This window comes from Burkholderia sp. L-4 (assembly GCF_056856535.1).
Genome location: NZ_JBXEOX010000002.1, coordinates 1356023 through 1411854, shown reverse-complemented (window position 1 = coordinate 1411854; position 55832 = coordinate 1356023). Strand labels below are relative to the sequence as shown.

General features: G+C 68.6%; 52 protein-coding genes and 1 pseudogene (2 of these 53 running past the window's edge). 28 read left to right on the top strand and 25 right to left on the bottom strand.

Going from position 1 to position 55832, the window contains the following annotated elements:
• The 3 genes and pseudogenes from AC1VVG_RS23260 to AC1VVG_RS23250 form a co-directional block, all read left to right on the top strand.
• Positions 1-496 carry the 3' portion of a shikimate kinase gene (locus tag AC1VVG_RS23260; RefSeq protein ID WP_226226880.1) on the top strand. The gene continues 2 nt to the left of window position 1, outside the view, so 496 of the gene's 498 nt are visible here — the last part of the coding sequence; the start codon is cut by the window's left edge — 1 of its three bases falls inside, at position 1; its stop codon occupies positions 494-496.
• A 362-nt stretch (positions 497-858) separates the two neighbouring features.
• On the top strand, positions 859-1653 hold the full coding sequence (locus AC1VVG_RS23255) for a polysaccharide lyase family 7 protein (protein ID WP_343726490.1): 795 nt from the start codon (positions 859-861) through the stop codon (positions 1651-1653).
• A gap of 91 nt (positions 1654-1744) precedes the next feature.
• Positions 1745-2123 (top strand): annotated as a pseudogene (locus AC1VVG_RS23250) (LysR substrate-binding domain-containing protein); the annotation flags it as partial.
• Positions 2124-2199: 76 nt separating this feature from the next.
• Here AC1VVG_RS23250 and AC1VVG_RS23245 read toward each other — a convergent pair.
• From AC1VVG_RS23245 to AC1VVG_RS23235, 3 genes are all read right to left on the bottom strand, one after another.
• Entirely contained in the window at positions 2200-3246 is a 1047-nt protein-coding gene (locus tag AC1VVG_RS23245) for a LysR family transcriptional regulator (RefSeq protein ID WP_301741987.1), read from the bottom strand.
• Positions 3247-3345: 99 nt separating this feature from the next.
• Entirely contained in the window at positions 3346-3765 is a 420-nt protein-coding gene (locus tag AC1VVG_RS23240) for an ATP--cob(I)alamin adenosyltransferase (protein WP_034185607.1), read from the bottom strand.
• Between the two features lie 124 nt (positions 3766-3889).
• Positions 3890-4690 (bottom strand): AraC family transcriptional regulator, encoded by an 801-nt coding sequence (locus AC1VVG_RS23235; RefSeq protein WP_034185606.1) that lies wholly within the window; start codon positions 4688-4690, stop codon positions 3890-3892.
• A gap of 169 nt (positions 4691-4859) precedes the next feature.
• On the opposite strand from AC1VVG_RS23235, the gene AC1VVG_RS23230 reads away from it, so the two are divergent.
• On the top strand, positions 4860-5486 hold the full coding sequence (locus AC1VVG_RS23230) for a LysE family translocator (protein WP_034185605.1): 627 nt from the start codon (positions 4860-4862) through the stop codon (positions 5484-5486).
• Positions 5487-5499: 13 nt separating this feature from the next.
• Positions 5500-6252, top strand: a complete 753-nt coding sequence (locus tag AC1VVG_RS23225) for a class I SAM-dependent methyltransferase (protein WP_059558565.1) — start codon at positions 5500-5502, stop codon at positions 6250-6252.
• Between the two features lie 20 nt (positions 6253-6272).
• Here the strand turns inward: AC1VVG_RS23225 and AC1VVG_RS23220 are convergent, their stop codons facing one another.
• The 4 genes from AC1VVG_RS23220 to AC1VVG_RS23205 form a co-directional block, all read right to left on the bottom strand.
• Positions 6273-6962, bottom strand: a complete 690-nt coding sequence (locus AC1VVG_RS23220; protein WP_069245862.1) for a DUF2848 domain-containing protein — start codon at positions 6960-6962, stop codon at positions 6273-6275.
• 72 nt (positions 6963-7034) lie between these two features.
• Positions 7035-7421: a hypothetical protein gene (locus tag AC1VVG_RS23215; protein ID WP_059558570.1), complete on the bottom strand. Its 387-nt coding sequence runs from the start codon at positions 7419-7421 to the stop codon at positions 7035-7037.
• 45 nt (positions 7422-7466) lie between these two features.
• Positions 7467-8945, bottom strand: a complete 1479-nt coding sequence (locus AC1VVG_RS23210; protein WP_482836391.1) for a 4-hydroxyphenylacetate 3-hydroxylase family protein — start codon at positions 8943-8945, stop codon at positions 7467-7469.
• 36 nt (positions 8946-8981) lie between these two features.
• A complete protein-coding gene (locus tag AC1VVG_RS23205; RefSeq protein WP_051700891.1) occupies positions 8982-9509 on the bottom strand; it encodes a flavin reductase family protein in 528 nt (175 codons plus the stop codon).
• Positions 9510-9782: 273 nt separating this feature from the next.
• Here AC1VVG_RS23205 and AC1VVG_RS23200 point away from each other — a divergent pair, with 273 nt between their 5' ends.
• Complete coding sequence (locus tag AC1VVG_RS23200) at positions 9783-10994, top strand: IscS subfamily cysteine desulfurase (RefSeq protein WP_059558576.1); 1212 nt, start codon at positions 9783-9785, stop codon at positions 10992-10994.
• Between the two features lie 40 nt (positions 10995-11034).
• Here AC1VVG_RS23200 and AC1VVG_RS23195 read toward each other — a convergent pair whose 3' ends face one another.
• Positions 11035-11577, bottom strand: a complete 543-nt coding sequence (locus AC1VVG_RS23195) for a MarR family winged helix-turn-helix transcriptional regulator (RefSeq protein WP_034185598.1) — start codon at positions 11575-11577, stop codon at positions 11035-11037.
• 129 nt (positions 11578-11706) lie between these two features.
• Here AC1VVG_RS23195 and AC1VVG_RS23190 point away from each other — a divergent pair, with 129 nt between their 5' ends.
• Positions 11707-12300, top strand: a complete 594-nt coding sequence (locus tag AC1VVG_RS23190; protein ID WP_069704557.1) for a nuclear transport factor 2 family protein — start codon at positions 11707-11709, stop codon at positions 12298-12300.
• A 28-nt stretch (positions 12301-12328) separates the two neighbouring features.
• On the opposite strand, the gene rtcR is transcribed toward AC1VVG_RS23190, so the two are convergent.
• Positions 12329-13945, bottom strand: a complete 1617-nt coding sequence (rtcR, locus tag AC1VVG_RS23185) for an RNA repair transcriptional activator RtcR (protein ID WP_069704556.1) — start codon at positions 13943-13945, stop codon at positions 12329-12331.
• A 665-nt stretch (positions 13946-14610) separates the two neighbouring features.
• Between rtcR and AC1VVG_RS23180 the strand changes: the two genes are divergently transcribed.
• From AC1VVG_RS23180 to AC1VVG_RS23165, 4 genes are all read left to right on the top strand, one after another.
• Positions 14611-15750 carry a slipin family protein gene (locus tag AC1VVG_RS23180; RefSeq protein ID WP_034185957.1) on the top strand — a complete coding sequence of 380 codons (1140 nt, stop codon included), beginning with the start codon at positions 14611-14613 and terminating at the stop codon, positions 15748-15750.
• Positions 15751-15812: 62 nt separating this feature from the next.
• Positions 15813-17036, top strand: a complete 1224-nt coding sequence (locus AC1VVG_RS23175; RefSeq protein ID WP_069246040.1) for an RtcB family protein — start codon at positions 15813-15815, stop codon at positions 17034-17036.
• A gap of 55 nt (positions 17037-17091) precedes the next feature.
• Complete coding sequence (locus tag AC1VVG_RS23170; RefSeq protein ID WP_034185595.1) at positions 17092-17907, top strand: nucleotidyltransferase domain-containing protein; 816 nt, start codon at positions 17092-17094, stop codon at positions 17905-17907.
• 196 nt (positions 17908-18103) lie between these two features.
• A complete protein-coding gene (locus AC1VVG_RS23165; protein ID WP_482836389.1) occupies positions 18104-19255 on the top strand; it encodes a DUF1176 domain-containing protein in 1152 nt (383 codons plus the stop codon).
• A gap of 9 nt (positions 19256-19264) precedes the next feature.
• On the opposite strand, the gene AC1VVG_RS23160 is transcribed toward AC1VVG_RS23165, so the two are convergent.
• Positions 19265-19933: an O-methyltransferase gene (locus AC1VVG_RS23160; protein WP_124668772.1), complete on the bottom strand. Its 669-nt coding sequence runs from the start codon at positions 19931-19933 to the stop codon at positions 19265-19267.
• Between the two features lie 149 nt (positions 19934-20082).
• Here AC1VVG_RS23160 and AC1VVG_RS23155 point away from each other — a divergent pair, with 149 nt between their 5' ends.
• Both AC1VVG_RS23155 and AC1VVG_RS23150 read left to right on the top strand, forming a co-directional pair.
• Positions 20083-21378 carry an O-acetylhomoserine aminocarboxypropyltransferase/cysteine synthase family protein gene (locus AC1VVG_RS23155; RefSeq protein ID WP_049036769.1) on the top strand — a complete coding sequence of 432 codons (1296 nt, stop codon included), beginning with the start codon at positions 20083-20085 and terminating at the stop codon, positions 21376-21378.
• 163 nt (positions 21379-21541) lie between these two features.
• Entirely contained in the window at positions 21542-22267 is a 726-nt protein-coding gene (locus AC1VVG_RS23150) for a ZIP family metal transporter (protein WP_482836387.1), read from the top strand.
• Positions 22268-22281: 14 nt separating this feature from the next.
• Here AC1VVG_RS23150 and AC1VVG_RS23145 read toward each other — a convergent pair whose 3' ends face one another.
• Positions 22282-22785, bottom strand: a complete 504-nt coding sequence (locus tag AC1VVG_RS23145) for a hypothetical protein (protein ID WP_069245859.1) — start codon at positions 22783-22785, stop codon at positions 22282-22284.
• Between the two features lie 66 nt (positions 22786-22851).
• Positions 22852-23127 carry a DUF4148 domain-containing protein gene (locus AC1VVG_RS23140; RefSeq protein WP_034185589.1) on the bottom strand — a complete coding sequence of 92 codons (276 nt, stop codon included), beginning with the start codon at positions 23125-23127 and terminating at the stop codon, positions 22852-22854.
• A 316-nt stretch (positions 23128-23443) separates the two neighbouring features.
• On the opposite strand from AC1VVG_RS23140, the gene AC1VVG_RS23135 reads away from it, so the two are divergent.
• The gene (locus tag AC1VVG_RS23135) at positions 23444-24604 is read left to right on the top strand and encodes a porin (RefSeq protein ID WP_482836386.1); all 1161 of its coding nucleotides are present in this window, start codon (positions 23444-23446) and stop codon (positions 24602-24604) included.
• 202 nt (positions 24605-24806) lie between these two features.
• Here the strand turns inward: AC1VVG_RS23135 and AC1VVG_RS23130 are convergent, their stop codons facing one another.
• On the bottom strand, positions 24807-25202 hold the full coding sequence (locus AC1VVG_RS23130; protein WP_482836384.1) for a hypothetical protein: 396 nt from the start codon (positions 25200-25202) through the stop codon (positions 24807-24809).
• A 140-nt stretch (positions 25203-25342) separates the two neighbouring features.
• On the opposite strand from AC1VVG_RS23130, the gene AC1VVG_RS23125 reads away from it, so the two are divergent.
• Complete coding sequence (locus AC1VVG_RS23125; protein WP_034185587.1) at positions 25343-25630, top strand: DUF4148 domain-containing protein; 288 nt, start codon at positions 25343-25345, stop codon at positions 25628-25630.
• Positions 25631-25709: 79 nt separating this feature from the next.
• Here AC1VVG_RS23125 and AC1VVG_RS23120 read toward each other — a convergent pair whose 3' ends face one another.
• The 11 genes from AC1VVG_RS23120 to AC1VVG_RS23070 all read right to left on the bottom strand — a co-directional run bounded on the left by AC1VVG_RS23120 (position 25710) and on the right by AC1VVG_RS23070 (position 42021).
• The gene (locus AC1VVG_RS23120) at positions 25710-27140 is read right to left on the bottom strand and encodes a heavy metal sensor histidine kinase (RefSeq protein WP_482836382.1); all 1431 of its coding nucleotides are present in this window, start codon (positions 27138-27140) and stop codon (positions 25710-25712) included.
• Positions 27137-27820 carry a heavy metal response regulator transcription factor IrlR gene (gene irlR / locus AC1VVG_RS23115; protein WP_006490455.1) on the bottom strand — a complete coding sequence of 228 codons (684 nt, stop codon included), beginning with the start codon at positions 27818-27820 and terminating at the stop codon, positions 27137-27139. The genes AC1VVG_RS23120 and irlR overlap by 4 nt, the downstream gene beginning before the upstream one ends.
• Entirely contained in the window at positions 27820-31032 is a 3213-nt protein-coding gene (locus tag AC1VVG_RS23110; RefSeq protein ID WP_482836380.1) for an efflux RND transporter permease subunit, read from the bottom strand. Before AC1VVG_RS23110 ends, irlR begins: the two co-directional genes overlap by 1 nt.
• A gap of 125 nt (positions 31033-31157) precedes the next feature.
• Positions 31158-32627, bottom strand: a complete 1470-nt coding sequence (locus tag AC1VVG_RS23105) for an efflux RND transporter periplasmic adaptor subunit (RefSeq protein ID WP_482836379.1) — start codon at positions 32625-32627, stop codon at positions 31158-31160.
• 26 nt (positions 32628-32653) lie between these two features.
• The gene (locus AC1VVG_RS23100; protein ID WP_482836377.1) at positions 32654-33964 is read right to left on the bottom strand and encodes a TolC family protein; all 1311 of its coding nucleotides are present in this window, start codon (positions 33962-33964) and stop codon (positions 32654-32656) included.
• Between the two features lie 240 nt (positions 33965-34204).
• Positions 34205-35395, bottom strand: a complete 1191-nt coding sequence (locus tag AC1VVG_RS23095) for a phosphotransferase enzyme family protein (protein ID WP_482836375.1) — start codon at positions 35393-35395, stop codon at positions 34205-34207.
• Positions 35396-35431: 36 nt separating this feature from the next.
• Positions 35432-36067 (bottom strand): nicotinamide riboside transporter PnuC, encoded by a 636-nt coding sequence (pnuC, locus tag AC1VVG_RS23090; RefSeq protein WP_059558612.1) that lies wholly within the window; start codon positions 36065-36067, stop codon positions 35432-35434.
• Between the two features lie 59 nt (positions 36068-36126).
• On the bottom strand, positions 36127-38358 hold the full coding sequence (locus tag AC1VVG_RS23085) for a TonB-dependent siderophore receptor (RefSeq protein ID WP_034185580.1): 2232 nt from the start codon (positions 38356-38358) through the stop codon (positions 36127-36129).
• A gap of 599 nt (positions 38359-38957) precedes the next feature.
• Positions 38958-39161 (bottom strand): DUF2970 domain-containing protein, encoded by a 204-nt coding sequence (locus tag AC1VVG_RS23080; RefSeq protein ID WP_034185578.1) that lies wholly within the window; start codon positions 39159-39161, stop codon positions 38958-38960.
• A 122-nt stretch (positions 39162-39283) separates the two neighbouring features.
• Positions 39284-41341, bottom strand: a complete 2058-nt coding sequence (locus tag AC1VVG_RS23075) for a pyridoxamine 5'-phosphate oxidase family protein (protein ID WP_482836373.1) — start codon at positions 41339-41341, stop codon at positions 39284-39286.
• A 35-nt stretch (positions 41342-41376) separates the two neighbouring features.
• Positions 41377-42021: a glutathione S-transferase family protein gene (locus AC1VVG_RS23070; RefSeq protein ID WP_059558623.1), complete on the bottom strand. Its 645-nt coding sequence runs from the start codon at positions 42019-42021 to the stop codon at positions 41377-41379.
• 126 nt (positions 42022-42147) lie between these two features.
• On the opposite strand from AC1VVG_RS23070, the gene AC1VVG_RS23065 reads away from it, so the two are divergent.
• From AC1VVG_RS23065 to AC1VVG_RS23010, 12 genes are all read left to right on the top strand, one after another.
• Positions 42148-43083 (top strand): LysR family transcriptional regulator, encoded by a 936-nt coding sequence (locus tag AC1VVG_RS23065; protein WP_059558626.1) that lies wholly within the window; start codon positions 42148-42150, stop codon positions 43081-43083.
• A gap of 203 nt (positions 43084-43286) precedes the next feature.
• Positions 43287-44981, top strand: a complete 1695-nt coding sequence (locus tag AC1VVG_RS23060) for a 5-guanidino-2-oxopentanoate decarboxylase (RefSeq protein ID WP_482836371.1) — start codon at positions 43287-43289, stop codon at positions 44979-44981.
• Entirely contained in the window at positions 44978-46450 is a 1473-nt protein-coding gene (locus tag AC1VVG_RS23055) for an aldehyde dehydrogenase family protein (RefSeq protein WP_175028454.1), read from the top strand. The genes AC1VVG_RS23060 and AC1VVG_RS23055 overlap by 4 nt, the downstream gene beginning before the upstream one ends.
• Positions 46451-46600: 150 nt before the next feature.
• The gene (locus tag AC1VVG_RS23050; protein WP_034185574.1) at positions 46601-47698 is read left to right on the top strand and encodes an ABC transporter substrate-binding protein; all 1098 of its coding nucleotides are present in this window, start codon (positions 46601-46603) and stop codon (positions 47696-47698) included.
• A gap of 4 nt (positions 47699-47702) precedes the next feature.
• Positions 47703-48623, top strand: coding sequence for an ABC transporter permease (locus AC1VVG_RS23045; protein WP_069704541.1), 921 nt, complete (start codon positions 47703-47705; stop codon positions 48621-48623).
• Complete coding sequence (locus AC1VVG_RS23040) at positions 48620-49462, top strand: ABC transporter permease (protein WP_482836368.1); 843 nt, start codon at positions 48620-48622, stop codon at positions 49460-49462. The genes AC1VVG_RS23045 and AC1VVG_RS23040 overlap by 4 nt, the downstream gene beginning before the upstream one ends.
• Positions 49463-49502: 40 nt before the next feature.
• Entirely contained in the window at positions 49503-50576 is a 1074-nt protein-coding gene (locus AC1VVG_RS23035) for an ABC transporter ATP-binding protein (RefSeq protein WP_034185571.1), read from the top strand.
• A 41-nt stretch (positions 50577-50617) separates the two neighbouring features.
• On the top strand, positions 50618-51436 hold the full coding sequence (locus tag AC1VVG_RS23030) for a transporter substrate-binding domain-containing protein (protein ID WP_049035690.1): 819 nt from the start codon (positions 50618-50620) through the stop codon (positions 51434-51436).
• Between the two features lie 43 nt (positions 51437-51479).
• The gene (locus AC1VVG_RS23025) at positions 51480-52244 is read left to right on the top strand and encodes an amino acid ABC transporter permease (protein ID WP_124668991.1); all 765 of its coding nucleotides are present in this window, start codon (positions 51480-51482) and stop codon (positions 52242-52244) included.
• Positions 52241-52897: an amino acid ABC transporter permease gene (locus AC1VVG_RS23020; protein WP_049035687.1), complete on the top strand. Its 657-nt coding sequence runs from the start codon at positions 52241-52243 to the stop codon at positions 52895-52897. Before AC1VVG_RS23025 ends, AC1VVG_RS23020 begins: the two co-directional genes overlap by 4 nt.
• Positions 52898-52938: 41 nt before the next feature.
• Entirely contained in the window at positions 52939-53664 is a 726-nt protein-coding gene (locus AC1VVG_RS23015; RefSeq protein ID WP_069245851.1) for an amino acid ABC transporter ATP-binding protein, read from the top strand.
• A 79-nt stretch (positions 53665-53743) separates the two neighbouring features.
• A complete protein-coding gene (locus AC1VVG_RS23010; RefSeq protein ID WP_124671348.1) occupies positions 53744-54646 on the top strand; it encodes a LysR substrate-binding domain-containing protein in 903 nt (300 codons plus the stop codon).
• Positions 54647-54862: 216 nt separating this feature from the next.
• Here the strand turns inward: AC1VVG_RS23010 and AC1VVG_RS23005 are convergent, their stop codons facing one another.
• Positions 54863-55504: a TetR/AcrR family transcriptional regulator gene (locus AC1VVG_RS23005; RefSeq protein ID WP_226103882.1), complete on the bottom strand. Its 642-nt coding sequence runs from the start codon at positions 55502-55504 to the stop codon at positions 54863-54865.
• A gap of 103 nt (positions 55505-55607) precedes the next feature.
• On the opposite strand from AC1VVG_RS23005, the gene AC1VVG_RS23000 reads away from it, so the two are divergent.
• On the top strand, positions 55608-55832 hold the start of the coding sequence (locus AC1VVG_RS23000) for an SDR family NAD(P)-dependent oxidoreductase (RefSeq protein ID WP_482836365.1). It continues 678 nt past the right edge of the window; 225 of the gene's 903 nt are visible here — the first part of the coding sequence; it begins with the start codon at positions 55608-55610; its stop codon lies beyond the right edge, outside the window.

Below are 55832 nucleotides of genomic sequence, written 5' to 3'. Positions count from 1 at the left end.
GACCGCCCTTACCGTCATCCACCTGAACGGCCCGATCAACAGCGGCAAGACGACGATCGGCCTCGCGCTCGCACGCGTGCTGCCCGATGCGCGCTTCATCGACGGCGACGATCACGATGCGCCCGACGACGCGCCGTTGGACGTGCAGTGGGCACTCGCGCTCGAACGTCTCGTCGCGCAGATCGCGGCCGCGCGCGAACGCCATCTGGTCATCGCCTATCCGATCGACGAAGCGGAACACGCGCGGCTGCGCGCCGCCTGCGACGCGCGTGATGCAAGGTTGTTCGTCGTCACGCTAGCACCGCCCGAAGCGATCGCGGCGTCGAATCGCGGCACGCGCGCGCTGACGGACTGGGAGCGCAGCCGGATCGCCGAGATGTATCGCGAAGGCTATGCGTCGCGGCCGTTCAGCCAGATGGTGCTGGACACGGCCGGTACGACGCCCGATGCATGTGCGGCGCGCATCGCGCGGCACGTCGCTACCGTGGCGTCGTAACGCCCATGCCAGCACGCACGCCGCGGTACCGAAACCCGAATGATGCTCGCCGCGGCTCGACGTCACGTGGCGTTGCCATATCCGTATAGGAAAACGTTTACTCTTCCAGGGCTTCTTGCTAGCATCGTCTCCGATCGGCCGACAAGCGTCATCCGGAAAGCCGATCGCAAGCCTCGTGAATATCAGCATTCCCCGCTTTACAGTCTGGCTTCGGCAGTCGCTTTCGAACCGCACCTGCTTTCTGTGTTTTGGCGTGCTTTCTACAGGCTGTCGACCGCCTTTCCGGCGATCTCAAGCCTAAAAAAAGAAAACGTTATCCATGACGTGGCACCCTGCCACGGACCATCAGAGAGAGAGACATCATGAAGAACCGGATCATCCCGTGCGTCGCCGCCATGCTGTCCGTTGCGTTCCTTTCCGCCTGCGGCGGTGACGACCCGGCCAGCCCGGCCGCCGCCGCGCGCCAGCAGGCCACCGTCATGGCGCTCAGTCCGTCGAATCCGCCCGGCTCGAACTTCAACCTCGCACCGTTCACGCTGCAGTTGCCGACCGGCGCGCCCGGCAAGGTCGATACCGTGAGCGGTTCGTCGCTCGCGGGCGGCTACGTGAACCCGACGTATTTCTATACGGACGGCAGCGACGGCTCGATGGTGATGATGGACCCGACGCAGGGCTGGACGACGTCCGGCTCGCTGCATCCGCGCACCGAGCTGCGCGAGAACGCGATCTGGCCGACCTCCGGCACCAACCGGCTGAACGCGACAGTGACCGTCACGCAGGTGCCCGATCACACGACGATCGGTCAGATCTTCCAGGGCACCGGCCCGAGCAAGCCGCTGTGCGAGCTGCAGTTCACGTCCGGCGGGGTCGTCCAGTTGCTGCTCGAAAGCACCAACCAGGGCGGCAAGTCGACGACCACGCCGATCACGACGGTCGGCGTCGGCAAGAAGTTCAGTTATGCGCTGAGCCTGAGCGGCACGACGATCACCGTCACCACGAACGGCACGACCAGGACCTTCACGATGGATTCGAGCTTCGACGGCGAAAGCTTCTACTTCAAGGCCGGCGACTACGACCAGACGGCCGTGTCCGGTACGCCGCTGACGACGCCCGGCACCGTCGTGAAATTCCATGCGTTGACGCTCACGCACAGTTGAAGCCGGTCGCGCGTCACGACGCATGAAGCCGGACGGGTGCGCGATGCGCACCCGTCCGCCGTTTCGGCGCACCTCGCGCTTACGAGTGGTGCCGCTCACTGACGACTCATTCGACGTATGCATCCGCTTCGGCGAGCCGCCCGACACGCGCGTCGTCGCGCGACGGCTCGCATCGAACCGCCCGCTTCTGTGCGCATCTCGCGCGGCACGACGCCCGGCACGCCGCACGACCTCACGCGGCACACCTGCATCGGCATCCGGCAAGGCGACGAAGAATACGGCGCCTGACGAACGGACACGGCGCGACACGCCACACGGAAGCCGTTCGGATCAACGGCAACCGGACGACGAACAACGGCAAGATCGCGGTGAAGTGGGCGCTCGACGGACACGGAATTCTGATGCGCGCGGAACGGGACCTGCGCGACTACCTCGCGGACGGGCGTCTCGCCGTCGTGCTGCCCGATCACGTTCGTGGATTTTCTGGCGGAAGCGCTGGGGCGGTTGAGAGGCGGATAACGCGCCGGAAGCCGATCCGCCGGCCACTCAGCTCGCGGCGACCAGCGCGACGTGTTCAAGATCGATGCCGGTCGTTGCCGGCGCCGCGCGCACGCTGCTCGCAACAGACTCACGCGTCACAGCTGCCTCTCGCGCCCGCCACCCTGCCGCCCCCGCCGCCAGCCCTTCATGCTCGTGCGCGGCCTGCACGAAACGCTCGGCGATCCAGTCGACGAACGCGCGCACGCCGGGCGACACATGCGGGCGCTTCACGTAGACCGCCGACACGGCGGCCGGCTCGGGTTGCCAGCACGGCAGCACTTCCCGCAGCCGGCCCGCGTCGATCAGCGGCTGCGCGGCGATGCGCGTCGGCTGGATCAGCCCGAGGCCGTGCACGCCGCAGGCCAGGTACGCCTGCTCGTCGTCCACGCTGACGATGCTGTCGAGCCGGACCTTGCGCACGCCGTCGTCCGCGACGAAATCGAGTTCGGCCGAGCGCTGGCCGGGTACCCGCGCGCCGCTGACCGCGCGGTGCGCCGTGAGCGCGTCGAGCGTGCGCGGAACGCCGAAGCGGTCGAGATACGCCGGGCTCGCGCACGTCACGCGTTCGAGCGTGCCGAGCCGGCGCGCGACGAGCGACGAATCGGGCAGCGCGCCCAGCCGGATGCCGCAGTCGACCGTGTCGGCGTCGCGATCGCCCGCGCGCCCGGCCACGCCCAGCATCAGCACGAGATCGGGATGCCGGGCGTGAAACGCGTCGAGCGCCGGCAGCACGATCGCACCGGCCACCGACGCCGGCACCTCGACGCGCAGCGGCCCGCCCGGATGCCGCGCGGCGCCGCGCATGCTGGCTTCGAGCTCGTCGACGTCCGCCGTGATGCTCACGCAGCGCCGGTAATACGCGTCGCCTTCGGACGTCGTCCGCAGCGCGCGCGTCGTGCGCACCAGCAGCGGCGTGCCGAGCGCCGCCTCGAGCTCCTGCACGGTCCGCGTCGCGGTGGCACGCGAAATGCCGAGCGCCTGCGCCGCGCGTGTAAAGCTGTTCATTTCGACGATGCGCGTGAAGATGCGCATCGCGCGGATCGGATTGTCCACCGGTCACCCCTGCGTGGTTGCGACAGGCCGCGGCGCGCGTGCGCGCACCGTACACGGTTGTCGATGTCGACGAAAGCCGCGCGCCGCGCGGCGGCCGGGTCAGGCGTTCGCCGCGGCGATGCGGCGCGCGGGTTCGGCGAGCAGCCGTTGCGCGAGCGCCAGCGCGTCTTCGCGGCTCGCCGCCGCGTTCAGCGGATAGCCCCAGACCTTCTCGAACGTGCCCGAGAATGCATCGAGCGCGGCACGCCGGGCCGCATCGGGCTCGATCGCGATCATCGCCGGGATCCATTCGCGCGACTGCGCACGGTTGGCCTTGCTCCACTTCGCGAGCTGCTTGCGCATCTCGTGGTCGGTATCGCCGCGATCGTCGCCGGACGGCGCGTCGTCGGTCAGAAGAACGAAGCGTTCGCCGCGCGCCAGCAACGCGTCGAGCTCGGCGATCAACCGGGCCGGTTCGAAGTGCGTCGAACCGCGGTAACGCAGCCAGACGAACGGGAATTCAGTCGTGGTGATTTGCATGTCGACCTCCAGATGAGAACGATTCTCATTTTATGGATCGAGGCCAAACGCGTCATTTCTCATCCCGGCCAACTGCTTTTTCAATCTGGCCAAACCTGCGCATCCGCGGGCGCGGCCAGCGCGTTCAGCGTTGCCGGTCGGTCAGGAATTGCGTCGGCGACTTGCCGGTCGCCTTGCGGAACATCGTCACGAAACTGCTCGCGCTCTCGTAGCCGAGGTCGATCGCGATCTGGTGCACGCGGCGGCCGGTCGTCAGCATCCGCAGCGACAGCGCGACGTGCAGCCGCCGGCGCCAGTCGCCGAGGCTCATCCCGAGCTCCTTCGTCGCGAGCCGTGTGAGGCTGCGCTCGCTGATGCCCGCGCGCCGTGCGAGTTCGGCCAGCGGCGACTTGTCGGCCGGATCGTCGAGCAGATGGTCGATCAGCTTGCGCAGCCGGCGGTCGGTCGGCATCGGCAGGTACAGGTCCTCGACCGGCGCCGCGACGAGTTCGTCGAGCAGCGTCGCCATCAGCCGCCCCTGCGGCCCGTCGACGTCGTACAGGTTCGGAAAGCTCGCGGCCTTCAGCAGCAGTTCGCGCAGCAGCGGCGACACGGACAGCGTGCAGCAGCGCGCGGGCAGGTCGAGCGCGGCGTCGGGTTCGACCAGCACCGCGTAGAAGGTCGCGCCGGCCGAGCCGCGCGCCGCGTGCGGAACATCGCCGGGAATCCACACCGTGCATTGCGGGGGCGCGCTCCACACGCCGCCGTCGATCTCGCAATAGACGACGCCGCTCAGCGTGTAGAGCAGCTGCGCCTGGCGATGGCTGTGGCGCTCCAGCCGCCATTCCGGCTCGACGACCGAACCGCCGAACACGACGAGCGGACGCGGCACGTGATAGACGTCGGCGTCCGCGGCGGGATGGGTGGTCGGTGGAAGCTCGCGCATGAAACGATAGGCGGTGGAAGAAGCCGGACGCCGTGCCGCACGTCGTTTCGTGCTTATACCAGAAAGGCGCCGGCACGGCCGGGCCGTTCAAGCGCGCGTCAGCGGCCGCCCGCCGAACCGAATACAATGCCCCGATCCCCCGCCGCCGCGCCAACCTGCCGGAGCCGCCATGTTCGACCTGACCACGCTGACCACTTTCACCGCCGTCGTCCTGGGCCTGTTCCTGATCCCCGGCCCGGCCGTGCTGCTCGTGCTGAGCCGCACCGTGCAGGGCGGGCGCAAGACCGGCATCCTGACCGGCCTCGGCGTCGCGAGCGGCGACTTCGTGCATACGCTGTTCGCGGCCGTCGGGTTGTCCGCGCTGCTGATGACGTCGGCGCTCGCATTCAACGTCGTGAAGCTGGTCGGCGCCGCGTACCTGCTCTATCTCGGCGCGCGTGCGCTGCTGGAAAAACCGTCGGATCCGTCGCTGCCGCAGGTGGCGCCCGTCACGCCGCTCGTCGCGTACCTGCAGGCCATTCCCGCCGAAGTGCTGAATCCGAAGACCGCGCTGTTCTTCCTCGCGTTCATGCCGCAATTCGTGCACCCGGAGCGCGGCTCGACGTTCGTGCAGTTCGCGGTGCTCGGGCTGATCTTCGTCGTGCTCAGCTCGCTCTATACGACGCTGATCGCGTGCTCGATCCGCCCGCTCGGCCGCGTCGTGAAGCGGCTGACGTGGCTCACGCGCTGGCAGGGGAAGATCATCGGGTCGATCTTCATCGCGCTCGGGCTGCGCGTGGCCGTGCAGCAGCGCTGATACGCACGGTCGCATGACGCCTGCCGACGCGGACCGCCTCTACACCGACCCGCGCCTCGTCGCGGTCTACGACCTGTTCAACGCGGGCGATCGCGACTTCGCGTTCTATGCAGCCGTGATCGGCCCCGCGCCGCAGCGCATCCTCGATCTCGGCTGCGGCACCGGCACGTTCGCACGCCGGCTCGCGGCGGCCGGGCACGAGGTCGTCGCGATCGATCCGGCGCCGGCAATGATCGATTACGCACGACGCCAGCCGCGCGCCGACACCGTGCGCTGGCACGCATGCGAACTCGGCAGCCTGCCGCCCGCCGCACCGTTCGATGCGGTCGTGATGACCGGGCATGCGTTCCAGTGCCTGCTGTCCGATGATGAAATCGACGCGACGCTGCGCGGCGTGCGACGCGTGCTCGCCGACGGCGGCCGCTTCCTGTTCGACACCCGCAACCCGCACGTCGCACCGTGGCGCGCGTGGACGCCCGCGCGTTCGGCATGCAGCGTCGAATCGCGCGACTTCGGCCGCGTCGATCTCCATCACGCGGTGCGTGCGGTCGACGACGCGATCGTGACGTTCGACACGCACTACCGCTTCCGCCGCGACGACACGGTGCTGACGAACACGAGCCGGCTGCGTTTCATCGCGCAGCCCGCCCTGCAGGCGCGCGTGTCGGCAGCCGGTTTCGCATCGGCCGAGTGGTGCGGCGACTGGCAACGCGCGCCTTTCGACGAAACGATCAGCGCGGAGATCATCGCGATCTGCCGCGCATGAGCGCGCGTGCGCCGATGGCGTCAGCCCGCGACCGGTAGCGTGTCCACCGCATACGCATGCCGGATCGTGCGGCCCAGCACCGGATCCTCCAGCTCGATCTCGAACCGCTCGGCCGGCCGGATGCCGCCGATAGCGGCCAGCGTTCCGCACAGCATCGCGGTGCCGTTCTCGAAACGGCCGCCGTGGCGCGCGAACTGCGCGAGCAGATCGTCCGGCGCGCGCATCGCCGTCACCCGGCCTTCCTGATACAACACGCGCTCGCCGTCGATCGTCGCGTACGCGCGCAGCACGAGCTGATCCCAGTGACCGGCCACGTCGTCGAACTTCCACAGCGTGCTCGCGCACGGCTTGCCGCACATCTGCTTCGACACGGTGATCCCGTATGTCTCGACTTCGCGGTCGGTGTGGTCGGATGCGATGCCGACGAAGGTCTCGCCGCCGGCGCGCACCAGCACGAATTCCGCTTCGCCGCTGCTCTGCCCGCCCGATACCTGGATCGCGGGCGACGGGTCGAGGCGGTCGGCCGCAACGCGGTAGAAGACCGGCGTCGTCGCCGGGCGCCTGACGCCGAGCGCCTCCAGCTCGCGGATGTGCCGCTCCATGGCCGCCGTGTCACGGCCGGTCCAGCCCGCGATCACGAGCGTGTCGATCGCGATCGCGCGCTCGGTGCGGCCGTCGCGACCGTCGATCGCGAACGTAATGGTTTTCATCGAATGCTCCTTGTGGCGGGGCGCGCACGCATCGCGCGGCGCCGCTCGCCGTGTGTCGTCGACCGGCCGCGCTCAGGCCGGGTCGTAGTAGTGGATCTCGAGCAGCACGCAGCCGCCGTTCGACTTGAACGGGCCGTGCCATGCGCCGGGCGGCCGCACCGCATACGTGTAGCCCTTGAACGGCGTGCCGCCGTTGCCGTGCTCGTCGTTGCCGACGGTCAGGTCGCCCTCGACCAGGAACACCTCTTCCCAGTAGTCGTGCACGAACGGCTTCTTCGTATGCAGCCCCGCCGGCAGGCGCAGCAGGCGCGTGCGGCTGCCGCGCTTGCGCTCGGTATCGAGCCCGCCGGACAGAATCAGCTCCTGTGCGCCGGATGCCGGGTCATACCCTTCCGGCAGCCGCCAGTCGCGCTGCATGTCCAGCGTATGGAATTCGTCGTGAAGCTTGTTGATGGCCATCTGTCTCTCCTGAATGCGATAGCGGGTGAAATCGGGCACGACGCGTCAAGCGGCGTGCGGCGTCGACCGTTCCTGGTTCAGCGAATAGCTGCCGAGCATCGAATCGACGAGATGCGACACGCGCTGCCAGTCGTACGTGCGGTATGCGTGGCCCTTCGTGACGAACGACGCGCCGGCGTAGAACAGCTCGTACTGGTTGTGGCGCGACGCGAATTCGGAGCCGACCGCGTCCCATGCGAGCTTGAAGAACTTCACGCGCTCCTCGGACGAACACACCGGCGACTTCTGCGTCTTCTCGATGATGCGCAGCAGGTCGGGGTTCTCGAAATCGCGCACGCTGGACGGCAGCATGATCATTCCGCCGCCCGCGAGCTCGCGCAGCGTGTTGAGCACCTTCGAATACAGCTGCTGCGTGACGACCTGCGAGCCGTACAGCATGTTGCGGTCGGGCACGTAGAAGCCGTTGACGACCGTGCCCTTCGCTTCCATCCCGTAGACCCACGCCTCGACCATCGACGCTTCGGCCGCGAGCTGGCCCAGCGTCTCGCGTACCTGCGGGAACGTGTTCGTGCCGTTGACCTCGGAAATCTTCAGGCCGAGCCCGACGAGAAAGCGCAGCTTCGTCATCAGGCGCACCTGGCACTGATAGTTCTGGTACACGTGCGCGGGCGTCGCATGAAACTGCTTCGCGCACATCGCCGTGTTGCCGGCGACGAAGATCCGTTCCCACGGCACCTTCACGTCGTCGAAGTACAGCACCGCGTCGTTCTCGTCGAAGCGGCTGGACAGCGGGTTGTCGAACACCGACGTCGCGTGCTCCTCGTACGACTTGCGCGACAGGATCTTCATGCCCTTCGCGTTCATCGGCACCGCGAACGACAGCGCGTACATCTCGTCGCCTTCGCGCAGCGGCTGGATGCAGCTGCAGAACACCTCGTTCGCCATGATCCCGCTCGTCGCGAGCATCTTCGCGCCGCGCACCGTGATGCCTTCGGCATCCTGATCGACGATGCCGACCGCGAGGTACTTGTCCTCCTGCTCGTGTGCGGCCTTCGACTGGTTCGCCTGCGGATTCACGATCACGTAGGTCAGGAACAGGTCGTTGTCGCGTGCATAACGGTAGTAGTCGCGCAGTGCGCCGGCGCGCGCCGGGTCGTATTGTTCGAACACGTCGGCGCCCATATACATGCCGGCGAGACACGACGCGACGTGGTCGGGCGAGCGGCCCATGAAGCCGTAATGCAGCTCCGACCACGCTTCCAGCGCGGCACGGCGCTCGACGAGTTCGTCATAGGACGTCGGCAGCTGCCAGATCCGGCTCACGCGGTTGCCCGTGCCGGGCGACACGAACGTCATCTTCTCGACGTTCTCGTCGCGCGCCTGGTAGTCGTACAGGCTCGCGTAGCTGCGAATCGAATTGCGGAATGCCGCATGCGCGGTCACGTCGCCGGCCGGCTGGCCGTTCAGGTAGACCTGCCGCCCGTCGCGCAGCGACGCGATGTGCTGAGTCCCGTTCTTGATCATGATGTCCTCCTGGGTGGAATGAATCGTGGGTTGCGTTCACAAGGACGGCGCATGCGCGCCGTCGAGCGCGCGGTAGCGACCGCCAAAGAAGATCAGCGGGCGCCCTTCCGAGCGCGCGCGGTGCCGCGTCACGCGGCCGACGAAGATCACGTGGTCGCCGCCGTCGTATTGCGCATAGGGCTCGCATTCGAACGTCGCGAGTGCGTCGGGCAGCAGCACCGCGCCGTCGGCGGGCGCCGCGCCGGCGCGCCAGCCCCACTTGTCGCCGTTCGCCTTCGCGAAACAGTTCGACAGGTGCTGCTGCGTCTCGTCGAGCACGTTGACCGCGTAGCCGTCCGCGCCGGCCAGGTCGCCGAGGCTCAGGCTGCGGCGGTCGACCGAGAACAGGATCAGCGGCGGATCCAGCGAAACCGAATTGAATGACGCGACCGTGATGCCGACCGGCATCCCCTCTTTGCGCGGGGCGGTAATCACCGCGACGCCCGTCGCGAACATCGACAACGCGGTACGAAAGCGTCGCTGCTCGTCGGCGCCCGCGCCGGTTCCGGCATGGTTCTCGCTCATCTCGTTCTCCTGGGGTTGCATCGCCGGATTCCGCGGCGGAATCCGACCAACGAATCACTTCAATTTAGCTTTGTGATTTAGCTTTTATTGAATGTAAACACAAAAGCCGGTTCAAGCTGTCGTAAACCCTGATCTTGAAAGCTTTGTTTGAAAGACAACCCTACTGGCGTGATGGATGTTGCGCGACGCCCGCGAATGTCCACGTACACTGCGGCAACCGTATCCCGCGGCTTTCGCGACCCGCGAGAGATCCCGCTTCCCGGAGCCCATTCGATGCCATCCCGCCCGATCTACATGGACTACAGCGCGACGACGCCCGTCGATCCGCGCGTGGTCGACAAAATGGTGCCGTTCCTGCACGAGCAGTTCGGCAACCCCGCTTCGCGCAGCCACAGCCACGGCTGGGACGCCGAGCAAGCGGTCGAGGAAGCGCGCGCGCACGTCGCCGCGCTGCTCGGCGCGGACCCGCGCGAAATCGTGTGGACATCGGGTGCCACCGAAGGCAACAACCTCGCGATCAAGGGCGCCGCGCACTTCTATCAAGGCACGGGCAAGCACCTCGTCACGGTGAAGACCGAACACAAGGCCGTGCTCGATACGTGCCGCGAACTCGAACGCCAGGGCTTCGACGTCACCTACCTCGACGTGGAGGAAAACGGTCTGCTCGATCTCGATGCGCTGCGGCGGGCGCTGCGCGCCGACACGATCCTGGTGTCGGTGATGCTCGCGAACAACGAAACGGGCGTGATCCAGCCGATCGCCGAGATCGGCGCGCTGTGCCGCGCCCGCGGCATCGTGTTCCACTGCGACGCCGTACAGGCGGCCGGCAAGATTCCGGTGGACGTGAATGCACTGAACGTCGACCTGCTGACGGTGACCGCGCACAAGGTGTACGGCCCGAAGGGAATCGGCGCGCTGTACGTGCGCCGCAAGCCGCGCGTGCGCATCGAAGCGCAGATGCACGGCGGCGGCCACGAGCGCGGGATGCGCTCGGGCACCCTGCCGACGCACCAGATCGTCGGGATGGGCGAAGCGTTTCGGCTTGCGAAGGAAGAGATGGAGGAAGAAAGCCGCCGCGTCGGCGCGTTGCGCGACCGGCTGCTGGCCGGCCTGTCGACGCTCGACGAGGTTTACGTGAACGGCGACCTGGCGCGCCGGATTCCGCACAACCTGAACGTGAGCTTCAACTTCGTCGAGGGCGAATCGCTGATCATGGGGATCAAGGGCGTCGCGGTATCGTCAGGCTCCGCGTGCACGTCGGCGTCGCTGGAACCGTCTTACGTGCTGCGTGCGCTCGGCCGAAGCGACGAACTCGCACACAGCTCGATCCGCTTCACGCTCGGCCGCTTCACGACCGAAGCCGAAGTGGACAGCGTGATCGCGCAGGTGCGCGACACGGTCGACAAGCTGCGCGCGCTGAGCCCGCTATGGGACATGCATCTGGAAGGGGTCGACCTCGATACGATCGAGTGGGCCGCGCACTGAGCATGACCGACGCGTCGCGCCGGCCCGCGGCCGGCGTGCGTCAGCTTTTTTCCTGGCGCGCGATCATGTGCGCGAGATCGAGCGTTGCGCGATCGCCGTTGGTGACGAGGCGGTCGATCACCGAGCACAGCACCTTGAACTCGGTCTTGGTCACGCCCTCGAACAGCACGTTGTTGATCCGCTGCTGGGTGGGCGCCAGCGCTTTCAGCAGCTTCGTGCCGGCCGGCGTGACCGTGACGCGCATCTTGCGCTTGTCATCCGGGTCCGCCCGCTTGTCGATCAGGCCGAGCTTCTTGAGCTTGCCGGTTTCGATCGTCACGAACGCGCCGCTCAGGTGCAGGTGATCGGCCAGGCGGTTGACGGTCACGACGTCGTCGTGGGACAGGTGCGCGACCGACACGAGCAACGAGTACTGGATGCCGGTCAGCCCGGCGATCGAGCCGAAACCGTCGCGGACCGACAGCAGGCGCGCCGCGAACGGCAGCAACCCGTTGATCAGGTGACGAAATTCCGTGTCCGTGCCGTCGATCAGGCAGGCCGGGTTGGTAATGGTCAGAACGGACTCCTCTTGCTGCTTGGCCATGACGTCGACGCTCCGTGCAGTCATGCGAATTTAGCTTTGAAACGAAATTATACGGTAAAGGCACATGCGCTCCCGGCCGGGTCCGGCGCCCCGCATGCTGCCCGATTGTCCGGCACCGGAGACTCGATCATGTCCTTTCCGCTTCATCCCGCGACGGTCCGCGCGCTGCTCGAATGTTATCTGCGCGCGAAAGACCTGAACCGTCCGTCACTGATCGCCGACTGCTTCGCAGCCGATGCCGAGCTGAGCTTTTCGCTCGCCAGCGACGATATCGATTTTCCGCCGCGCGTGACGGGCGCGGCCGCCATCGCGCGCACGCTGGTCGAGGAATTCGGCGAGCGGTTCGAGCGGTGCCGGACCTGTTACGTCTGCGCGGAGCCGGACGTCGACGCGCATGGCGTCGCCAACATGCCGTGGCTCGTCGTGATGCGGCAGAGGAACACCGGCGCGCTGCGGATCGGGCATGGCACGTACCGCTGGCAGTTCGCGGGCGACGACACCCGCGACGACGCGGCCCGGATCGCCGCGCTGCACATCCACATCGCGCGAATGGACACGATCGACGATCCGCGGTCGTCGAAGCTCGACGGGCTGCATGCGGCGTTCGGGTATCCGTGGCTGCCGGCGCATGCGTTCGCGCGCGGGCTGGCGGATATCGCGGCGGCACACCCGGATTGGGGATTCCTGGCACCGTTTCACGACGCGGCGGCGGCGGCGGCCTGACCGATCGCGCCGGCCGCGCCGCCGCGCGTCATGCCGCGTCAAGCGCCTGCCGCACCGCCTCCCAATCGAGCCCGAACCGCGCGAGATACTTGCGCAGCCGGTCCGCATCGTTCGGTTGCTTCTTGCTCTGCCGCGACACCGCGAACAGCGTGCGCCCCGCCTCCGACAGGCTCGCCGACGCGCGGCACACGTCGAGCACGCGTTCGAGCTGCGCACGGTCGAACAGGTCGAGATCCGCGGCGCGCGCACCGAACACCGCGTCGACGCACGGGTCGGCCGCGCCCGCGTCGCGCGGCGACGACCAGGTGCGCGTCAACCGCTCGACTTCCTGCTCGGCGAGTGCCTCGGTAATCCGCCCCGCATCGGCCAGCGTCGCCATCCGCGTGACCGAGGCCGACAGTTCGCGGAAGTTGCCGGCCCACACCGCGCGCGGGGACGCCGCGAACGCGAGATAGCGCCGCTTCGCCTCCACGTTGAATCGCACCTGCTCGCCCTGCTCGCGGCCGAAACGGTCGAGTTCGAATTCGAGGTTCGGCTCGATGTCCTCGCGGCGCTCGGCCAGTCCCGGCAATTCGTACGTCCACAGATTGATCCGCGCATAGAGATCCTCGCGGAACGTGCCGGCCGCCACCATCTGCCGCAGGTCGCGATGCGTGCCCGCGATCAACTCGAAATCGCTGCTCGCCTCGACGTCCGCGCCGACCGGCAGGAAGCGCTTCTCCTCGATCGCCTTCAGCAGCATCGCCTGCTCGTCGAGCCCGAGTTCGCCGATTTCGTCGAGGAACAGCAGCCCGCCGTCGGCCGCGCGCAGCAGCCCCGCCCGTGCCGACTGCGCGCCCGTGAACGCGCCCTTCACGTGACCGAACAGCGTCGACATCGCCGCGTCGCCGCGCAGCGTCGCGCAGTTGATCTCGATGAACGCCCCCGCGAGCCGATGGCGGCCGCGCTTCAGCTCGTACACGCGCTTCGCGAGAAACGATTTGCCGGCGCCCGTCGGCCCGACCAGCAGCATCGGTGCGCGCGACCGCACGGCGACGCGCTCCAGTTGCTCGATCAGCGCATTGAAGCGCGCGTTGCGCGTTGCGATGCCGGCCTTCAGGAACGACACCGTTTCGTCGCGCTCGCGCGTGAAGCGCTGCGCGATGCGGTTGTAGCGCGACAGGTCGAGGTCGATCACCGATATCGTGCCCGGCCCGCTCGGCCCTTCGTCGGTCCGCTGCGGCGGCCCCGTCTGCACGAGGCGCGCGGGCAGGTAGCGCGCCTCCGCCAGCAGGAACCAGCAGATCTGCGCGACGTGCGTGCCGGTCGTGATGTGGATCAGGTAGTCCTCATGCTCGAGGTCGAACGGATACGCGCGTGCGTAGTCGTGCAGCGTCGCGTAGACCTCCTCGAAATCCCACGGATCGTGGATCGTGACCGGCACGAGCCGCACATCGGTATGCGGCGACAGGCGCGCGAGATCGTCCCGCACCTGGTGGGCGAGACGCGTGTAGCCCGGCGCATGCAGCAGTTCGAGCCGGTCGATCGGCAGGTCGGGCTGCTCGCACAGCGAAATCGTCGGCCGCCATTTGCGGTAACGGCGCGGCGCGCGGCCGCCCTGGTCCAGCACGGTGCCGAGAAAACCGATCGCGACGGTCTTGCGCATTTTTTATCTCATGGGATAAGAAGCGATCCGATTGTATCGGATTTCCATGATGAATCCGCACGCCCGGCATCACCGAAAATCGGTTAATGAAATAAATTCCCATTTGTTTTCAAGCATTTGAAAAATTATTCGAGCATCAAGGCAGCCACTGGCACGCTCCTCGCTCAATAGAAGACGCCGGATGTCCCGCTGGCCCGCGAGCCAGGGTTCACACGCCCTGCTGGTGCGCCGCCGCCGAACCTCGTTCGTCGCGGCAGCGCATGCCGCCATGGACAGATGAAGGCAAAGGGGCGCGCGCCAGGATGCCTCGTCCGGGTTCGAATCCCGGAGCGCCCGTCGTTCGGAAGCTCAGTCAGGTGGAGCAGCCGGCGAAAGCCGGCCGGTGGCGGGTTCGAATCCCGCTCGAACCCTGTCCGCAAGGACAGTCTCGTGATGAAAGCAGTACCCGCCGGTGCGGGCCGACAGGCCCGCCGCGCGTCGGACCGGTTGCGGTTCCGCGCGATCGGCCGGGCGGCCGCACGGCCCGCGCGAATGCGCACGACGACGCGATGCAGGATGCGTCACCGTGTGCGTCGGCGCCGGCCAGCGCGCCGTCCGCCCGGTTGCGTCGCACCGCGATCCGCACGATGCGCGATCCGGCGGTCGTTGAAAAAAAGGACAAAAATATGTGGAAGCGTCATGTAGTGAAAAAGAACGAACGCGCGCTGCTGATGAGCGAAGGCGATTTCGTGAAGGTGCTGGAACCGGGCGTGTTCAAGGCCTTCGATCCGTTCAAGCGTCTGTCGGTGCAGACCGCGCGTCTCGACGCGCCGCTCGCCGACACCGCGCTGGCCGACTATCTGCGCCACGACGCGCCCGACGTGCTCGCGCGATACTTCGTCGCGATGGATCTCGCCGACGACGAAGCGGGCCTGCGCTATGAAGACGACGTGCTCGTCGAGATCCTGGCACCGGGCACGCGCCGGCTGTACTGGCGCGGCCTGGCCGCGCATCGTCTCGAACGCGTCGATCTCACGCAGGACAGCATGCTGCCGGCCGCGCTCGTCAAACGCATCGCGCAACCGGCGCTGCGGGCGCGCGGCGTGGCGGGCCTGACGGGCGTGCTGGTGGCGCAGGTGCCGGCGTACCACGTCGGCGTGCTGAAGATCGACGGCAAGATCGAGCGGTTGCTGGACGCGGGTACGTCGGCGTTCTGGCGCTTCAACCGCGACGTCGCGGTCGAACTCGTCGACCTGCGCCTGCAGGCGATCGAAGTCGGCGGGCAGGAAATCCTGACGCGCGACAAGGTTGCGCTGCGGCTGAACCTGTCGGCGACGTGGTGTTACGCGGACGTGCTGCATGCGTTCGGCCAGCTGCAAAAACCGGTCGAGCACTTGTATCGCGAGCTGCAGTTCGCGCTGCGCTCGGCGGTCGGCACACGCTCGCTCGACGAGCTGCTGGAGGACAAGCAGTCGATCGACGCGGTCGTGATCGCGCAGGTGCGCGCCCGTCTCGGCGATTCGGGCGTGGACGTGCGCAGCGTCGGCGTGAAGGACATCGTGCTGCCGGGCGACATGAAGACGATCCTCGCGCAGGTGGTCGAAGCGGAGAAATCCGCCCAGGCGAACGTGATTCGCCGCCGCGAGGAAACGGCGGCCACGCGTTCGCTGCTGAACACCGCGAAGGTGATGGAGGAAAACCCGACCGCGCTGCGGCTCAAGGAGCTGGAAACGCTCGAGCGCGTCGCGGAACGGATCGACCGCATCTCGGTGTTCGGCGGTCTCGACCAGGTGCTGAACGGACTCGTCAGCATCAAGGGCACGTAATGCAGGACACGGCGCGGCACGCGTGTGTCGCGCCGGACAATCGAATGAATCAGGTGAAGCAAATGAGCAACATGGACTATCAGGTGATGGAACTGGCCAACGGCAAGCCGGTGAAGATGTGGACGCAAGGCGTCGCCATCGAGGACGAAGCGCGCGCGCAGTTGCGCAACACCGCGCAGATGCCGTTCGTCTTCCGCCACATCGCGGTGATGCCGGACGTCCACCTCGGCAAGGGGTCGACGATCGGCAGCGTGATTCCGACGAAGGGCGCGATCATCCCGGCCGCGGTCGGCGTCGACATCGGCTGCGGGATGATGGCCGCGCGCACGACGCTGACGGCGTCGGATCTGCCGGATTCGCTCGCGGGGCTGCGCGGCGCGATCGAACGCGCGGTACCGCACGGCCGCGCGCCCGGGCGCCGCGATCCGGGCGCGTGGGGCGATCGCACGCCGGCCGCCGTGACCGACTCGTGGAAGTCGCTGCAGCCGGGCTTCCAGCGGATCGTCGACAAGTATCCGAAGCTGGAAAAGACGAACCACTACGCGCATCTCGGCACGCTCGGCACCGGCAATCACTTCATCGAAGTGTGCGTCGACGAAGCGGACCACGTGTGGTTCATGCTGCACAGCGGCTCGCGCGGCGTCGGCAATGCGATCGGCAGCCTGTTCATCGAACTCGCGCAGGCCGACATGCGCCAGCACATCGCGAACCTGCCGGACCGCAACCTCGCGTATTTCACCGAAGGCAGCCGGCACTTCGACGATTACGTCGAGGCCGTCGGCTGGGCGCAGGACTACGCGCGGCGCAACCGGCAGGCGATGATGGACGCGGTGATCGCGGCAGCACGCGGCGTGATCGCGAAGCCGTTCGCGCTCGAAGAACACGCGGTGAACTGTCACCACAACTACGTGCAGCGCGAACGCCACTTCGGCGAAGACGTGCTCGTGACGCGCAAGGGGGCGGTGTCCGCGCAGAAGGGGCAACTGGGGATCATCCCGGGCTCGATGGGCGCGAAAAGCTTCATCGTGCGCGGGCTCGGCAACCCGGAAAGCTTCTGCTCGTGCAGCCACGGCGCGGGCCGGACGATGAGCCGCACCGAAGCGAAGCGCCGCTTCACGGCCGACGACCAGGTCAAGGCCACCCAGGGCGTCGAATGCCGGAAGGACGCGGGCGTCGTCGACGAAATCCCGATGGCCTACAAGGACATCGACGCGGTGATGGCGGCCCAGCGCAGCCTCGTCGAAGTGGTGCACACGCTGCGCCAGGTGGTGTGCGTGAAAGGATAGCGCGGTGCGCGGCCGATGGCCGGCGGCCGCGCGCAACGAAACGGAAACGACAATCATGAAAACGGAAAAAAACCTGACGCCCGTGCGCAGCGCGCATCCGGTCGCCCCGGCGGTGCGGGCGCGCGTGATGGCGGAACTCGCGGAAGTCGAGCGTCGCCACGATGTGAGCGTCCTGTTCGCGTGCGAATCGGGCAGCCGCGGCTGGGGGTTCGCGTCGCCGGACAGCGACTACGACGTCCGCTTCGTGTATGTGCACCGGCGCGACTGGTACCTGAGCGTCGAAGCGCGACGCGACGTGATCGAACGGCCGCTCGACGACGAACTCGACGTGAGCGGCTGGGAGCTGCGCAAGGCATTGCAACTGCTGCGCCGCTCGAATCCCACGCTGCTCGAATGGCTCGACTCGCCGGTCGTGTATCGCGAAGACGCGCGCTGGGCGCCGCGACTGCGGTCGCTGGCGGCGGCGTTCTTCTCTCCGGTGCGCGGACGCCACCACTACCTTGCGATGGCGAAGAAGAACTTTCGCGGCTATCTGCAAGGCGACACGGTGCGTTACAAGAAGTACCTGTACGTACTGCGGCCGCTGCTCGCGGTGCGCTGGATCGACATGGGGCTCGGCATGCCGCCGATGCGCTTCGCGGATCTCGTCGAAGGCACCGTGCACGAGCCGGCGGTGCGCGCGGAGCTCGATGCATTGCTCGCACTGAAGATGCGCGCGAACGAAAGCGAGTACGGGCCGCGCCGCCCCGCGATCCACGCGCTCGTCGAGTCGATGCTCGCCGATGCGGAACACGATCGCGCATACAAGCGGCCGTGGGGCGACGTGGCGACGCTCGATACGTTCCTGCGCGACGTGGTCGACAGCCGATGACAAACGAACGGCGCGGTGCCGGCGGGCATCGCGCCGTTTGTCCATCCGCCTGACGCGTCGCCGCGTCAAGCGCCGCCCGTTGCAGCGGTATACTGGATACCGTTCGCGCCACTGCACTCGACCTGCACCGCTTGCTGACGATGCGCTTGCAGTCCGGCATCTTCCGCCCGCCCTTTCGCAGTCGATACGAACCGTCATGTCGCACCGTTTTCCGCTTGCCCTCGCCGTGCTCCTCGCCGTTTCCCCGATCGTCACGCAGGCTCGTCCGCTCGCGCGGCCGCCGGTCGAGCGTGACTTCAAGAGCTGGTCGGTCGTCTGCGACAACGGCAATCGCTGTGTCGCGGAGAGTCACGCCGACGATACCGACGATGCACGCCCCAGCCTGATCCTGCGCGTGACGCGCGATGCCGGCCCCGATGCGCAACCGTCGCTCGACCTCTACGCGTCGGCACCGCTGGACTTGCGTACCGCACGCGTCGACGGCCGCCCGTTCGATGCGGTGCCGGCCCAATGGCATGCCTTCGGCGACCCGAACGACGACCAGGCACACCCGTTCCGGATCCGCACGAACGATCCGGCAACGGTCGACGCGTGGCTGTCTGCATCGCGCAATGCACAGGCGCTGAGCTTCGGTGATCCGGCTTCCGCGCACGCCGCGCGCACGCCGTTGTCGGGGTTGAATGCCGCGCTGCTGCTGATCGACGATACGCAGGGCCGCGTCGGCACCGTCACCGCGCTGCTGCGCCCGGGCAGCCGGCCCGCGTCGTCGGTCCCGCCCGCGCCGGCGCTCCCGCCCGCCGTCACGCCGGCGCCGCCGCCCGTCGCGAACCTGTCGGCCGCCGAACAGCGCCCGCTCGTCGACGCGGTGCTCGCGAAATTCGGCGCCGACGTGAAGCAGTGCGCGGCCGATGTCGAAGACGAAATGTCGGCGAGCGATCGCAGGAAGGCGTCGACCGCCGTCGCGATCTCGGCCGACGAGGCGCTCGTCGCGATCCCGTGCCAGACCAGCAGCATGTATAACCACACCGACCTGTGGTATCGCATTCGCCGCACCGCACCGTACACGCCGACGGCCATGAACTTCGGCGAGAACGCGAATGCGGGGCTCGATTCGGCGTCTTTCCCGAACGAACTGACCGACGCCGGCTACGATCCGGCCAGCGCGATGCTGTCGAGCAAGGTCCGGTTGCGCAGTGCCGGCGATTGCGGGTCGACCGCGTCGTGGATCTTCGACGGCCGGCGCTTCCAGCTCGCCGACATCGCGACGCACGGCACCTGCAACGGCCTGTTCCAGGACCAGTGGCCGCGCCTGTATCGGCGCGCCGACGCGACCGCAAGCGCGCACTGACGCATCCGGTCACGCGCCGACGATCGAGATCGAGAAGCCGTCCCAGCCCTTCTGCCCGACCGTCTGCACGGCCGTCGTCGTGAGCGCCGGCTCGGCCACGAGGCGCGCGAACCCGTCGCGCACGCCGATCACGTCGGGCTCGCGATTGTCCGGATCGGCCACGCGCCCGCCCCGCACCACGTTGTCGACGACGATCACCGTGCCGGGCCGCGACAGCTTCAGCACCGCGTCGAGATAGACCGCGTTGTTGTCCTTGTCCGCATCGATGAAGACGAAATCGAACGGCGCCTCGCCGGCGTCGACGAGCCGCGCGAGGCTGTCCTTCGCGTTGCCGACCACCACCGACACGACCGACGCGAACCCGGCGCGCGCGATGTTCTGCGTCGCGACCTTCGCATGCGCGGGGTTCAGTTCGAGCGTCACGAGCGTGCCGCCGGGCGGCAACGCGCGCGCGAGCCAGATCGTGCTGTAGCCGCCGAGCGTACCGACTTCGAGAATCCGCCGCGCGCCGCGGATCGTCGCCAGCAACTGCAGCAGCTTGCCCTGGTTCGGCGCGACGTTGATCGCCGGCAGCCCGGCCGCGTCGCTCGCCGCGAGCGCGGCGTCGAGCGCGTCGTCCGACGGCACGAGCGTCGCGGAGAAATACGCATCCACCTGGTTCCACCGATCCTGATCCATCGCGCACCTTTCGTCTGCGGAAAAAGGCATTCTATGCGCGACGCTCGCATAAGCAACCCACCATTCGTTCTAAGAACCGCAGCGCACGTGCTCCTATAATCGCCGGACGGCAGGCCCCCTCGACCTTCACAACAACAAGCGGAGCACCCATGACCGATCAGACCAAGCCGAACTGGCGCCTCGAAACGATCGCCGTGCACGGCGGTTATCGCCCCGACCCGACCACGCGCGCGGTCGCCGTCCCGATCTACCAGACCGTTGCGTACGCATTCGACGACACGCAGCACGGTGCCGACCTGTTCGACCTGAAGGTCCAGGGCAACATCTACACGCGCATCATGAACCCGACGACGGACGTGCTCGAGCAGCGGATCGCCGCGCTCGAGGGCGGCATCGGCGCGCTGGCGCTTGCATCGGGGCAATCCGCCGTCACGTACGCGATCCAGACGATCGCGGAAGCCGGCGACAACATCGTGTCCGCGAGTTCGCTGTACGGCGGCACCTACAACCTGTTCGCGCATACGCTGCCGCAATACGGGATCACCACGCGCTTCGCCGACCCGCGCGACCCCGCGTCGTTCGAACCGCTGATCGACGCGCGCACGAAGGCGATCTTCGCGGAATCGGTCGGCAACCCGCTCGGCAACGTCACCGACATCGCCGCGCTCGCGGACGTCGCGCATCGGCACGGCATTCCGCTGATCGTCGACAACACGGTGCCGTCGCCGTACCTGCTGCGCCCGTTCGAGCACGGCGCGGACATCGTCGTGCACTCGCTGACGAAGTATCTCGGCGGGCACGGCACGAGCCTCGGCGGCGCGATCGTGGATGCGGGCAAGTTCCCGTGGGCCGAACACGCCGACCGCTTCAAGCGGCTGAACGAGCCGGACGTCAGCTACCACGGCGTCGTCTATACGGAAGCGTTCGGGCCGGCCGCGTACATCGGCCGCGCGCGCGTCGTGCCGCTGCGCAACATGGGCGCGGCGATCTCGCCGTTCAACGCGTTCCAGATCCTGCAGGGCATCGAGACGCTGGCGCTGCGCATCGAGCGGATCAGCGACAACGCGCTGAAGATCGCGCGGCATCTCGCGCGCCACGAACACGTCGAATGGGTGAACCACGCGGGCCTGCCCGATCACCCCGACCACGCACTCGTCGCCCGCTACCTGTCGGGCCGCGCGCCGGGCATCCTGACGTTCGGCGTGAAGGGCGGCCGCGACGGCGGCGCGAAGTTCCAGGACGCGCTGAAGCTGTTCACGCGACTCGTCAACATCGGCGACACGAAGTCGCTCGCGACGCACCCGGCCTCGACGACGCACCGGCAACTGTCGCCCGCCGAACTCGCGAAGGCCGGTGTGAAGGAAGAAACGGTGCGACTGTCGATCGGTATCGAGCATATCGACGACCTGCTCGCCGACCTCGACCAGGCGCTCGCGCAGCTTTGACGCGAACGGGCGTGCCGGCTGGCCGGTGCGCCCTGCATCAAGCCGCTTGACTCTGAAGCGGCTTCAAGGTGTTCAATCCCCGGTTGATGCCGCGGCACAGCCCGGCGCGTACGATCCGTGCAATGCCGCTCCCGCGCGGCACGCCGACCGACCGAGAGGCCCCATGACACCGACCGCGAAGCTTGCGCTGCTCACCTTACCGCCCGTGCTGGCGGCCTGTTTCGGCGCGCTTGCGGCCGCATGGCGGGCGCCCGGCCCGAAAACGTCGAGCGTCATCCAGCATTTCACCGGCGGCATCGTGTTCGCGGCCGCGGCGCTCGAACTGCTGCCGCAGGACCGCGCGCATGCGCTGTTTCCGGTCGTCGTCGGGTTCGTGCTCGGCCTCGCGCTGATGCTCGCGATCCGCGCGCTGTCGGGCACGATCGAGGCACGCTTCGAGGACGCGCGGCTGCCTGTGAGCCTGATCATCGTTACCGCGATCGACCTCGTCGTCGACGGCCTCGTGCTCGGCATCGCGTTCTCCGCCAGCGACGAAAGCGGCATCATCCTGACCGTCGCGCTGACGCTCGAAGTGTTGTTCCTCGCGCTGTCGGTCAGCGCGGCGCTTGCCGCGGCAGGCATCGGCCGGACGCTGTCGATCGTCGTGCCGGTCGGGCTGGCCGCACTGCTGAGCCTCTCGGCCGTGGCCGGCAATGCGGCATTCTCCGGCCTGCCGGCGAACATCTACGCGGCCCTGCTGGGGCTCGGCACCGTCGCGCTGCTGTACCTCGTGACCGAGGAACTGCTCGTCGAAGCGCACGAGGTGCCCGAAACGCCGTTCGCGACGGCCGCGTTCTTCATCGGCTTCATCGTGTTCTTCCTGATCGAAGGGTCGGTCAAGGCGGGATAAGCCACACGCGGCGGCTACCACGTCGTCGCGCCGGCCGGATACGTATCGACGACGCGCGTGCCATTCACGGGCGTGACGCCCTCGTTGCGCAACGCAGTCCACAGGTCGATCGCATGTTCGCGCGACTTGCGGCTGCCGTCGTCGGTCAGCACGTTCAGCGCGATGACCGTGTCGCGCGTCGTCAACTGCAGTTGTTCCTTCAACTTGCGCGACTGATGCGACGCGGTACGGACCTCGCCGAGCACGATACGCCTCTCCGTCGCAGCCGCCCCGCTCCCCGCTTCGGCCGGCACGAACGTCAGCCGCCCGTTGTCGACCTCGCATTGCCCCTGCGTGAACGTTGCCGTCCACGCGCCGGCAGGCACGGCCGCGAATTCGCACCGCATCCGCTCGTTCGCCCGCGGGCCGACGTCGTGGGCGGGCGCGTGCGACAGCGCACGCTCGGGCCAGCCGGCCGCCATCGCAGCCGTCGTCATCAGGCACCCCGCCAGCACGATTCCTTTCGCGATATGACGCATGACTCGCTCCTCTGCATGGATGAAGCCGGCCGACGGATACGGCCCCGGCCGGCCGTGAATCGTTGATCAAAGCACCGCGAAACCGTTGTCGTGCGCATCGACCATCGGCGCTTTCTCGCCGCGATGCACCGTCGAACGATGGATTTCCCGATTGCGCGCGACAACGGCCGGGCTCGCCGGATAGTCGTGATTCGGGCTCGGGATCACGCCGTCGTGACGCGCGCGCACCAGTTCCCGAACCACTTCCTGACGACTCTTCGGCTGTGCCGACACGGTCTGCGAGAGGGCTGCGGCCGACAGTGCGGCAACGACGGCGACGATCATCGGGCGCGGAATGTTCATGGGGTGTGCTCCTTGCTGAAAAGGCGTGACAGGTGCCTTCACTTTGATCCCGCGCTGGTGCGGATGCGTGATCGCCGCATGACGGTTTCGTCACCATGCGAACGACTTCTGCATCGCAGTGCACATTAAATAATTCGAATGTCCGGGCGTGCATGACACCGCGATGACATTTTTCTCATTTGTCCCTCACCTCCACGATCCGAACGCTTTCCAGAATCGCCAGCGCGATCGCGATATTCCGGGCCGCCGCCGCAAGCCCGGGCACCGGAGTCGAACGATGCGCGAAACGATCATCTTGAACTTCAGGGGAAGCACCATGAAATATCCAGTTCGGCTCGCCATGCTCTCGGGGGCGCTGCTCGCGACCGCCCAACCGGCCCATGCCGCGGAAGTCAGCCTCTACGGCCTGTTCGATACGTCGCTGACCTATGTGTGGAACGCCAATGCCGACGGCAGGAACCTCGTCGGCCTCGGCAACGGCAACCTGCTCGGCAACCGTTTCGGGCTGAAAGGCGCCGAGGATCTGGGCGGCGGCGTGAAAGCGATCTTCACGCTGGAAAACGGCTTCAATCCGAACACGGGCGCGCTCGGGCAAGGCAACCGGATGTTCGGCCGGCAGGCGTTCGTCGGCCTGGAAAGCGCACGCTGGGGCACCTTGACGCTCGGCCGCCAGTACGACGCGCTCGCGGACGTCGCCTGGCCCGTGACCGGCGATTTCTATTTCGGCAGCGTGTACGCGACGCCCGGCGACGTCGACAACTACGACACGTCGTCGCGCACCGACAACGCCGTGAAATACACGTCGCCCGTGATCGGCGGTTTCCAGTTCGTCGGCATGTATGCGCTCGGCGGCGTGGCCGGCAAGAGCGGCGCGGGCCAGACCTGGTCGGCCGGCCTGTCGTACAGCTACGGCCCGCTCGACGTCGCGGGCGGCTACTACTCCGCAGCCAACCGCTCGTCGCTCGAGAACGGCATCCGGACCGGCTGGAACGGCACGTCGGACGGCACGTTCGACGGATCGCTGGTCAACGGCGGCTACCTCTCCGCGAAATCGATCGACATCGCGCGCGGCGCGTTGCGCTACAACTTCGCGCCGTTCGCGGTCGGCATCGATTACAGCAATGCGCAGTACAAGGCCGATGCGATGTCCGCGTTCCGCAGCACGCAGAAATACGACACCGCGCGCGGTTTCTTCAACTACCAGGCGACGCCCGGCCTGCTCGTCGGCGTCGGTTACAGCTACACGCGCGCCCGCGGCGATACGAGCGCCACCTACCACCAGGTGTCCGCCGGCGCCGACTACATGCTGTCGAAGCGCACCGATCTCTATGCGGTCGGCGCCTGGCAGCGTGCGAACGGCGAACAGCGCACGCTCGACGGCGGCACGCAAACGGCGCAGGCATCGATCGGCTCGTACGGCTATGGCGGCACGCGCACGCAGGGCATCGTCAATCTCGGGTTGCGGCACCGGTTCTGATCGCGGCCGCCATCCATGCGCGCAACGTGACGGAAATTTCATGTTGCGATCAGGTTCGCGACGCATCGCGCCGCTACGATCGAAGACGTGACGGGCCGCGCCCGTTACCACCCACGCAGCGGGTCGCTGCCGCACGGCACGATCACGCATTAGGCCCGGCACTCGCTGAGTGCCGGGCCTTTTTTTGTCGCCAGCCGGACGATCACGGTGCGGGATCGGGTCGCGGGAACAGGCACGGATGCGTTTTCACGTACAGATTCGGATTGCCGCAGCGGTGGCCCGCATAGTCGATCTGCTCGCCCGGCATGAGGTCGGCCGGCACCGCCTTGCGCGCAGCGGTGGGCCTGGCCTCGGTCGTGCCGGAACGTGTCGACACGCAGCCCGCGAACAGCGGGACGATCAGGACTGCGATCAAGGCTAGACGGATGGCGGGACGATGCACTTTTCGGTCCGGAATGAATGTCTGAACAGGACCGCCCGCTTTCCATGCTGCTGTCGCGAACGGCACGCATGCCGCCGGCCACGTCGGCCATCGGCAGGCTTCATGTTCCGCTTCCCGCTCGTCGCGCCCATGACGCGAACATGACGGTTGCATCATGCCGGCCGGATCCCGACGGCACGCTGCCTGCTCGCGCAATCTGACGTTTTTTTCATCTCGCGATCACGATGACGCACGGCCGCTTTCGCATACTGGGTCCATGGTTCGCCACCCGGCGACCTGATCAAGGAGAACACTCGATGAAAACGGCAAAACTCGCAGCACTGTTCGTCACCGCCACGCTGTCGCTCGGCATGGCCACGCAGGCCGCGTTCGCGCAAACACAACCGCAGGGCAAGAGCCGCACGCAGGTCGTCAACGAACTGAAGCAGGCGCAGCACGACGGTGTCGTGCCGACGGGCAAGACGCAATACCCGCCGACCGGCGAGATCGTCGCGCGCAACAAGGAGCTTCACGGGATTTCGGTGCACGGCGGCGAGAAAAAGCCGCAGACCGACAACCACGACAACCTGACCGCACGGCAATGACGCTCGGCCACACGCGTGCGGGCAGCACGCCGCGCGCGGCCGCCACCGGGCGAACGCGCGAACGTGCCCGCCCGCGCTGTCAGGTGCCGATGGCCGCCGGCCGGTTCGGCTCGGCCGGCCGGCGCGGAAAGCGCAGCCAGAACGTCGTGCGGCGGCCGGGATCGCTGTCGACGCCGCATTCGCCGCCGTGATTGTCCATGATCGACCGGACGATCGCGAGGCCGAGCCCGGTGCCCGACGCGGAATTGTGCCGTGACGGATCGACACGATAGAAGCGCTCGAAGATCCGCCCGACATGCTCGGCCGCGATGCCGGGCCCCGTATCCGACACGGCGATCGTCGTCGCGCCGCCCTGCTCGACGCAATCGATCGTCACGACGCTGCCGCGCGGCGCATAGGTCAGCGCATTGGACAGCAGGTTGCTCAGCGCACGCTGGTACAGCGTGAGGTCCGCGTCGACCCACGCGTGGCCATCGACCTTCACCGTCACCCCCTCGTCTTCCGCAAGCGACTCGTAGTAGCCGGCCACCCGCTCCGCCTCCTCGGCCGCATTCAGGCGCCGCACGCCGATCGACGTGCCGGCCTGTTCCGAGCGCGCGAGAAACAGCATGTCCTCGATCATCCGCGACAGCCGCTGGTATTCGTCGATACTCGACTCGATCACGCTCCGGTATTCGTCCGCGCCGCGCGGCTGCGACAGCACGACCTGCGCGGCCGCCTGCAGGTTCGTGAGCGGCGTGCGCATGTCGTGCGCGAGATTCGACGAGAACTGGCTCAGCCGCGTGAACGACTCGTTCAGGCGTTCGAGCATCCCGTTGAACGCATGCTCGAGTTCCTTCAGCTCGCCGGACGTATCGAGTTCCGGCAGCGGATGCGCGAGCCGGCTCGTCGACATCTGCTCGGCCCGCGCCGCGAACCGCCGCAGCGGGCTCAAGCCGAGCGCGGCGATACCGTAGGCCATCGCGGCGGCGAGCACCACGCCGAACACCTCGATCACGACGATCGTATAGGCATGCGTGCGCAGCAGCAGCAGGTCGGCGCTGCGGTCGTACTGCACCGCGACGCGCACCACCGGGCCACCGGCCCCCGCGCCGGCGAGCGGCACGTTCGTCACGAGGTACTGGTGCCGCGCGCCGGGCGGCGCGATGCCGACCGGCACGCGCCCGGCCTCCAGCGACATCAGCGGTGCATACGGGCGGAAACCGGGCGTGCCGACCAGGCGCGTGCCCGTGGCGTCGAAGATCGCGAGATCCATGTTCGGATGGCCGTGCAACTGGTCGATCCAGATGTCGGCGTTGCGCGCGACGTCGGCCGGCATGCGCACCCCGGCCAGGTGGGCGCCCAGCGCGGCGGACGTGCCGGCCATCTGCTCGGCCGCCGTCGTTTCGACGCGATTGCTCAGCGCCTCGTAGAGCGCAACACCGCTCGACGCGAGGATCACCGACGTCGACAGGATGATCAGCGCGGTCAGGCGTCCGCGCAGCGTACGCGGCAGCAGATGCGCGATCATGCGGCCGCGCCGCCGCGCGCTTCGAGCACGTAGCCCATGCCGCGCACCGTGTGGATCAGTTTCGGCTCGTACGCGTCGTCGATCTTCGAGCGCAGCCGCCTGATCGCCGAATCGACGACGTTCGTGTCGCTGTTGAAGTTCATGTCCCACACTTGCGACGCGATCGTCGCGCGCGGCAGGATTTCGCCTTCGCGGCGCATCAGCAGCCACAGCAGCGCGAACTCCTTCGCGGTCAGCAGGATCGTGTCGCCCTGCCGCGTGGCCTTGCGGCGCGTCAGGTCGAGTTCGAGATCGGCCACGCGCAGCGTGTTCGAGTCGCGCGGCTGGCCGCGCCGCAGGATCGACTTGATGCGCGCGGTCAGCTCGACGAAGTCGAACGGCTTCGCGAGATAGTCGTCGGCGCCAAGCTCGAGCCCCTTCACGCGATCGCCGACATCGTCGCGCGCGGTGAGGAACAGCACCGGCGTCGACTTGCTGCGCCGCAGGTTCTGCAGCAGCGTCCAGCCATCCTGGCCGGGCAGCATCACGTCGAGCACGAGCAGGTCGTACTCCTCGGTCTCGGCCTGATGCTGGCCCGTGATGCCGTCCTCGACCCAGTCGACGACATAGCCGGCCTCGGTGAGGCCCTTGCGCAGATACGCGCCCGTCTTCGGTTCATCCTCGACAATCAGAATTCGCATCACGCATGACCCTTGAAGAAACCCAGCCGGCGCAGCACGCCCGCACCGAGGCCGCCGCGAAACGCGGCGCGCCAAGACACCGCATGGCTGACGCGGTACAGCACGGGCAGCACCAGCAGCGTCAGCGCCGTGGACGACAGGATACCGCCGATCACGACCGTCGCGAGCGGCCGCTGCACCTCGGCGCCGGTGCCGGTCGCGAACGCCATCGGCAGGAAGCCGAGCGACGCGACGAGCGCGGTCATCAGCACCGGCCGCAGCCGCGTCAGCGCGCCGTCGCGCACCGCGGCGTCGAGCGGCATCCCCTCGTCGCGCAGGTTGCGGATGAACGAGATCATCACGAGACCGTTGAGCACGGCGACGCCCGACAGCGCGATGAAGCCGACCGCCGCCGTGATCGACAGCGGAATCCCGCGCAGCCACAGCGACACCACGCCGCCGCTCAGCGCGAACGGAATGCCGGTGAACACGAGCAGCCCGTCCTTCACGTTGTTGAACATCACGAACAGCAGCACGAACACCATGAACAGCGCGAGCGGCACGACGAGCTTCAGGCGCTCGCTCGCGCTCTGCAGCTGCTCGAACTGGCCGCCCCACGACACCCAGTAACCGGCCGGCACGCGCACGTCCTGCTGCAGCTGCTCGCGCGCATCGGCGACGAACGAGCCGACGTCGCGGCCGCGTACGTTCGCGCTGACGACGACGCGCCGCTTGCCGTCCTCGCGGCTGATCTGGTTCGGGCCCGGCGCGACGTCGATCGTCGCGAGCTCCGCGAGCGGCACGTACGGCGCCGCCGCAATCGGCCCGCTGGCGCCCGCCGCCGGCGCGGGCAGCGCGATCGGCAGCCGCTTGATCGCCTCGATGTCGGAACGCAGCTCGTCGGGCAGCCGCACGACGATGTCGAAGCGGCGGTCGCCCTGGAACAGCGTGCCGGCCTTCTGCCCGCCGACGGCCGCGGCCACCGAGTCCTGCAGGTCGGCGACGCTCACGCCGTAGCGCGCGAGCTTGTCGCGGTCGAGGTTGACGGTCAGCACCGGCAGCCCGGTCGTCTGCTCGACCTTCACCTCCGACGCGCCCGGCACCTTCCGCAGCGCGGCCGCGATCTGCTCGCCGGTCTGGTTCAGCACGGCCATGTCGTCGCCGAAGATCTTCACCGCGACGTCGCTGCGCACGCCCGAGATCAGTTCGTTGAAGCGCAGCTGGATCGGCTGCGAGAACTCGTACGCATTGCCCGGCAGCGCGGCGAGCGCGGCCTCGATCTCGCGCACCAGTTGGTCGCTCGGCTTCTTCGGGTCGGGCCACCGGTCGGCCGGCTTCAGCATGATGTAGCCGTCCGACAGGTTCGGCGGCATCGGGTCGGCCGCGATCTCGGCCGTGCCGGTGCGCGCGAACACGCGCTCGATCTCGGGGAAGCGCGCCTTCAGCGTCTTCTCGATCGATTTCTGCATCTCCACCGACTGCGACAGGCTCGTGCCGGGAATCCGCAGCGCGGAGACGGCCAGGTCGCCTTCGTTGAGGCTCGGGATGAACTCGCTGCCGAGCCGCGTGGCCAGCCCGAGCGTGACCAGCACGATCGCGCCGGCGCCGATCATCACGCGCGCCGGGCGCATCATGAACGCGGCAAGCACCGGTTCGTACGCGCGCCGCGCCCAGCCCATTAGCCGGTTCTCCTTCTCCTCGACCCGCTCGCCGATGAACAGCGCGACGGCCGCCGGGATGAACGTGACGGTGAGCACCATCGCGGCGGCGAGCGCCATCACGACGGTGATCGCCATCGGGTGGAACATCTTGCCTTCGACGCCGGTCAGCGCAAAGATCGGCAGGTACACGACCATGATGATCAGTTGCCCGAAGATCAGCGCGCGGCGCGCTTCCTGCGATGCACCGAACACCTCGGCGAACCGCTCCTCGCGCGTGAGCGGCCGCCCGGCCGCCGCCTGCGCATGCGCGAGCCGCCGCACGCAGTTCTCGACGATCACGACCGCGCCGTCGACGATGATCCCGAAGTCGAGCGCGCCCAGGCTCATCAGGTTCGCGCTCACCTTCGCGTTGACCATGCCGGTGAAGGTCATCAGCATCGACAGGGGAATCACGAGCGCGGTGATCAGCGCGGCGCGGATATTGCCGAGGAACAGGAACAGCACGGCGATCACGAGGATCGCGCCTTCGAGCAGGTTCTTCTTCACCGTCGCGACGGCCTTCTCGACGAGCACGGTGCGGTCGTACACGGGAATCGCCTTCACGCCGGCCGGCAGCGTGCGGTTCACGTCCGCCATCTTCGCGGCGACGGCCTTCGACACCGTCCGGCTGTTCTCGCCCATCAGCATGAAGACCGTGCCGAGCACGACCTCCTCGCCGTTCGACGTCGCGGCGCCGGTACGCAGCTCGCGGCCGATGTCGACCGCGCCGACGTCCTTCATCCGCACCGGCACGCCGCCGACGTTGGTCAGCACGATGTTCGCGATGTCGTCGACGGTGCGCGCCTGGCCCGGCACGCGCACCAGGTACTGCTCGCCGCGTTTTTCGATGTAGCCGGCGCCGACGTTGTCGTTGTTGCGTTCCAGCGCGCGCACGACGTCGGCGAGCGTCAGCCCGTACGACATCAGCTTCGCCGGATTCGGCGCGACGCGGTACTCCTTCACGTAGCCGCCGATCGAGTTGACCTCGGTCACGCCGCGCACGTTGCGCAACTGCGGCCGGACCACCCAGTCCTGCAATTCGCGCAGGTCGGCCGCCGTATAACGCGTGCCGTCGGGTTTGCGCGCGCCGGCGTCGGCCTCGACGGTCCACAGGTAGATCTCGCCGAGGCCCGTCGACGTCGGCCCCATCGCGGGCGCGATGCCGGCCGGCAGCTTGTCCTTCGCCTCCTGGATGCGCTCGTTGACGAGCTGCCGCGCAAAGTAGATGTCGGTGCCGTCCTTGAAGATCACGGTGACCTGCGACAGCCCGTAGCGCGAGATCGAGCGCGTCTGCTCGAGGCCCGGCAGCCCGGCCATCACGGTCTCGACCGGATAGGTGATGCGCTGCTCGGCCTCGAGCGGCGAATAGCCGGGCGCGGACGTGTTGATCTGGACCTGCACGTTCGTGATGTCGGGCACCGCGTCGATCGGCAGCTTCTGGTAGCTGAACACGCCCAGTGCGGCCACGGCCGCGATCGCCAGCATCACGAGCCAGCGGTGCGCAATCGCAAAGCGGATCAGGCGCTCAAACATGTCGAAATTCCTTGAAACGGGGAACGGTCGCCCGCACCGGACGAGCCGCCCGGCCGGTCACGCGGCGCGCCGGAAAGCGGGCCGCCAGTCGGGCCGCCATCCGCGCAATGGCGCACACATATCGCTCATTCATGTTCGGCGCTCCCCTTGCCGAGTTCGGCCTTCAGCACGAAGCTGTTCGACGCCGCGTATTCCTGGCCCGGCTTCAACCCCTTCAGCACCTCGGTCGCGCGCTCGTCGCGCCGCCCCGTCTCGACGGCCTGCGCGACGAACCCCTTCGGCGAGCGCACGAACACCGACGGCGCGCCGTCGACATCCTGCAGCGCCTCGCTCGCGACCGCGAGCGGCACGCCCTGCTTGCCCGCGTCGACCGACACGTTCACGAACATCCCCGGGCGCCACACGCCGTCCGGGTTCGGCAGCATGACACGCGCGGGCGCGGTACGCGTCTGTTCGCCGAGCAGCGAGCCGACGTATGCGATCGGGCCGCTCGAACGCGATTCGAACGCGGTCGCGCTGACGGTCGCGTCGCGGCCGACGCGCACGTCGTTCAGCCGCTGCGCCGGCACGGCCATCTCGGCCCAGACGGTCGACAGGTCGGAAATCACGAACAGGCTCGCATCGGCGGCGATCGCCTCGCCGGGCGTCGCGTGTTTCTCGACGATCGTGCCCGCGAACGGCGCACGCAGTTCGTAGCGGTTCAATGCCCCCGCGCCGGCCGGCGCATTCAGCGCGGCGAGCTTCTGCCGCGCGTTCTGCACGGCGATCTCGGCCTCGCGCAACTGCACCTGCGCCTGCTGGTAGTCCTGCTCGGCCGAGATGCGCTCCTGCCACAGCGTCCGTTCGCGCGCGTAGGTCGCACGCGCGCCCGACAGCCGGCGCTCGGCCGTCAGCAGTTCGCTGCGGCGGTCGGCCAGGTCGGTGCTGGCGATCACCGCGAGCACCTGCCCCTTCGCGATGTTCTGCCCGAGCGATACCGACACCTGCTCGACGATGCCGGCCACGCGCGGCACGACATGCGCGGTGCGGTCCTCGTTGAACTTGATCTCGCCCGGCAGCTGGAATGGCGTCGCGATCTGCGCGGGGCCGGCCTTCGCGAGTGCGATCCTCGACGCCGTCAGTTGCGCGTCGGTCAGCGCGATCGCGCCGTCGGCGCGCGCGAACGGGAACGATGCGGCGTCGCTGCCGGCCTTCACGTCGATCGTCGCGTCGAACACGTGCGGCTTCGCGATCGACTGGGCGGACACGAACTTCGGGCCCGACGCGTCGAAACGCAACGGCTCGCGCGTGCGGTCGTACCGCACCAGCGTGCCGGACACGGTGACGCCCTGGTCGGCCGGTTTGCCGTCGACGAACGGATAGACGACGAGCCGCGCGTCGCCGGGCTTTTCCGTCATCACGATCTCGACGGACAGCTTGCCGCGCTTCAGCACGACACCGCCGTGCGCGCCGGCGCCATCGGCCGGCTGCGCGGCTTCGGCGCCCGCGGGCGCCGAAGGGTTGCTCCCGCCGCGTGTAACGGCGAGCGCGCCGATCACGATCCCTGCGCCGCCGAGCACGGCCGCCGCGATAACGAAGATTCTGCTGCGTGACATGATGATCCTTCCGGTAAGAGTGCCGCTTATTGCGCGACGGCCGCGAGCGGCGTGCCGACGAGGCGGCCGATATCGGCGCGGGCCGAATGGGCGTCGGCGAGCGCGCGCACGTATTGCGACTGCCCCTGGAACAGCGTGCGCTGTGCATCGAGCACGTCGAGGAAGCTGAACTTCCCGAGTTCGTAGCCGCGCGACATCGCGTCGAGCGCGACGCGCGCGGCCGGCAGGATGTCGGACTTCAGCCGCTGCGCTTCCTGCTCGGCGGCCTCGAAATTCGCGTAGGCTTGCGTGAGCGCCAGCCGCAGGCGCATGCGTTCGCAATCGAGATCGGCATTCGCGCGCTCGGCCTTGTGCGTCGCCTCGAGCAGCGCGCCCTTGTTCGTGTTGAACAGCGGAATCGGGATCGATACGCCGACCACGGCCTGGTTGTCGGGCACGCCGCCCGTCGTCACGCGCTTCACGCCCGCGCTGACCGTCACGTCCGGAATGCGCCTCGCACGTTCGAGCGACACGGCCGCGTTCGAGCGCAGCATCTCGGCGCGCGCGATCCGCGCGAGCGGCGCATCGTCGAGCTGCGCGGTCAGCGCGGGCAGCGGCTCGACCGGCGGCACGGTTTCGAGGTCGCCGAGCACGGCGAGCCGGTCGCCGCGCGCTTCGCCCATCACCGCGTTCAGCTTCTCGCGCGCGACGTCCACCTTGCCGCGCGCCGTCACGACTTCGATCCGCACGCCGGCCGCCGCCACCCGCGCCTTCGTCGCCTCGACCGGCGACACCTTGCCGGCCTGCGCGCGGCGCCCCGCGAGATCCGCGGAGCGCGCGGCGATCGCGGCCGATTCCTCGGTGACCTGGAGCTGCCGCTGCGCGGCGAGCAGCCCGTAGAACGCGGCGATCACGTCGGCGCGCACGACCGCACCCTGCTCGTCGAGCGACGCGCCGGCCGACTCGCGGCCGTACGACGCGACGTCGAGCCGCGCGCGGCGCTTGCCGCCCAGTTCGATGGTCTGGTTGATCAGCGCGGTCGACGTACGTTCGTTGCTGCGGAAGCTCTCCTGCAGGAACGACACTTCGGGATTGGGGCGCGCGCCGGCCTGCAGCAGCGCGCCGGCCGACGCATCGACGTCCGCGCGCGCGCCGCGCAGCGCCGGATTGTTCCGGGCCGCGACGGCGAGTGCATCGGAAAGCGTCAACGACGGGGCGGGACGTGCGTCGGACGGCGGTGCGCCGATCGGTGCGGCGCTGCCGGCGGCAGCTGTCGCCGGCGGCGGCAGCGACGGCTGCGCATACGCCGTCGCGGCCATCGCGAAGGCGACGGCCGCGGAGAGAGGGAGCTTGAGCATGTTCGGTTCTGCGGTAACGGTTGCGACCGATGCTACGGTCGGGCCGCAGTGCGAACATGAGGCGAAGATGATATTTCCGTCATGTTGGACGCAGCCGCACGCAGACGCGCGGCGCCCCGTGGGGACGGTGCCCCGTTTTGACGATCGGGAAAGTTCGGTGAGCGCGCGGCGCGACGGCCGCGCGAAAGACTGCGGAGGCTCGGGGCTTCGGCACGCGCGGGCCGCCGCCCCGCACGCGAATCAGGTGACGGGTTGTTTCGCGCGCCGGCGTTGCACGAGCCAGTCGAGCAGTTGCCGCCCGTCGCGCTCGCCGAACCAGCGCGCGTGCCCGATCAGGTAGCCGTCGTACGCGATGTCGACGATCGCCGGCGCATCGATGATGCAGCCGAAATACGCGACTTCCGACAGCGCGAACTCCGTATGCACGATCGGCAGCAGCGCGACCAGCGCGGCATACACGTCGTCGTTCAGCGGTTCGAGCGATTCGTAACCGTCGAGCAGCGCGTCGATCTGATCGTACTCGATGCGCCGCGCATCGGCCGGCGCCATCCAGTCGATCGTATTGCGCTCGATCGCGAGCGCGAGGTCCATCACCGCGCAGGTACGATCCGACAGGCCGAAATCGAGCACGGTCCGCACCTGTGCGCCGGGGCCCGCCCCGGTCCACAGCAGGTTCGACGCATGCCAGTCGCCGTGCGTCCACAACGGCGGCAACGCGGGCAGCAGCGGCACGAGGCGCGCGTGATACGGGCCGATCGCGTCGGCCACGTCGCCGCGCCAGTCGCGCGAACCGAGTGCACGCACGAGCAGCGGCTGCGCCTCGACCCAGCGTTCGAGCGCGCCGGCCAGATCGGCGGACGACAGCACGCGAAAACTCGACAGCAGCGTCCGTACGGGGCGCGCCGGCGCAGCGTAACCGGCCGACGCGCGATGCAGCTCGGCCAGCGCGCGGCCGGCCGCGTAGGCGTGCGAAGGATGCGTGAACGGTTGCCACGACGTCACGCCGCGATACGGATCGACGCCGGGCGCGAGCACGTGCACCTCGTACGTCCACTCGCCGGACGCAAACGCGGTCGCGCCGTCGCGACCGGCCAGCACGTCCACCACGGGGATGCCGCGTTCGCGCAGATGCGCGATGAAGCGATGCTCTTCCTCGAGGCCCGCGACATCGCGCAGGCTCGCATGATGACGCTTGACGAACAACCCGCGCCCGTCCGCCATCCGCACGAGCACCGCCGCCGCGAACTGCCGCGGGCTGTGCCACGTCAGCCGCGCCGGCTCGCCCGCGCCATCGATCCGCGCGAGTATGGCCGCCACCTCGTCGTGCGTCATCAGCGGCCAGTCGCGTTCGGCCTGCTCGCCGTCGACGCCGAATTGCGGCGGTGCGACGTCACGCGACAGGGGGCCGTCCGGCTCGAGGGGGAATGACATGAACGACGTTGCTCCGTGGTTGAATCCGTGCGTGAATCAGCGCGCGCCGCCGCCCGGCGCCAGCGCGCCGCCGGCCGCCGCGCGCAACGCGGCGGCGGTCCGGCTCCAGTCGCGCCAGCCGACGACGGCCAGCCCGATGAACAGCGCATAGAGTCCGGCCGTCAGATACAGTTCCTTGAACACGAACATCCCGACGTAGACGACGTTCACGACGATCCACAGTCCCCACGACGCGATGTAGCGCCGCGCGGTCCAGTATTGCGCGACGAGGCTGAACGCGGTCAGCGACGCGTCGACGAACGGCAGCGCCGCGTCGGTCCAGCGTGCCATCATGCCGCCGAGCAGCGCGCTGCCGATGACGGCCGCGACCAGGTCGGGCAGCATCTGGCGCGGCCGCACGCCGGTGACGGGCGCGACGTCGCCGGCCGGCGCCGCGCCGCCGCCGCCGGCTTCGCTCGCGCGCTGCGCGAGCCAGCGCTGCCAGCCGTACACCTGCAGCACCGCGAACGCGCCCTGCAGCAGCATGTCCGAATACAGCTTCGCATCGAAGAAGATCCAGCCGTACAGCGCAACCGACGCGAGCCCGACCGGCCAGCACAGCATGCGGCGCTTCGCGGTCAGCCAGATCGCGAGCGCGCTGACGATCACGCCGGCGATTTCGAGTGGGGACATCGTCTGTGCTCTCCTGGTTGGCTGCCGGGGCCGCGCGTCACGCAGCCGGTTCCCGGTCATCAGAAATCATAGGTCAACGACACGCGCGCGGTGCGCGGCGCCCCCGGGAACAGGTACGCATCGCCCTGCTGCTCGCCCGCGTCGCGCCAGTAGAACTTGTTGAACAGGTTGTCGACCGACACGCGCAGCACCGTGCGATGGCCGCCGATCTTCGTCGTATAGCGCGCGCCGAGATTGAACACGAACCATGACGGCACGCGCGCGGTGCCTTCCTCGTTCGCGTTGCGCGCCGCGCTGTACTCGACACCGCCGAGCACGTTCAGCCCTGCCACGCCCGGCACCGCGTAATCCGCATACAGCGACGCGCGCAGCGCGGGCACGTTGATGATCTGGTGCCCTTCGTAGGCCGGCGACCCCGAATCGTACGCGCGGGCGCGGATCGCCGCGACGCTGGCCGTCAGCCCCAGCCGCTCGGTCACGCGCCCGGCCGCGCCGAGCTCGATCCCCTGGTGCCGCTGCGTGCCGCGCTGCACGAACGTGTAGGCGGTGCCCGACGCATCCGGGTCGGCGAACTGGAACGGCTTGCTGATCGAGAACACGGCGGCCGTGAGGCTCAGCCGGTCGAGCCAGTCGTATTTCGCGCCGACCTCGATCTGGTGCGATTCGACCGGCGGCAGGAACGCATACGCATTGGTCGCGCGCACCGGCGCCTGGTCGCCGAGCGACAGCGCCTTGCTGTACGACGCATACAGCGACAGCACGTTGACCGGCTTGTAGACGAGCGCGACCTGCGGCAGGAACACCGAGCGGTCGGTGTGCGTCGTGTCGCCGTCGAGACTGCTCCAGCTGCGCTGGCGCAGCAGCACTTCCTTGCCGCCCGCGAGCACCTGCCAGTGTTCGCCGATGCTGATGCGGTCGAGTCCGAACACGCCGTACTGCCACGAATCGAGCTGCGGATACGACGGCCCGGGCGTATTCGGCGACGGTGCAAACGTGACGTCGGGTCCGTCGATGTTCTCGCTGCCGACATAGTCGTACACGGCGGTCGCCATGTGCACGACGCGACGCTGCACGCTTACGCCGAGCGTCAGTTCGTGCCGCAGCGGTCCCGTCGCGAACTTGCCGGTCGTGACGGCGCGCAGGTCGTCGTTGCGCCGGTATTCGCCGGGGCTGCGGAAGTCGTACACGTCGTAGTCGCCGTTCGCGCCGAAGAAAAACGGCGACGTCGCGCCAGCCGTGCAGCTTGCCGCGTAATAGCAACCGTACGCGAACGCGCTGTTGTCGTCGATCATCGTGCGGCTGCGGCCCGCGGCGACGTACGCCTTCCAGTCGTCGTTGAACTGGTAGTCGAAGCGGGCGTTCAGGTTCAGCGCATCGGTCGTCACCGGTTTCGCCCACGGCTGCGTGCCGAGCGCCTTCGACGTCGTCTTGACCGACGGCACGACGGTGCCGCCGAGCAACTGGTAGCCGGGCGCCGAGCGCTGGATCCACTGCTGGAATTCGGCGTTGAGCTGCAGGCTCGCGCGCGGGCTGATGTCCCAGTCGGCGGCGATCGAGCCGAACGTGCGCCGTCCGTTCGTGCCGTCGATGTAGGCGTGCATGTTCTCCTTCGCGGCGTTGATCCGGAAGCCGAACTGATGGTCGGGGCCGAAGCGGCGGCCGAGATCGACGGCCGCCGACGTCGAGCCGCGGCTGTCGACGCCGCCCGTCACGCTCGCGACGTTCGCGGAGCGCTTGGTCACGAAGTTGATCACGCCGCCCGGCGCGACGACGCCGCTGTCGATGCCGGCCAGCCCCTTCAGGATCTCGACGCGCTCCTTGTTCTCGAGCGGCACGTTCTGCTCGCCCGACACCGTCAGCCCGTCGATCCGGATCGCGCTCGCGAGATCGACCGGAAAACCGCGGATCGCGAAGCCTTCGAAATAGCCGACCGGCGCGTAGTCGTTGACGACCGATGCGTCGTTGCGCACGACGTCGCTCAGCCGCTTCGCCTGCTGGTCGTCGATCAGCGCGCGCGTGACGACGTTCACCGACGCCGGTGTATCGCGCAGCGGCGCGTCGTCGAGCCCGGCCACCGACGCATTGCGCGCGCGCAGCGTGCCGCCGCGCTCGCCGCTCACCGTGATCGCGGGCAGCGTCGCGGTGCCGGCCGCGTCGGCGTCCGGTGCGGGCGCGTCACCCGGTGCCGCGGCGGCCTGCGCCGCGAAAAGCGTGATGCCGAGGCCGACTCCGAGCCCGACCTTGGTGCGCCGCCGCCGTGCGGACGTCGCTGTTGTTCGATTCACCGTCATTGTTCTGGATGGAAAACTCGCCACTCGACCCTGTCGAAATCCGTTACGAAGCTGCGAAGCATGCCCCCGCGGACGCAATCCGCACCGTCACCGGCCGCGTGCGGCGACACGCCATTCATCAGACGAACCGGACGATATGGCACGCACGCATGCCGGTCAGCCAGGAAGACGCGGGATGGGACATCGGATTCAGGTGACGCGCCGGGCACCGACGCAGCCGCCGACGGATTCGTCGGGCGCGGGCGGGCGGCCGGCGGCATCGCGCGGTCGTGTCATGCGGGGGACGCTTCGAACGCCCCGGTGCGGGCGGCGGGCGCTTGCGCCGGCCGTTCGTCGGAACGGCGGCCTGCCCGTCGCGCGCGACATCGCGGCGTGGCGCGCATTTTACCCCGGGCGGGACCGATGGCCGTGAAATCGGGCGGAACGGGAGGCGGGAACGGCGGGATGGGGGAAATAGGCTGCGGAGGGCGCGCCGGCGGCGGCGGCGCGATCGCGCCGCGCATCGTGCGCGGCGACCTCGACGACCGGTGCGGTCACGCGCCGGTCGAACGGACGAAAACCGGCGCGGGAATCACGGCCCGCTACCGGTTCGACACCGCTCAGAACCCCTGCATCGTCACGGTCGGATCGACGACGAGATGCACGACGCCGTAGATCACCGCGCCGACCAGCAGCGCAAGCAGGATCGCCACGAACGGCAGCAACGTGAAGTTGGCGTTCGCGAGATCGGTCGCGTGCGACTTGCTGTTGCGCACGCCGAAGAAACTCCACAGGACCAGGCGGACCATGCCGAGCAGTTTCATGATGGGCTCCTTTCATCGAATCGGTTGACGCTATCGTCGATCCGACCGGCATCCGAAAAAAGAAGCAGTTGCGCGCGCTTTTCGCGCAGCAGGCCGTCTGCGGCGGCGTGTCGCAGGGCGCGTCAGCGGTCGAGCACGAGCGGCTCCGCGGCGCCTGGCGCGGGCCGCGCGACGCACAGCAGCGCGCAGCCCGGTTCGACCGGCGCGTCGGGCGCTTGCGCGTAGTCGACCGCGCCGGACAGCACGCGCGTCGCGCAGGTGCCGCACGAGCCGGAACGGCATTCGGACGGCACGGCCACGCCCTCCCCCTCGGCGAATTCGAGCAGCGTGCCGTCGGCAGGTGTCCACGCGGTTTCACGCGCCGTGCGCCGGAACACGACCGGCACGCCCGGCACCGCTCGCGCGAGCGTCTCGCGCGCCACACGACGCGAGACGCTCGACGGCCCGAACGCCTCGAAGCGGATGCGTTCGTCCGGCACGTTCAGTGCGCGCAGCCCGTCGTACAGGTCGCGCATGAACGCCGCGGGCCCGCACAGGTAGAAGTCGTAGTCGTCGAACGACAGGATCCGCTTCAGCTGCGCGACGTCGATGCGGCCGGCCCGCGCGGCCGAGCGTTCGTCAGGATGACTGTCGAACCAGTGCAGCGACAGGCGCGCGTCGGCGGCCGCGATGGCCGCGAGTTGCGCCGCGAACGGCCGGTCGGCCGCATCGCGTGCGCCATGCACGAACACCACGCGGCGCGACGGCGTGTCGTCGGCCAGTGCGCGGCGCAGCATCGCGACCATCGGCGTGATGCCGATGCCGGCCGACACGAGCACGGCCGGGCGCGGGCTCGCGAGATCGAACGTGAAGCGGCCGCGCGGCATCTGCGCGTCGAACGTCATGCCGGCCAGCGCATGATCGTGCAGCCACGCCGATACGCGCCCTTCGCGCTTCACGGTGATCCGGTAATGCGCGCCGCCCGGCGCATCCGACAGCGTGTAGCTGCGAATCGCCGGCGCATCGCCGCCCGGCAGCGCGACGCGCAGCGTCAGGTGCTGCCCGGCTTCGTAGGCCGGCAGCACGCCGCCGTCCGCCGGTTCGAAATGAAACGACCGGATCGCGCGCGCTTCGTCGACGATCTTCGCGATGCGCAACGGCCGCCATGCGGGTGCCGATGCAGGCACGGCGGACGGCACCGGGACCGCCTGCGCGGCGCCCGCCGAAGCCGCCGCCGTCGTCGCGAACTGCGGCGCGCGCTCGACCGCCGACCACCGGAACGGCAGCACCGCACGCAGGCGCCGCACTTCCCGCACATGGAACCGCACGACACGCTGCGCGCCGTCGAACGACGCGACGAGCGGCCCGTCCCACACGATCTCCGCGCGCGCGGCGACAACCAGCAAGTCGCCGCTGTCGAAATCGATGAACAGCAGCCCCGCGCGCGGATCGTGCTGCAGGTTGCCGAGCGTGTTGAAGAAGCGGTTGCCGCTGAAATCGGGCGTCGTCAGCGTGTTCGCATCGTCGACGCGCACAAAGCCCGGCATCCCGCCGCGATGCGACACGTCCGCGCCGCGCGCGGCGCCCGCCTCCGCCGACGTGTTCGCGCTCGCGACGAAGAACGTATCGGCCTGCGCGAGCAGCGCGCGGTCGGCGTCGCTCAATGCGTCCGACACGTCGGGCGCGACGGCCGCATCGGCTTCGCGTGCGATGAACGTGGGCTTGCGGCCCTGGATGTACTTCGCGCAGTTGCCGAAGCTCTGCTCGACGGCGATCGTCAGCGCATCGCCGTCGACCGCGCGCACGACGCCGTTCACGCGATTGCGCCGCCGCGTATCGAATTCGATCCCGAGCCCGCCGAGCGCCGCGCCCGGTTGCCAGGTACCGGCCAGCGGATCGCCCGGCAGCGCGCGCGCCGCGATGCGCAGCGTGCGCGGGTCCGGCGACGTGACGAAACCCGGCGCACCGGCGCGCAGCGTCGCCCACGGCTGGCCGTGCGCATCGACGCCGCCGAGCACGAAGAACGGCAGTTGCGCGAAGAACGCGCGGTGCTGGTCCGGCATGAAGCGCCGGATGCCGCGCCGGCCGGCCGCACCCGCCGCGTCCGTCACGCCTGCGCGCTGCTGCACGGCAAGCTCGCCCGCGTGAAACGGCGCGGTGTCGAGTTCCCAACCCGGTACGACGGCGGTCGGCGCGTTCATCGCATGCTCCTGACGAGGCCTGGTTGAAGGGGAGGTTACGCGGCGAGCAGGCCCGCGCGCGTCGTCGGCATCGCGACGAAGCCCGGCAGCGCCTCGATACGCGCCAGCCATGCGCGCACGTGCGGATACGGTTCGAGCGACACGCCGCCTTCCGGTGCGTGCGCGATGTACGTATAAGCGGCGATGTCCGCGATCGTCGGCTGCGCGCCGGCCGCGAACGGCTTGCCGGCCAGCTCGCGATCGATCACGTCGAGCACCTTCGCGGCCGTACGCTTGGCGGCCTCCGGATCGAGCTGCGCGCCGAACACGGTCACGAGCCGCGCGGCAGCCGGGCCCGACGCGATCGGGCCGGCCGCATACGACAGCCAGCGCTGCACGACGGCCGCGCCGACCGGATCGTCGGGCAGCCAGTGCGCGTCGCCGTAGCGCTTCGCGAGGTAGACGAGGATCGCGTTCGAATCGGCGATCACGGTGCCGCCGTCGTCGATCACCGGTACCTGCCCGAGCGGATTCAACGCGAGAAAAGCCGGTTCGCGCTGCGCGCCGGCCGCGAGATCGACGTCGATGGTTTTGGACGGCAACCCGAGCAGCGACAGGAACAACCGGACACGGTGCGCGTGGCCGGACAACAGGAACGAATAGACGCGGATCGGCGAGGCAGGCTTGCGGGCGGCAGACATGGAAACACTCCGGATTCTCGCGCCGCCGGGAATCGGCGACGAACGGCTCCAGCGTAGCGCTCGCCGTTCGTCGCCAGAAGACGGATAATCGCGGAAACATTATCCTCTTTCATAGGACAATCGACGATGGCCGACTTGCGCGACGTGAACCTGAACCGGCTGGCGATCTTCGTCGCGGTGGTCGAGGCCGGCTCGCTGACGGCCGCGGCCGAGCGGCTCGGCCTCGCGAAGACGGTCGTCAGCACGCACATGCAGCGCCTCGAATCCGAGGTCGGCACGAACCTGCTGGTGCGCACGACGCGGCGGCTGAGCGTGACGGATGCGGGGCGCGTGTTCTACGACGCGTGCCGCGACATCGTGCGCGCGACCGAAACCGCGCTCGACGCGGTATCGTCCGACGCCGGGCCGCTGCGCGGCACGCTGCGCGTGAGCGTGCCGATCGACTACGGCGCTTTGGTCGTCGCTCCGGCCGTCGTCGCGTTGCGCGACCGGCATCCGGGGCTCGACGTCGAACTGGTGGCGAACGACCGCGTCGTCGATCTCGTCGCGGACAATCTCGACGTCGCGATCCGCATCGGCCGCCTCGCCGATTCGAACTATCGCGCGGTGCAGCTCGGCACGTACGAGAAATGGCTGGTGGCGAGCCCGGCGTTCGTCGCCCGGCACGGGCTGCCGCGCGATCCGGATGCGCTCGCCGCGCTGCCGTTCGTGATGCTGTCGACGCTGCCGCGCCCGCACACGCTCGAACTCGACAACGCGAGCGGCGGCAGCGCGGCCGTCCGCTGTGCCGCACCGGTCGTATCGAACACCGCGACCGCATGCCGCGCGATCGTGCTCGCGGGCGGCGGCTTCGGGTTGCTGACGGATTTCTCGACCGCGGACGACGTCGCGGCCGGCCGGCTCGTGCGGCTGCTGCCCGCGTGGCGCTCGGCACCGGCCGGAATTCATGCGGTGTATCCGTCGACGCGGCTGCCCACGCCGAAGGTGCGGGCGTTCATCGATGCGATGAAGGAGAGGATTGGCGACACACGGCCGGCACGCAAGACGAAACGCGAACGCTAGCGCGCGCCGGTTGCGTGCCCGCGCACGCCATTCATCCGACGAATCACGACGTCCCCGCGATCAGGCGCCGCCATGCACGGCGCTCATGCGCGGCATGAAAACTAATCGATTGTTGGCGCCCCGGATCGACGCCGACAATCCGCTTCATGCCCCCTCGTTTGCGGTACGGGCCATTCACCCTCCCAATCGGCACGTCACGATCCATGAACCGCCCAGTCCCTCTTCCTTGCATCGCTGCGGCCCGCACGGCCCCGCCGGCACCGTCCCTTGCCCGCCCCCGCACTTGCGGCGAAGCACTCGTCGGCCTGCTCGAACGTTACGACGTCGAATGCGTGTTCGGCATTCCCGGCGTGCATACCGTCGAGCTCTATCGCGGGCTCGCCGAGTCGTCGATCCGCCATGTGACGCCGCGCCACGAACAGGGCGCCGGTTTCATGGCCGACGGTTATGCACGCGTCACCGGCCGGCCGGGCGTCTGCTTCATCATCACCGGGCCCGGCATGACCAATATCGCGACCGCGATGGCACAGGCCTACGCGGATTCGATCCCGATGCTGGTGATCTCGAGCGTCAACGCGCGGCGCGAGCTCGGCAGCGGCGACGGCCGTCTGCACGAGCTGCCGTCGCAGCGCAACGTCTTCGCGGGGCTCACCGCGTTCTCGCACACGCTGCTGGACGCGGCCGACCTGCCGCAGGTCCTCGCGCGCGCATTCGCCGTCTTCGAAAGCGCGCGGCCACGGCCCGTGCATATCGAGATTCCGCTCGACGTGATCGTGATGCCGGCGCCCGCGCTGCCCGCCACCCCGCCCGCGCTGCCCGCGCGCCCCGCGCCTGATGCCGGTGCGCTCGCGGCGGCCGCGGACCTGCTCGCCCACGCACGCCGGCCGCTGATCCTGGCGGGCGGCGGTGCCGTGCAGGCGGCAGCCGAATTGCGCGAACTCGCCGAACGCCTGCACGCGCCCGTCGCGCTGACGATCAACGCGAAGGGCCTGCTGCCGGCCGGCCATCCGCTGCTGATCGGCTCCACCCAGTCGCTGCCGGCCACCCGCGCGGCGATCCGCGATGCCGACGTGGTGCTCGCCGTCGGCACCGAGCTCGGCGAAACGGATTACGACGTCACGTTCGACGGTCGCTTCGCGATCGACGGACGGCTGATTCGCATCGACATCGATGCGCAGCAGCTGATGCGCAATGCCCGCGCGGAGATCGCCATCGCCGGCGATGCGCGGCTCGCGCTCGGCACGCTGTCGACCCGTCTGCACGAAAAACCCGCGCCGACACCGGAAGCCGGCTGGGGTGCCTCACGCGTGGCCGCCGTGCGTGCCGAGATCGCGTCCGGCCACGACGGCCACGTGCGCGCGCAGGCGCGACTGATCGACACGGTCGTCACGACGCTGCCGGGCGTGATCGTCGCCGGCGATTCGACGAGCCCCGTCTACGTCGGCAATTTCACCCACGACGCGCCCGCGCCGCGCAGCTGGTTCAACTCGTCGACCGGCTACGGCACGCTCGGCTACGGGCTGCCCGCCGCGATCGGCGCGAAGCTCGCCGCGCCGGCGCGCCCGGTCGTCTGCCTGATCGGCGATGGCGGCCTGCAGTTCACTTTGCCGGAGCTCGCGAGCGCGGTCGAGGCCCGCCTGCCGGTGATCGTGATCGTCTGGAACAACCGCGGTTACGGCGAGATCCGCAAATACATGATCGCGCGCGACATCACGCCGGTCGGCGTCGATCCGTACGCGCCCGATTTCGTGGCGCTCGCGCGCGCCTTCGGCTGCGCGGCTCACGCGGTCGCGACGCCCGCCGCACTGGCCGCCGCGTTGCGCGACGCCGCCGCGCGCGCGATTCCGACTGTGATCGAGATCGACGAAGCGGCGTGGTTCGGCCAGGTGCAGCCATGAGTCCGGCCGCCGCGTTTCGTTTCGATCCGCCGCTGCATACCGGGCTCCTCATCGATGGCGTGTGGGGACCCGGCGTCGGCGGCGCCACGCTGCCCGTCGTCGATCCGTCGACCGAAGCGGTCCTCGCGCGGGTCGATGCCGGCGACGACGCGGACGTCGAGCGCGCCGTCCGGGCCGCGGCCCGCGCGTTTCCCCGCTGGAAACGCACGACGGGCACCGCGCGCGCGGCCCTGCTCCGCGCGATCGCACGCGGCGTCGACGCGCACCGCGCGCGGCTCGCGACACTGCAGTCGCTCAACAACGGCAAGCCGTTCGCGGAAGCGGAGATCGACGTCGCCGACGTGATCGCCACGTTCGACTACTACGCCGGCCTCGCCGAACGGCTCGACACGGACGGCGAAACCGAGGTCGCGCTACCCGACGATCACCACCGCGCGTGGATCCGGCGCGAACCGGCCGGCGTCGCCGCGCTGATCGTGCCGTGGAATTTCCCGATGGTGACGACGGCGTGGAAGCTCGCGCCCGCGCTCGCAGCCGGCTGCACCGTCGTGCTGAAGCCGTCCGAGATCACGCCGCTGCCCGAACTCGAACTCGCCGCGATCGCCGCCGCGGCGGGCCTGCCGCCCGGCGTGCTGAACGTCGTGACGGGCACCGGTCACGACGTCGGCGCCCCACTGTGCGCGCATCCGCTCGTCGCGAAGGTGTCGTTTACCGGCAGCACGGGGGTCGGTGCGCAGGTCATGAAAGCCGCCGCGGACACGATCAAGGGCATCGGCCTCGAACTGGGCGGCAAGTCGTCGATCGTCGTGTTCGACGACGCCGATCCCGACCAGGCGGTCGAGCTGATCGCCGGCGGCGGCCTGTTCAACGCCGGGCAGATGTGTTCGGCGACCTCGCGCGTGCTCGTCGCCGCGCCGCTCGCCGAAGACCTGATCGCGCGTCTCGCGCGGCGGATCGACGCGACCGTCGTCGGCCCGCCGTTCGCCGAGGGCGTGCAGATGGGCCCGCTGACGAACCGTGCGCAATACGAACGCGTGAAGCACTACCTCGCGCAAGGCCGCGCCGACGGCGCGCGGCTGGTGGCGGGCGGCGACGTGCCCGCCGGCCCCGGTTACTTCGTCCGGCCCGCGCTGTTCGCCGACGTGCCGACCGACAGCGCGCTGTGGCGCGACGAAATCTTCGGGCCGGTGCTGTGCGTCCGCACATTCGATACCGAGGACGACGCGATCGCGGCCGCCAACGATACCGAATACGGGCTCGTCGCGACCATCGTCACGCGCGACACGGCACGCGGCAAGCGGGTCGCCGACGCACTCGAGGCAGGCGTCGTGTGGATCAACACACCGCAGCTGATCTATCCGCAAACCTCATGGGGCGGCTACAAGCGCAGCAGCGTCGGGCGCGAGCTCGGTCCGTTCGGGCTGGCTGCGTTCCAGGAGATCAAGCAGGTCATGATGCCGGCCCGCTGAGGCCGCCCGGCTCATGCGTTTATCTCATGCCGCGCATGCGGATATTTCGTTTGTTGCGGAAATTTGACCTCCCTACAGTTCATCCACACCCCGCGCCGCCGTTCGGCGACCGGCATCGAACCACCCGGCATCGTTCATCAGGAGACGGCCATGCAACACTTCAAGGCGGGCAGAAGGCAGGTGATCAAAACCCTCGGCACGGCACTCGCCGCATCCGCCCTTCCGATGCCATTCATCAGTACTGCGAAAGCGCAGTCGAGCAGTTTCGCGGGAAAGACACTTCGGCTGCTCACGTGGTCTGACGATACCGGCGCGGCCGCGCTGCGCAACATCGCGGAAACCTTCAGCAAGCAGACCGGCGCGCGCGTGATCGCCGACCGTGCGGACGGCACGTCGGGCATGGTCGCCAAGGTCAAGGCCGCCGGCGAGCGGCCGACCTACGACGTGATCACGCTGGCCGGCGTGGGCGCGGCGGGCCTCGCCGACGCGGGCCTGCTCGCGAAGCCGGACCTGAACCGGCTGCCCAACCTGAAGGACGTCGCGCCGCAGTACCGCACGGGCGCGAACGGGTTCGGCATCGGCTACCTGCTGTGGTCGGACGGACTGATCTACAACACGTCGACCATCAAGACCGCACCCGCGAGCTACGAAGCGCTGTGGGATCCGAAATATGCGGGCCGCCTGTTCCTGCCGCCGCCGGAATGGGCCGAGGCGGTCGATCTCGCGATCGTCGCCGCGAAGCTGGCCGGCGGTTCGCAGCAGAACATCGAGCCCGGCTTCCGCAAGCTCGCGGCGCTCAAGGATCGCGTGATGACGCTCGGCGAGAACCCGAACCAGATCGCCGACCTGTTCCGCACCGGCTCGCTCGACATCGGCGGCATCTATTCGCCCGCGTTCTTCCCCGACCAGATCCGCAAACCCGACTACAAGATGGGCGTGACGTACGGGATGAAGGAGGGCTTCGCGACGCAACTGATGTTCACGGTGATTCCGAAAGCGCACCCCGGCGACCTCGATCTGATCCATGCGTTCATCAACCACACGCTCGACGCGGGCGTGCAGGGCCGGATGGCGGCGGACGTGCTGAACGGGCCGGTGAACGCGAAGGCCGTGATCCCGGCGGAAAGCCGCCCGTTCGTGCCGTCGCCGCAGCAGATCGCGGAGAAGGCCATCCTGCACGACGACAAGGCCCTCGCGGCCGTCCAGCCGGCGTGGATCAAACGCTATACCAGCCTCTTCGCGGCCTGACGACATGGCCTCGCTGCCCTCCTCCCGTCACGCGGAGCCGGTCGCCGCCGGCCAGGCCGGCGGCGCTCAGGCCGCCGCCGCGCGGCCCGGCGTGCCGCCGTGGCTGCTGCTCGCGCCGGTCCTCGCGTTCCTCGCGGTGCTCGCGGCCGCGACGCTCACCGTGCTGCGGATGAGCGTCGGTACGCCGGGCGACGAATGGCGCACATTCACGCTGCAGAACTACGCCGATCTCGCCGATCCGTACTTCATGCATTCGCTGTGGCTCACGCTGCGCCTCGCGTTCGAGAGCATGGTGTGCGCGATGCTGCTCGCGATCCCCGTCGCGCTGGCGATGGCGCGCGCCGAATCGCGGCTCGCGCGGCGACTCATGCTCGCCGGCGTACTGCTGCCGCTGCTCGTCAACCTGCTGCTGCAGGGCTACGGCTGGCTCGTGATGCTCGGCCCGGCAGGCTTGCTCAACCGCTCGCTGCTGGCGGCCGGCATCGTCGAACGGCCGCTGCAGCTCCTGTACCGCGAACACGGCGTGCTGCTCGGGCTGATCCAGACGGCATTCCCGCTCGCCGTGCTGCCGCTGTCGAGCGCGCTGCGCGCCGTGTCCCGCTCGTACGACGAAGCGGCCGCGACGCTCGGTGCGACGCGCTGGCAAACGCTGCGGCACGTGACGTTGCCGCTCGCGATGCCGGGGCTCGTGTCGGGGGCGCTGCTCGTGTTCGCGTACAACGCAAGCGCATTCGCGGTGCCGCTCCTGCTCGGCGGCCGGCGCGTGCCGATGCTCGCGGTGCTCGTGCACGACCAGGTCGCGCCGCTGCTGAACTGGCCGGCCGCTTCGGCGTCGGGTGTCGTGCTGATGGGTGCGACGCTGGTCGTGATGGCCGTGTCCCAGCGCCTCGTGCGCGCCGTGCAACATGACGAGGTGACCCGATGAATGCCCTTTCGCCGCGCGCGCCGCTGCCGGGCCGCCTGAGCCGCTCGACCGGCGCGCTCGCGACGCTCGTGCTGTTCGCCGCCGCGATGCCGATCCTGACGATGATCACGATGTCGTTCGGCTCGTCCGGCACGCTCGAATTCCCGCCGCGCGATTTCAGCCTGCACTGGTACCGCGCCGCCTGGCAGACCTTCGTGGCCGGCGACGCGGGCAGCGCCCAATCGATGGGCGCCGCGCTGACGACGAGCCTCGTCGTCGCGATCGCGACGATGCTGGTCGCAACCGCGGTGTCGGTGCCGTCCGCCTATGCGCTGTCGCGCTACCGCTTCCGCGGCAAGACGCTGGTCGAACAGCTCGTCGCACTGCCGGTCGTCTATCCGCTCGTCATGCTCGGCCTCGCGCTGCTGCTCGTGTTCAACGCGCTGCCGGTCGAGCTCGGGTTCGTGCGGCTCGTCGTCGCGCACGTGATCCTGACACTGCCTTTCACCGTGAAGAACTGCGTCGCGTCGGTCGCGTCGATCGGCCCGGAATTCGAGGAAGCCGCGTGCCTGATGGGCGCGAGCCCGCGCCGCGCGTTCGTCGATGTCGTGCTGCCGCTGATGCGCCCGGGCGTCCTCGCCGGCATGCTGTTCGCGTTCATCGTGTCGTTCAACGAATTCACCGTGACGTTCTTCCTGTACAGCGTCGACACGATGACGCTGCCGGTCTGGCTCTACAGCCGCACCGTGTCGTCGCTCGACCCGACCGTGTTCTGTTTCGCGGTGTTCACCGTCGCGATCGATTTCGCGCTGATCTGGATGCTCGAAAAACTCGTCGGCGACAAGGGCGTCGCGCTCTGACGCGCGTACGGCTCCGCCTTCGCCCATCCAAGGAATCCCCATGACCCAGCTCACCCTCCAGAACGTGACGAAGCGCTTCCATCACGCGTATGCCGTCGATCACGTCGATCTGTCCGTGCCGGACGGCAAGCTCGTCTGCTTTCTCGGCCCGTCGGGCTGCGGCAAGACCACGCTGATGCGGATCATCGCCGGCCTCGAGACACCGACGTCGGGCACGATCACGTTCGCCGGCCGCGACCTCACGCACGTGAGCGCCAACCGGCGCGATTTCGGCATGGTGTTCCAGTCGCTCGCGCTGTTCCCGCACATGACGGTCGCGCAGAACATCGCGTATCCGCTGCGGCTGCGCAAGACCGCCAAGGCCGCGCAGGCGCGGCGCGTCGCGGAGCTGCTGGAGCTGATCCAGCTTCCGCACCTGGCCGACCGGCTCGTCACGCAACTGTCGGGCGGGCAGCGCCAGCGGGTCGCGATCGCGCGCGCGATTGCCTCTTCGCCGCGCCTGCTGCTTCTCGACGAGCCGTTGTCGGCACTCGACGCAAAGCTGCGCGAGGCGATGCAGGTCGAGATCCGGCTGCTCCAGCAACGGCTCGGCATCACGACAATCATGGTCACGCATGACCAGCGCGAAGCGATGACGATGGCCGACGAGATCGTCGTGATGGAGAAAGGCCGCATCCAGCAGGTCGGCCGGCCGCTCGACATCTATCGCGATCCGGTCAACGAATTCGTCGCGGATTTCATCGGCCTCGGCAACATCCTGCCGGTCGCGTGCGATGGCGACGACGCGATCGTGCTGCCCGGCGGGCAGCGGCTCGCGATCCGGCGCGCGCCCGACACGCCGCGCGCGGACGACGCCGTGCGCCTGCTGATTCGCCCCGAGGACGTGTGCGTGCGCCCGATCGCGGTATCGCCGTCCGCACCGAACACGCTCGCCGGCACGGTCACGTTCGTGCGCGACGTCGGTGCATCGATCGAGGCGACGATCGATTGCCGCGGCTTCACGCTGACGGCCGCGACGACGCCACGCGAGACGCCCGACCTGCACGTCGGCATGCCGGTCGCCGCCGAACTGCCCGCGCATGCCTGCAAACTGATCGCCGCACGCGGCGCCTGATGCCCTTTCCCTCCCTCCAGCGCAGCAACAAGGACTTCACCATGAACGCATCGACCCAAGCCCACCGTCTCGTGCGACGCCTGTTCGCCCGCACCGCCCTCTTCTGCGCCTGCACGGCGGGTCTCGCGGCCATCGCGCCGCTCGCTCATGCCGACGCGCTCGACACGATCGCGAAATCGGGCGTCGTGCGCATCGGCGTGTTCGAGGATTACCCGCCGTTCGGTTCGATCGGCCCCGACATGAAGCCGCAGGGTTACGACATCGACATGGCGACGCTGATCGGCAAGGCGCTCAATGCGAAAGTCGAGCTCGTGCAGGTCACCGGCGACAACCGGATGGCGTACCTCGCCGACCGCAAGACCGACATGCTGCTGTCGGTCGGCCAGACGCCGGAGCGCGCGAAGGTGATCGATTTCTCGAATGCGTATGCCCCGTACTATCTCGCGGTATTCGGCCCGAAATCGCTCGCGGTGAAGGGCACCGCGGATCTCGCCGGCAAGTCCGTCGCGGTCGCGCGCGGCACGCTCGAGGACCTGAGCGTGAGCAAGGTCGCCCCGCCGAACGCGACGATCAAGCGCTTCGACGATCCGAACGGCGCGATCGCGGCGTTCCTGTCGGGACAGGCGCAGCTGCTCGTGGTCGGCAACGACGTCGGCGCGACGATCATCGCGCGCCACCCGTCGATCGATCCGGAGCAGAAGTTCTCGCTGTTCAGCTCGCCCGATCACGTCGGCCTGAACAAGAACGAGCCGCGTCTGATGCAGAAGGTCAATGACGCGATCGCCGGCGCGAAGAAGAACGGGACGCTGAACACGCTGTCGCAGAAGTGGCTGCACGCGGCACTGCCGGCCGACCTGTGATGCGCGCCGCGCCCGCCCCGCATGCGCGACGAAAGGTATCGTGATGACCTACGTGTTCGACTTCAGCGATTTCGACCTCTACGCCGGGATGCTCGCGCGCGGGATCGGCGTGACGCTCGGCCTCACCGCGGCCTCCACCGTGCTCGGCGGCCTGATCGGCACCGCCGGCGCGTGGGCCGCGCTCGCCGGCCCGCGCTGGGCGCGGGCGCTCGTCGCGGCCTACGTCGAACTGATCCGCAATACGCCGTTCCTGGTCCAGCTGTTCTTCATCTTCTTCGGGCTGCCCGGGATCGGCGTGCACATCGACGAAGCGCAGGCGGCCGTGCTGGCGATGACGGTCAACCTGGGCGCGTATGCGGTCGAAATCCTGCGCGCCGGCATCGAATCGGTGCCGCACGGGCAGACGCAAGCGGCACGCGCGCTCGGGCTGCATGGCCGGCAGGTGTTCGGCCAGATCGTATTGCCGCAGGCACTCGCGAACGTGTACCCCGCGCTGCTCGGGCAAGTGCTGATCGTGATGCTCGGCTCGGCCGTCGTGTCGCAGATCTCCGTGCCTGACCTGACCTACGCGGCGAACTTCATCCAGTCGCGCAATTTCCGTGCGTTCGAGATCTACATCGTCGTGACCGCGATCTATCTGCTGCTGTCGATCGCGCTGCGCATGCTGCTCAATCGCGTCGCCCGCCGGCTGTTTGCGGGCCGTGCACCGCACGGTGCGGCCGCCGCACCGCGCCGATCGTGCGGCGCCCGCTTCAGGTGGCGCCTGCGCTCCCCTGAAACCGGCCTCCCGACGGAGCGGGTACGATGATCGAATTCACCTTCCAGGATATTGCGTGGAACCTGCTGCTTGCCGCACGTTGGACCGTGCTGCTGTCGCTGATCACGTTCGTCGGCGGCAGCGTCGCCGGGTTCGTGCTGCTCGCGATGCGCATCTCGCCCGTGCCGGCGCTGCGCCGCTTCGTGATCCTGTACATCGCGCTGTTTCAGGGCACGCCATTGCTGATGCAGCTGTTCCTCGGTTTCTTCGGACTGCCGCTGGTCGGCATCGACGTGACACCATGGGTCGCCGCGTCGGTCGTACTGACGTTGAACGCGAGCGCCTGTCTGGCCGACATCTGGCGCGGCTGCGTGGACGCCGTGCCGCGCGGTCAGTGGAATGCGGCGGCCAGCCTCGGCATGACGTGGACGCAACAACTGCGTTACGCGGTGTGGCCGCAGGCATGGAAAATCGCCCTGCCGCCGACCGTCGGTTTTCTCGTGCAGGCGGTGAAGAGCACCGCGCTGACGTCGATCATCGGGCTGACCGAACTCACGAAGACCGGCAACATCATCACCAACGCGGTGTTCAAGCCGTTCCCGATCTACGCGATGGTCGCGCTGCTCTACTTCGCGATGTGCTTCCCGCTCACGTGGTACGCCCGCGCGCTCGAGCGCGGCTACCGCGCCGCGAAGGTACGCTGAACCGGCGCCGCTCGCGCCTGATTACGATGCAGGTATTCCCCATGATTTCCATCAGCAACGTTTCGAAGTGGTACGGCCAGTTTCAGGTTCTCACCGACTGCACGACCGAGGTCAAGAAAGGCGAAGTGGTCGTCGTGTGCGGCCCGTCGGGCTCGGGCAAGTCGACGCTGATCAAGACCGTCAACGGCCTCGAGCCGTTTCAGCAGGGCGAGATCCTCGTGAACGGCCAGTCGGTCGGCGACAGGAAGACGAACCTGTCGAAGCTGCGCTCGAAGGTCGGGATGGTGTTCCAGCATTTCGAGCTGTTCCCGCATCTGTCGATCACCGAGAACCTGACGCTCGCGCAGGTCAAGGTGCTCGGCCGCGGCAAGGACGAAGCGACCGAGAAGGGCATGAAGCTGCTCGAGCGCGTCGGCCTGAAGGCGCATGCACACAAGTTCCCGGGGCAGCTGTCGGGCGGCCAGCAGCAGCGTGTCGCGATCGCGCGCGCGCTGTCGATGGACCCGATCGCGATGCTGTTCGACGAACCGACGTCCGCGCTCGATCCCGAGATGATCAACGAAGTGCTCGACGTGATGGTCGAACTCGCGCAGGAAGGGATGACGATGATGGTCGTCACGCACGAGATGGGCTTCGCGAAGAAGGTCGCGCATCGCGTGATCTTCATGGACAAGGGCGCGATCGTCGAGGACGACCGCAAGGACGATTTCTTCTCGAATCCGAAATCGGAACGCGCGAAGGACTTCCTCGCGAAGATCCTGCACTGAACGATGCCGCGGTGCGTCGTGCCGGACGACGCGCCGCCCCCCTGCCCTTCCGGTCGCCCGCTCCACATCCGCCTTTCCGATGAGACGACTTCCCTCCTTCAACGCGCTGCAGATATTCGACATCGTCGCCCGACACGGCAGCTTCACGCGCGCCGCCGAGCAGCTGTGCCTGACGCAGGGGGCGGTGAGCCGGCAAATCCTCGCGCTGGAGGCGTTCTACCAGTTCCCGCTGTTCAAGCGCACGCCGAAGGGCCTGACGCTGACGGCGGAAGGCGAATTGCTGTTGCCGACGGTGCGTGAAAGCTTTGCGCGCATCGAAGAGGTGTCGATGCGCCTGTCGCGCCGACGCACCGAGCTCGCGCTGAAGGTGCCGACCTGCGTGATGCAGTGGATGCTGCCGCGGATCATGCGGTTTCAGTCCGAGCACCCCGAGCTCCAGGTGCAGATCACGACGACCTGGGGTCATCACGTCGATTTCCGCATGGAACCGTTCGATGCCGCGGTGATCTACGCTCCCGGCGCCGGCCCCGACATGCATGCGATTCCGCTGTTCGAAGAGCGGCTCACGCCCGTATGCGCGCCGGACCTGCTGGAGCGGCAACCGCTCGCGAGCGTCGACGACCTGACCCACCATACGCTGCTGCATCCGACGCGCGATCACCGGGACTGGAAACACTGGCTCGACCATGCGGGCGCACCGCACGTCGACTCGACGCGCGGACTGAGCTTCGAGACGCTCGACCTCGCGACACATGCGGCGCTCGACGGTTACGGCGTCGCGATGGGCGACCGGACGCTCGTCGACGAAAGCGTCGCGGCGCACCGGCTCGTGACTCCGTTCGACGTGTCGCTGCCGACCGGGATGGGCTACTACTTCGTGTATCCGGGCGGGGCCGAACAGCAGTACAAGATCCAGCTGTTCGGCGACTGGATCGCGGGCGAACGCGAGCGCCAGACCTCGGCATTCAACCAGCCGGCGTGAGCCGGCCGGCCGCGCGCAGGCCTGCGCGCGCCGCGATTTCATGGGGAACCACGCCGTCGATTCGTGTCCGCACGGCCAATGTTCATTTATCGAAAAGACGGCCCAATCACGCAAACAGACGACACTTCACTCCGCGTGCCGTGCGGTTACCACCTTGTTTTCATGTTCAGCCTGCCATTGGCGAGGACCGAACACGGCCGGCGCGGCGCCATCCGGTCAGCCGATCTCCCGCAACGTCCCCAGCAGCACCTTGCGGCAGCTCGAGATCATCTGCGCCTCCGGATCGCGATACCCGGTGAGCAGCCACGCCGCGCCCACGTTCGTCATCGCCCCCACCAGCGCGAGCCCGATCAGCCGCTGCTCGGTGCGCTCCGCGGGCGTCCCGGCCTCGCCCGGCGCGCCGATCGCCATGATCAGCTTGCCGAAGTCGATCAGCATGCGCTGGTAGGTCATGTCGGTATCCGCGCTCACGCCCATCACCTCGAGCAGCAGCACGCGCGCCGCGCACGGGTCGCGCAGGAACGCGAAGAACGCGGCGAGCCCCGCGTCGACGCGCTCGCGCAGCTCGCCGCCGCGCGCGGCCACCGCCTGCGCGACCGCATCGTGCAGTTGCTGCGCGTGGTGCAGGTAGGTGCAGCGCAGCAGATCCTCGGTACTGTCGAACGCCGCGTAGAAATAGCGGTCGTTCAGCTTCGCTTCCTGGCAGATCGACCGCACGGTCGCCTTGCGGAACCCGACCGTGCCGAACACGCGCGTCGCCGCGCCGATCAACGCGCCGCGCCGCTCGGCGGCCCGTACCTCGGGCGCCACGCCGCCATACGACCGGCCCCGTTTTTCCGTTTCGAGTGCTTTCTCCATTCCGCTATTTGACATCAGGACACCCGAAAACTAAAGTGGTGACGACCAACACCACAATAGACGCGCCGCCGACGCAGCGCAAGCGGAACGGGAGGAACGACGGATGAAGGGGTTTTCCGGGAAGGTTGCCGCGATCACGGGCGCCGGTTCGGGCATGGGCCGCAGCCTCGCGGTCGAGCTCGCGCGGCGCGGCTGCGAGGTCGCGCTCGCCGACGTCAACGAAACCGGGCTCGCCGGCACGGCGGCCGCCTGCGCGCGGCACGGCGTGCGCGTGAGCACGCGGCGGCTCGACGTCGCCGACCGCGACGCGGTGTTCGCATGGGCCGAT

Bases quoted from the DNA above. Each gene is read 5' to 3' on its own strand.
- AC1VVG_RS23255 (WP_343726490.1), top strand. From the start codon at position 859: ATGAAGAACCGGATCATCCCGTGCGTCGCCGCCATGCTGTCCGTTGCG.
- AC1VVG_RS23240 (WP_034185607.1), bottom strand. From the start codon at position 3,765: ATGCAAATCACCACGACTGAATTCCCGTTCGTCTGGCTGCGTTACCGC.
- AC1VVG_RS23235 (WP_034185606.1), bottom strand. From the start codon at position 4,690: ATGCGCGAGCTTCCACCGACCACCCATCCCGCCGCGGACGCCGACGTC.
- AC1VVG_RS23230 (WP_034185605.1), top strand. From the start codon at position 4,860: ATGTTCGACCTGACCACGCTGACCACTTTCACCGCCGTCGTCCTGGGC.
- AC1VVG_RS23225 (WP_059558565.1), top strand. From the start codon at position 5,500: ATGACGCCTGCCGACGCGGACCGCCTCTACACCGACCCGCGCCTCGTC.
- AC1VVG_RS23220 (WP_069245862.1), bottom strand. From the start codon at position 6,962: ATGAAAACCATTACGTTCGCGATCGACGGTCGCGACGGCCGCACCGAG.
- AC1VVG_RS23215 (WP_059558570.1), bottom strand. From the start codon at position 7,421: ATGGCCATCAACAAGCTTCACGACGAATTCCATACGCTGGACATGCAG.
- AC1VVG_RS23210 (WP_482836391.1), bottom strand. From the start codon at position 8,945: ATGATCAAGAACGGGACTCAGCACATCGCGTCGCTGCGCGACGGGCGG.
- AC1VVG_RS23205 (WP_051700891.1), bottom strand. From the start codon at position 9,509: ATGAGCGAGAACCATGCCGGAACCGGCGCGGGCGCCGACGAGCAGCGA.
- AC1VVG_RS23200 (WP_059558576.1), top strand. From the start codon at position 9,783: ATGCCATCCCGCCCGATCTACATGGACTACAGCGCGACGACGCCCGTC.
- AC1VVG_RS23195 (WP_034185598.1), bottom strand. From the start codon at position 11,577: ATGGCCAAGCAGCAAGAGGAGTCCGTTCTGACCATTACCAACCCGGCC.
- AC1VVG_RS23190 (WP_069704557.1), top strand. From the start codon at position 11,707: ATGTCCTTTCCGCTTCATCCCGCGACGGTCCGCGCGCTGCTCGAATGT.
- rtcR (WP_069704556.1), bottom strand. From the start codon at position 13,945: ATGCGCAAGACCGTCGCGATCGGTTTTCTCGGCACCGTGCTGGACCAG.
- AC1VVG_RS23180 (WP_034185957.1), top strand. From the start codon at position 14,611: ATGTGGAAGCGTCATGTAGTGAAAAAGAACGAACGCGCGCTGCTGATG.
- AC1VVG_RS23175 (WP_069246040.1), top strand. From the start codon at position 15,813: ATGAGCAACATGGACTATCAGGTGATGGAACTGGCCAACGGCAAGCCG.
- AC1VVG_RS23170 (WP_034185595.1), top strand. From the start codon at position 17,092: ATGAAAACGGAAAAAAACCTGACGCCCGTGCGCAGCGCGCATCCGGTC.
- AC1VVG_RS23165 (WP_482836389.1), top strand. From the start codon at position 18,104: ATGTCGCACCGTTTTCCGCTTGCCCTCGCCGTGCTCCTCGCCGTTTCC.
- AC1VVG_RS23160 (WP_124668772.1), bottom strand. From the start codon at position 19,933: ATGGATCAGGATCGGTGGAACCAGGTGGATGCGTATTTCTCCGCGACG.
- AC1VVG_RS23155 (WP_049036769.1), top strand. From the start codon at position 20,083: ATGACCGATCAGACCAAGCCGAACTGGCGCCTCGAAACGATCGCCGTG.
- AC1VVG_RS23150 (WP_482836387.1), top strand. From the start codon at position 21,542: ATGACACCGACCGCGAAGCTTGCGCTGCTCACCTTACCGCCCGTGCTG.
- AC1VVG_RS23145 (WP_069245859.1), bottom strand. From the start codon at position 22,785: ATGCGTCATATCGCGAAAGGAATCGTGCTGGCGGGGTGCCTGATGACG.
- AC1VVG_RS23140 (WP_034185589.1), bottom strand. From the start codon at position 23,127: ATGAACATTCCGCGCCCGATGATCGTCGCCGTCGTTGCCGCACTGTCG.
- AC1VVG_RS23135 (WP_482836386.1), top strand. From the start codon at position 23,444: ATGAAATATCCAGTTCGGCTCGCCATGCTCTCGGGGGCGCTGCTCGCG.
- AC1VVG_RS23130 (WP_482836384.1), bottom strand. From the start codon at position 25,202: ATGATGCAACCGTCATGTTCGCGTCATGGGCGCGACGAGCGGGAAGCG.
- AC1VVG_RS23125 (WP_034185587.1), top strand. From the start codon at position 25,343: ATGAAAACGGCAAAACTCGCAGCACTGTTCGTCACCGCCACGCTGTCG.
- AC1VVG_RS23120 (WP_482836382.1), bottom strand. From the start codon at position 27,140: ATGATCGCGCATCTGCTGCCGCGTACGCTGCGCGGACGCCTGACCGCG.
- irlR (WP_006490455.1), bottom strand. From the start codon at position 27,820: ATGCGAATTCTGATTGTCGAGGATGAACCGAAGACGGGCGCGTATCTG.
- AC1VVG_RS23110 (WP_482836380.1), bottom strand. From the start codon at position 31,032: ATGTTTGAGCGCCTGATCCGCTTTGCGATTGCGCACCGCTGGCTCGTG.
- AC1VVG_RS23105 (WP_482836379.1), bottom strand. From the start codon at position 32,627: ATGTCACGCAGCAGAATCTTCGTTATCGCGGCGGCCGTGCTCGGCGGC.
- AC1VVG_RS23100 (WP_482836377.1), bottom strand. From the start codon at position 33,964: ATGCTCAAGCTCCCTCTCTCCGCGGCCGTCGCCTTCGCGATGGCCGCG.
- AC1VVG_RS23095 (WP_482836375.1), bottom strand. From the start codon at position 35,395: ATGTCATTCCCCCTCGAGCCGGACGGCCCCCTGTCGCGTGACGTCGCA.
- pnuC (WP_059558612.1), bottom strand. From the start codon at position 36,067: ATGTCCCCACTCGAAATCGCCGGCGTGATCGTCAGCGCGCTCGCGATC.
- AC1VVG_RS23085 (WP_034185580.1), bottom strand. From the start codon at position 38,358: ATGACGGTGAATCGAACAACAGCGACGTCCGCACGGCGGCGGCGCACC.
- AC1VVG_RS23080 (WP_034185578.1), bottom strand. From the start codon at position 39,161: ATGAAACTGCTCGGCATGGTCCGCCTGGTCCTGTGGAGTTTCTTCGGC.
- AC1VVG_RS23075 (WP_482836373.1), bottom strand. From the start codon at position 41,341: ATGAACGCGCCGACCGCCGTCGTACCGGGTTGGGAACTCGACACCGCG.
- AC1VVG_RS23070 (WP_059558623.1), bottom strand. From the start codon at position 42,021: ATGTCTGCCGCCCGCAAGCCTGCCTCGCCGATCCGCGTCTATTCGTTC.
- AC1VVG_RS23065 (WP_059558626.1), top strand. From the start codon at position 42,148: ATGGCCGACTTGCGCGACGTGAACCTGAACCGGCTGGCGATCTTCGTC.
- AC1VVG_RS23060 (WP_482836371.1), top strand. From the start codon at position 43,287: ATGAACCGCCCAGTCCCTCTTCCTTGCATCGCTGCGGCCCGCACGGCC.
- AC1VVG_RS23055 (WP_175028454.1), top strand. From the start codon at position 44,978: ATGAGTCCGGCCGCCGCGTTTCGTTTCGATCCGCCGCTGCATACCGGG.
- AC1VVG_RS23050 (WP_034185574.1), top strand. From the start codon at position 46,601: ATGCAACACTTCAAGGCGGGCAGAAGGCAGGTGATCAAAACCCTCGGC.
- AC1VVG_RS23045 (WP_069704541.1), top strand. From the start codon at position 47,703: ATGGCCTCGCTGCCCTCCTCCCGTCACGCGGAGCCGGTCGCCGCCGGC.
- AC1VVG_RS23040 (WP_482836368.1), top strand. From the start codon at position 48,620: ATGAATGCCCTTTCGCCGCGCGCGCCGCTGCCGGGCCGCCTGAGCCGC.
- AC1VVG_RS23035 (WP_034185571.1), top strand. From the start codon at position 49,503: ATGACCCAGCTCACCCTCCAGAACGTGACGAAGCGCTTCCATCACGCG.
- AC1VVG_RS23030 (WP_049035690.1), top strand. From the start codon at position 50,618: ATGAACGCATCGACCCAAGCCCACCGTCTCGTGCGACGCCTGTTCGCC.
- AC1VVG_RS23025 (WP_124668991.1), top strand. From the start codon at position 51,480: ATGACCTACGTGTTCGACTTCAGCGATTTCGACCTCTACGCCGGGATG.
- AC1VVG_RS23020 (WP_049035687.1), top strand. From the start codon at position 52,241: ATGATCGAATTCACCTTCCAGGATATTGCGTGGAACCTGCTGCTTGCC.
- AC1VVG_RS23015 (WP_069245851.1), top strand. From the start codon at position 52,939: ATGATTTCCATCAGCAACGTTTCGAAGTGGTACGGCCAGTTTCAGGTT.
- AC1VVG_RS23010 (WP_124671348.1), top strand. From the start codon at position 53,744: ATGAGACGACTTCCCTCCTTCAACGCGCTGCAGATATTCGACATCGTC.
- AC1VVG_RS23005 (WP_226103882.1), bottom strand. From the start codon at position 55,504: ATGGAGAAAGCACTCGAAACGGAAAAACGGGGCCGGTCGTATGGCGGC.